Below are 44934 nucleotides of genomic sequence, written 5' to 3' on the forward strand. Positions count from 1 at the left end.
CGGGGCGCGCGGGGCGGCCCCAACGCCCCCCCGCCCGCCCCCCCCCCCGGGGGGGGGGGGGGGGCCCCGGGGGGGGGGGGGGGGGCGCCCCCCCCCCCCCCCCCGCCACATCCGTATCGGCGATCAGCCCCGCGGAGCGCTCGCGACGGCCGTGGCCGCGCGGCGGCGGCCCGCGCGGGTGATCAGCACCGCGCCGATGACCATCAGCAGCCCCACGCCCGCCGCGCCGAGGCCGATCGTCACCAGTTCCGTCTCCAGGGGCGGGTGCTGGGTCTTCGGCGTACCGTCCGGGGTGGCCAGATGCTCCTTGCCCGTGTACTTCGCCGGGTCCGTCCCGTCGGCGGGCGGGTTCGCGGAGGCCCGGACGGCGGCAGCCGCGTCGATCTGCCCGTACCCGACCAGCGCGTTGCGCCCGTCGGCCGGGTGGTTCGCCGTCTTCGTCAGCAGCGCGCGGATCTGGGCCGGGGTCAGCTTGTCGTTGTGCGACAGCATCAGGGCCACCACGCCCGAGGTGAGCGCGGCGGCGGGCGAGGTGCCGTTGACCGGCTCGTAGCCGCCCGTGTTCTTCGCGCTCACGATGGCCACGCCGGGTGCGGCCACCGAGTTGTACGTCCGTACGGTGGAGAACTCGGCGCGGGTGCCGTTCTGCTGGGTGGCGGCGACGGCGATCACGCCCGGGTAGCCCGCCGGGTACGAGGCGTCGTTGAACATGTCGCCTTCGTTGCCCGCCGAGGCGATGACCGGGATGCCCTTCTGGGCCGCCCGGGCCAGCGCGTCGACCTCGTCCTCGTCGACGCTGTCGCCGAACATCTCGCCACCGAGTGACATGGAGATCACATCGGCGCCGTGGTCGACCGCGTAGTCGATGCCCTGGCTGGTCGGACTGGTTCCGGTCTTGAATTCCCCCTGATCCTCCTTGTCGTCGATCACCCGGACCGACAGGATGCTCGCCTTCGGGGCCACCTTCAGGACGTCCGAGGCCATCGCGGTGCCGTGGGCGCCCCAGCGCGGATCGCCGGGCCGCAGACCGTCCTTGAGGAAGTCGGGGCCGGTGGTCACCTTGCCGTTCAGCGCCACGTGGTTGGTCATGACGCCGCTGTCCAGGACCGCGACCTTGACACCCTCGCCCTGCGCGGTGCTCTGCGCCGACGCGAGGCCGAGCGCCTTCGCCTCCCAGCTGGTGGGGGTGGGGCCCGCGGCGGCCGCGGGCGGCGCGGCCGCCACGCCCAGCACCGAGGCGAGGACGGTCGCCGTCATGGCCGTGGCGAGGCGCGCGGTGGTGTGTCGCCGGACGCTCATGAGACCCCCTCCGTCAGCAGGTCGAAGTAATGGACCTTCAGGGCGTCGACGAGGCCGTCGGCGGCGCCCCGCCACGGAGCCCGGTCCTGCTTGGCGTCGATGCTGTACTTGCCCCACTCGCCCGGCAGTTCGCCCGCCTTACGGCCGTCGACCGCACCGGCGGAGGCCACCAGGGCGTACGGGAGGCCGCTGACCGGCTGCCCCGCCGAGCCGTTGGCCCGAGCGTCGCTCCACTGGGCCGCGATGGTGCCGGGGACGGCGTACGCCTTCACACCCGGCCCCGGGTTGTCCTTCTCCTTCTCGGCGTCGAAGAACGTGCTCATCTCCGTGTCCATGGACGCGCTCTCCGGCAGGACGATCAGCGCCACAGTCGCGACCGTGTTGCCCGTCGGGTCCACATAGGTGGCGCGCAGCACGGCCTCGCAGCCGAGCTTCTCCGCCTGGGCCGAGGTGGCTCCGCTCAGCCCGTCTTCGCAGCCGGTGTCCTCGGATATCCCGACGCGGTGCCACTGGGCGCGCTCGCGGTCGGGCGTCCGGGCCTGGCCGGTGCCCTGCCGGGGCGCGACGAAGTCCGGGAACAGCTTGTCCGCGGGCTCGTTGCGCCACATCGACGCGCCGTACGCGGTGCGGTTGGGGATGTTCTGGCTGTGGTTCGAGTAGGCGTGTGCGGTCAGCGCGCCACCGCCCAGCATCGCGAGCGCGCCGGTGATGCCGAGGAAGGCGGAGAGGCAGGTGCGGCCCGTGCTCTTCCGCGGCGGCGCGGGCGGCGGCGATTGCGGGGCGGGCGCGTGGCCGTACGGTGCGCCCTGCTGGGGCCCTTGGCCGCCGTACGGTGTGCCCTGGGGTGGCTGTCCGCCGTACCCCGGTGTCCCCTGCCAGCCCTGCTGGCCGCCGGGTGGCGGGGGTGGTGGCATGGGTGGCATCGGCGGCGGGCCCTGCTGGGGTGTGTGTCCGTAGGGTCCTGCGCTGCCAGGGCCCTCAGGCGGTCTCGGGTACGACATGGGCACCCCTCCTCGGTGTGTCGGCGGCCGGTGAGCGGGCGCAGAACGGCAGAGGAGAGCGACCTCCAACAGCACACGCCCCCGCACGTGCGGAGATGACCTTACAGAGCGTGGCTGGATACGGACCAACCGGCCCCGGGCGGGCGGGCGGCCAGGCCCCGCACGGGCGTTATGCCCGGCGGTAGACGGTGATGGAGTGGCCGATCTCGTCGACCGGTCGGCTGTCCTCGATCAGCGCCGCGAGCCTGCCCCGCGCCTGGGCGACCGAGGAGTCCGAGACGGCGAGCAGCCCGTGCACCCGGCCCGGGGACACCCCGCGCGGATCGCGGGCGCGGATGCCGTACGCGGACGGCACACCGCTGCCCTTGTAAACCAGCCACACCCGCTCGTCCCGGTAGCGCCCCCGGAGGCGGTCGGCCAGCCGCCCCAGATCCTGGCCCCAGTCGACGTTCGAGTCGTGCAGATGGAGATGGGTCCTGGCCGGGCCGCCGAACGCCTCGTTGGCGTACGGCAGGTAGTACGGAAACGTGCGCAGCGAGCTGACCGCCACGCACACGGCCAGGGCCGCCGTCACACCACGGGCCCCTCGCCACCGGAGCGTGACCAGCCCGGCCGCGGCGACCGCCAGGAACATGGGCAGGAAGACGGCGTACCGCACGCCGAGGTCGCGGGCGCCGTTCATGGCCACGGCCAGCAGCACGGCGGAGGGCACCAGGACGTACGGCGCCGCAGGCCGCAGCCGGGGCGCCGCCACCATCGCGACGGCACCGGCGGCCCACAGCGCGAGCATGCCCAGGGGCGTCTTCACCAGCAGCGCGGCGGGCAGGTAGTACCAGAGCGAGCCGTGGTACCGGTGGCCGAACAGAAAGCCGCGCCACCGCTCGTTCTCGAATCCGAACTGGACGCGCATCCCGTCGCGGAACGGCTCCGGGACCGGCAGCAGGTCGACGGCGAGCCCGCGCAGCCCGTGCACGGCGGGCACATGGCCGGGCGTGGTCCAGCGCAGCCGCGGGTCCACGGCGAGATACGCGGCCCACACCACGGCAAGCGCCACCAGCGCCATGCCCACCGCGCCCGCCGCACCCCGCACCACACCCCGCCACCACCGGGTGCCGGGTGTGCGGCAGGCGTACGACACATACGAGAGCACCGCCAGGACCATCAGCACCGGAACCGCGGGCAGCGCGCTCATCTTGGTGGCCACGGCCGCGCCGAGCGCCGCCCCGGCGAGCGGCAGCTGTGTCCGGGGGCGGCACCGGGCCCGCCACAGCAGCCACACCGAGGTCAGCAGGAATCCGGCCATCGGTACGTCGAGCGTGGCGAGCGAGCCGTGCGCGATGGCATCGGGCGAGAACGTGTACAGCGTGAGCGCCGCCACTCCGCCCACCGGACCGGCCAGATCCCTTGCGAACGCGAAGACGACCAGCCCGAACAGCAGTGTCAGCACGATCACCGGCAGCCGCGCCCACAGCATCACCTGCCAGGAGTCGTTGCCCGACTCGTACAGCAGCCGCCGCCCCAGCGCCCCCTGGTCCCCGGCGAATCCGGGGGCCAGGCGGGCGTGGGCGAACTGCAGCCCGGTGGCGATGACGAGCTTGCCGAGCGGCGGGTGTTCGGGGTTGAACCGCAGGCTGTGTTCCCGCAGATAGGTCTGGGCCGTCCCCACGTACACCGGCTCGTCGATGGTCGGCGTCTGCTCCACGGCCGTCGTCACCATCGCGACGGCCATCTGCGCGAGCAGCACGGCCACGAGGGCCACGACGAGCACGGCCGCCCGGGTCCGGGTCACCCTGTCGAGGACACCAGCCACGCGCATGGCACCCGACCATAGTGGTACGCGTCCGCGAACGTGCTCAGGAACGCGAACTCGGCGCGCTCCGCGAGAGAACGCGGGAGGGCAGGCTCTAGCGGGCCGTGCCGAAGTCCTGCGTCCAGTAGTTGCCGGACCCGGAGAGGCCGACGCCGATCTCCTTGAAGTCGCAGTTCAGGATGTTGGCCTTGTGACCGGAGCTGTTCATCCAGCCCTCCATCACGCTCTTGGCCGAGCTGTAGCCGTAGGCGACGTTCTCACCGTAGGTGCTCCACGAGTAGCCCGCGTCCTCGATCCGGTCGCCCGGCTGGGATCCGTCGGACCCGGTGTGCGACATGTTGCTGTGCTCGGCCATGTCCTTGCTGTGGGCCTCGGCGGCCTTGGTGAGCTTCGCGTTCACCTTCACCGGCGAGCAACCCACCTTGGCGCGCTCGTCGTTGACGAGTTCCACGACCTGGGCCTCGGCGCTGGACGCCGCGGCCGTCGGGGAGGCGGCTGCCTTGGTGGTGGCGGCGGCCGTGGTGGCCGGGGCCTTGGACTTCGCCGCCACCGGGGCGGTGGCGGACAGGGTGGTGGCGGGGGCGGAGGTCGTACGGGCTCTCGGCGTGGCGGAGGCGGACCGCGACGCCCGCTCCGTCTCCTTCGCCCGCTTCACCGGCGCCGATTTCTCCGTGTCCCGGTGCTGGCTCTTCTTCTCCTGCCACCGCTCGCCCTGCCCGTGTTCCGCGGTCGCGCTGGTCTCCACCCCACGGGCCGCGTTGCCCTTGTCGTCCGGCCCGTCCAGACACGCCATCGCGACCGACGGCACACCCACGGCGGCCACCGCGACGGCGGCGACGGCTATCTTCCGGTGGTGCGTCTTCGTGGTCCGGTGCTTGCTCATGCGTGACCCTCACTCGGTAGTCGCGGTACGCCCTCCCCCGTGTACGGCTGACTCTGTGCGCAGCGATGCCAGGACTGCCGAGGCGCGGTGTGGGCCGTCATTGTTAGGTCCGCGTCGAAAGCAATGCAACAAGTGTTCGCTACTACCGGGGGTCGTAGTGCGGGACGTCGCTTGCGGTGGGACACCGAGGTGTGCTGCGCAGGTCCCGTGAAGGAGATGTGACGGTGTCCCGCCGTCAGAAACGCTGGTGGCCAGATGACTGGGCGGGACACCGGACCCGTGGCGAACCCGGATACGACATGTCGGCAAGAGCCGAAAAGTCTCCGATTTCGCCGAGCGGGTATCTACTATTGCGCCCCGTTCGTTCCGGGGCCCGGTGTGACTGTTGTCATGAGGTTCGCCGCGATCAGTTGGCGGCGATCCGGGCGGCCACGCAGGGGTCCTCGTTGCGGTAGCCGAGGCGGGTGTAGAGCCGTTCGGCGGGGGCGTTGTCGGCGAGCTGCCACAGGGTGCAGAAGCCGTGGCGGCGCACCGCGTACCGGGTCAGCCACGACGTCAGCGCCGCGCCGAGACCCTGGCCGCGCTGGGCGGCGTCGGTGGCGACGGACGCCATCAGCGGCGCCCCGCTGTCCCGCAGGCTGCTCATGGCGCCGCAGGCCACCAGATGGCCCTCGTCGTCACGGATTCCACACCACAGGCTCACATCCGCGGAGCCGGGGCCGGTCGAGTAGGCGGGGCTGTGTTCGCCGAGGAAGGCGAGCAGCTCGTCGTGGTGGCTCTCGTCGAGGACGACCACGCGCTCCTCGCCCCGCTGCACGGGAGGTTCCTCCAGTGTCCAGCGGAACACCCACTCCACGATGTCGTCCACCGGCAGGTGGCGGGCGACCAGGGTGTCGGTGCCGCGTGGCCCGGTGAACTCCCGCACCTGTTCCGGGCGGCGCTGCGCGGCGCGCAGGACGAGCCCGGCGGCCGCCTCCGGGCCGCCGACGGTCCACACATGCCCGCGGACGTCGTCGAGCCACGCCGCGGCGCCATTGCCCGACCAGCCGAACCGGCCGGCCGGTCGCTGTCGCGCCGCGCCGAACCGCAGCAGCGCGGAACCGGGTCGCAACTCCAGGCCCTGGTCGAACAGGTCCGTGGTCCGGGGAGGAAGAGTCGTTGCCAGCATCGCTCTCAGGAAGGACGTAGTGGAGGGACGGCGGCAGCCCGGACACGCGCGGGCGCGACCGGAGACTGCCTACTGGGGTATGGGGGACCCGTCGGCGGCTGCGCGCGCGGGCGCGCCCGGCCGATCGGGGCGGTCTACTCTCGCATACGGCCCCCGGCCTGGGGCAAATCGGCGGAGGCCGCCCACCAGGCGTTCGTCCGACCGCCCCGGCCGCGTCCCCCGCCGTTCAGGTTTCCGCCGCCGGGCGCCCCCTGACCTGGGCGGGGTCAACCGCCCGGCGGCTACGGGCGATCCGGTCCGGACGTCGCTCGCCGAAGCGCGGGCGACCGGCACGGGTCCCGCGGTGGCGGCGGGGCGCGGCGCGCCGCTGCGTCTCCACGCCGCCACACCGCGCTCGGCTCACCGCTCCGGCGAGACGGCCACGTCCTGCTCGTCCTGCTCGTCCTGCGGCTCAGACAGCTCAGACAGCGGCGCTGCCAGCCCGGCCAGGCCCTCCGGGAGCGTCCCGGTGTGCACGACGCCCAGCCGCTGGGTCGCCCGGGTCAGCGCCACGTACAGATCGCTCGTCCCGAACTCCCCCGGCTCGGCCACGATCACCGTGTCGAACTCCAGCCCCTTGGCCTGCCGCGGGGCCAGCAGCACCACCGGGCTGGTCAGGTCCGGGGAGCGGCCCGAGGACGCCTCCGGAAGCGCCGCAGCGAGGGCGTCGTGGTGGCCGGGCTGGGCGATCACCGCCACACGGCCCTCCGCCCCCGACTCCCGCGCCACCGCGTCGGCCACCGCGCCGGGCAGGTCGGCGGTGTGCCGCGCCCACGGACGTACGCCGGTGGCGCGGACCGAACGCGGCGGCTCGAAGTCCGGGTCCGCGGTCCGGGCCACCTCCGCCGCGACGGCCATGATCTCCGCCGGGGTGCGGTAGTTGACGCCGAGCCGCGTGTGCTCCCAGCGGTCCTCGACGTACGGGGCGAGAATCGAGGCCCAGGAGCCGCAGCCGCCCGGCTCCGCGGTCTGCGCGGGGTCGCCGACGAGCGTCATGGAACGGGTCGGGGACCGGCGCATCAGCAGCCGCCACGCCATCGGGGACAGCTCCTGAGCCTCGTCCACGATGATGTGGCCGAAGGCCCAGGTGCGGTCGGCGGCGGCGCGTTCGGCGGCGCTGCGGTGGTCGATCTCCTCGTTGCGGTCCGCCAGGCGCTCGGCGTCGATGAGGTTGTGGGCGGCCAGCACCTCCGAGTCGTCTTCCTCGCGGTCCTCGAACTCCTGGGTGCGGGAGCCGTAGGAGAGGTCGAGCACGCCCTGCGCGTACTCGATGCGCTCCAGCCGCGCCCCCTCGGCGGCGGCGCGGGCCGCCGAGTCGTCCTCGCCGACCAGTTCGGCGGCCTCGTCCAGCAGCGGCACATCCGCCGGGGTCCACTCACCGCCGGTACGGCGGATCGCGGCGGCGTCGGCGTCGGACACGTGGACGGGGTCGGTGAGGAAGTCCGCGACCAGCTGCTCCGGGGTGAGTTCGGGCCACAGCTCGTCGATGGCGGCGTGCACCTCGGGGCTGGCCGCGATCGCCTTGCCGAGCTGGGCGATGTCGTCGGGGCCGAGGAGGTTCGGGCCGCCGTACGGGTCCGCGCCGATCCGGTCGGTCAGCTGGGCGGTCAGCCCGTCGATGACGCTGAACGCGAAGTGCGGGCGGGCCAGGTTGTGCGGCAGCCGGGTCTCGCGCGCCCGCCACCGCGCGTCGCTCGCGATGTCCGCGTCCAGGACCAGGTCACCGTCGTCGTGGTCGATCACGATCTCCGGGTCGGGCATCGCCTGCCGGTCCTGAACGAAGCGGGCCAGGGCATCCGCCATGGTGGCGCGGCCCTTGGCCTCGGCGGCCTCCGGGGTGTCGGTGCCGGTGGCCGTCACGCCGGGGAACAGCTCGCCGAGCGTGGCGAGCAGCACACCGGTCTCGCCGAGCGCGGGCAGCACCTCGCCGATGTACCCGAGGAACGCCGGGTTGGGCCCCAGGACGAGCACCGCGCGGCGGGCCAGCAGCTCGCGCTGCGCGTACAGCAGATACGCGGCGCGGTGCAGCGCGACCACGGTCTTCCCGGTGCCGGGGCCGCCCTCGACGACGAGGACACCGTGGTGCGGGGCGCGGATGATCCGGTCCTGCTCGGCCTGGATGGTCTGCACGATGTCGTGCATGCGGCCGGTGCGGGCCGAGTCGAGCGCGGCGAGCAGCACGGCGTCCGCGTCGCTGTTCTCGTGCCCGGTCCGTGCGGTGTCGTCCAGGTCCAGGATCTCGTCGTGCAGGGCGGTGACCTGCCCGCGCTCGGTGGTGATGTGGCGCCTGCGGCGCAGCCCCATCGGGGTGTGCCCGGTCGCCAGGTAGAACGGGCGCGCCACATCGGCCCGCCAGTCGATGACCAGCGGGGTGCGTTCCACGTCGTCGCGCCGGATGCCGATGCGCCCGATGTGGTGGTCGCGGCCGTCGCGGAACTTCAGCCGCCCGAAGCACAGCCCCCGCTCCCCCGCGTCGAACGCGGCGAGCAGCCCGGACCGCTCGGCCACCAGCACATCGCGCTCCAGCCGCGCCTGGAAGTTCCGCCCCTCCATCGACAGGGCGTCACTCACCGCCTCCTCGGCCCCGGCCCGCAATTCGGCGAGACGCGCATGGAGCAGGTCGATGAATTCCTGCTCCTGACGCAATTCCGCGTTTGACAATTCAACTCCCGCTGGATATGATGACTTCATCGAGTATTGGTCTGCCTAGAAATAAGGTAGACATGCAAATCACCAATATACGCAGAGAAACGCTCCGGCCGTCAAGGCGAACGGAGCGTCTTTTGTTTTCCGCGTGTTCCGCCGGGCGCCCATGGGTAGTTTGAGCGATGTCCACGTTCGGGTGGGCGGTGGGCCGGCCGGTCATCGGCCGGTGGACATCGGGGGGAACAACATGACACAGGTCGAACTGCCGGACGGAACGGTGATCGAGGCGCGGATCTCGGACGCCGCACAGCTCGGCCGGGGCCCCGGCGGCTACAGCGACACCGGGTTGTCGGACGCGTTCACGGCCCGGGTCGAGGGGCTGACCGAGATGGTCAGGGGCGTGGCCACCAGCATGCGGCAGGCGACGGCGGCCGCGGCACCCGACGAGGTCGCGGTGACCTTCGGAGTCGAGCTGGCCGCCAAGCCGGGCAAGGTCGTGAGCGTCCTCGCGGACGGTGAGGCGAAGGCGTCGGTCACGGTCACCCTCACCTGGCGGGACGGGGCCGCGCGCTGACACCGCTCCGACGGCGATGTCGGACAACGAACGAGGGCTGCGGCAGCGGACGGCCGAGAACAATCTGCGCGACCTCGTCCAGGACGTCACGGTGTGGATCCACAGCCCGGTATCCGGCGGCGCACCGGCCCCGACCGACTTATGGGGCAGCGGATTCTTCGCGGCTCCCGGGCGGGTGCTCACCTGCGCTCATGTTCTGCTGCGCGGCTCGGGGCGGACCGCCGAATGGAAGGGCACCTCTGCGATCGGCGTCACCTACCGCACGGGCCGGGACCTGGTGACGACCACGGGGAAGCTGCTCCACTCCCTGCCCGGGTGGGCGGATGTGCCCGGGGGCTCGGAGAACGCATGGCCGACCCCCGACCTGGCCGTCATCAAACTGACCGACCCGGTCGGCGATCACCCGTGCGCATGGCTCTCCGACCTCTCCACCCCGCCCCACGGGCAGGGCGGCAAGGTGCTGCTCCAGGGGTTCACGGCCGACGAGACCGGCCCGGTATACCCCTGGACCGGCGATTGCACGGTCGAGGGCGCTCAGGAGAACCATGTCTTCCGCCTCGGGATCGAGGGCGGAGAGATCCGTTTCGGTGTCTCCGGCGGCCCGGTGGTCGACCTCGGCCGCGGCGCGGTCGTGGGGGTCGTCAAGGCACAGCGCAACGACCGGGACGGCGGAAAGGCCGTGCAGCTCACGGCCCTGCGGGAGCTGCCGCTCGAGGTGGCGGGATCGGATCCGTACCAGGACCTGATGACCGCCCATGACCACTGGCACCGGATGGCGCAGCACCCGCCGAAGGCGGCCCGGAACACCTGGACCGACGTCCAGGGCGGCCTCCCCCTGTCGAGCGGGCTGTGGCAGCCCGTCGACCGCACCAAGGCGCTGGGGCTGCTCGCCGAGCTTCCCCCGGCGCCGGACGTCGGCACGGTGGAACGGCTGGTGGTGGAGGCGGGCGCGGAACAGCCCAGCAGCCGCACCGCTCCACCGCGCGGCTGGCGGGACGGGGCGGGGCTGCTGTACGACCCGACCGGGCAGAACGAGATCGTCGTCTTCCTCGACTATCTTCTGCGGGTGGCGCGGAGCGTGCGCGCCGAGTGCCCGCGGGGCGCGCTCAGCCTCCAGGACTGGGCACTGGACCGGGCCCACGCACTGCCGTGGTCGCTGCGGAAGCTGCTGGCCGGGCTGGTGTTCGTGCCCGATGCGGTGGAGCTGGCGGTGTCCGTGCCTCCGGCCCCGCCCGAGCCGGAGCCCGTGCCTGTGCCCGTGCCCGAGCCCGAACCGGAATCAGAGCCCGAACCGGAGCCCGCGTCTGAGCCCCGGCCGGAGCCCGAACCCGGCCCGGAACCGTCTCCGGAGCCGGAGCCGGAGCCGGAGCCGGAGCCGGAGCCTGAACCGGAACCGCTGGAGCGTCCCGATCCCTCCGTCGTCGTGCTCGACCTGCGCGCCGACTGGTGGCAGGAGAACCGCTACCGCTGGACGGCCCGCCTCGTCACCTCGCTCGGGGAGGTCGAACTGCTCGCCATGGGCGAGGATCTGGGCCCGGCCGAACTGGCCGATCCGCCTGGGCGGTTGCTCGACGCACTCCACCACGCGTTCCTGCGCGCCGACGCCGGTGATCACATCGCCCCCGTCGAACTCCACCTCCCGCAGGAGCTGTTCGACATCCCCGTGGACGAATGGGCCCTCAGGCGGCGTCCGCTCGGCGCGACCCGGGCCGTGATCGTGGTCGACCAGGCGGCCCCGGAACATCCGCCCAACGGGTGGCGCTCCCGGTGGCGGGCCACGCCACCCACCGCGCCACGCCCGTTCGCCGTCCGGCTGGACTCCCTCGCGGCGGACGACCGCGCGCGATTCCCCGGCCCGGGCGCCGTGTTCGTCCACGACGGCCCGGTCGGCGACGGCCACAGGGCGGAGCGTGTGCGGCGGGCGCTCGACCACGGCCTCACGACCCTGCTGTGGCGGCGGTACCCGCCCGCCGGGGATATCACCGGGAGCGCCGGGGCACAGGAGCGGTTCCACCGGGTGGCCGCCGAGTTCGTCGCGGGTGTCGCCACGCTTGCCGATCTTCCTTCGGCCGTCGCGAAGTTGCGCGCCCGGCACTGGCGGGGCGACCCCGATACGGACTGGGCCCGCGGCATCGCCCTGCTCCACCACGACCCCAGTCGGCGCCCCGGCGGGGCACCCGCATCCGATCTGCTGGAGACACCATGACCGCACAGGAGCAGAAGTGACCGAATGGCTCATTTACCGGGGCACGGGAGAGCCGCACGACGGCATCGCGGAGCTGCCGTCCCCGCCGCCCTGGCGGCGCTTCGACGGCGGTCCGCCACTTCCCGGGCCCGCGGCGCTCGACTCGGCGTCCACGCGCCGCCTCGGGCACCCGGCACACGCGTACCGCCCCGGGCCGGAGGAGCTGGAGATGGTCAACGCGGCGCTGTACCTGCGGCGCCCGCTGCTCGTCACGGGCCCGCCGGGCGCGGGCAAGAGCACCATTCCGCACGCGGTCGCGCATGAACTGGGGCTGGGCCGTGTTCTGCGGTGGCCGATCGTGAGCCGCTCGGCGCTCCAGGACGGGCTGTACGGTTACGACGCCATCGCCCGGCTGCAGGACAGCCAGCTCGGCGGGTCGGCCGAGGACATCGGCCGCTATCTGAGGCTCGGGCCGCTGGGCACCGCGCTCCTGCCGTGGGAGCGTCCGCGGGTGCTGCTCATCGACGAGATCGACAAGAGCGACGCCGGCTTCCCCAACGATCTGCTGAATGTGCTGGAGGAAGGGGAGTTCGAGGTCCCGGAGCTGGTGCGGCTGGCGGATCCACCCGTCGTGGAGGTGGCGACGGACGACGGCGAACGAGCCCCGGTCACCGGGGGCCACGTCCGCTGCCTCGCCTTTCCGCTGGTGGTGCTGACCAGCAACGGCGAACGGGACTTTCCGGCGCCCCTGTTGCGCCGCTGCCTCCATCTCCACCTCGCGATGCCCAACCACGAGCGGCTCACCGCGATGGTCGTGGCCCACCTCGGCGAGGAGGCCGCGCAGGAGTCGGCGGCCCTGATCGAACGCTTCCTCGACAGCGCCCCCGGCGACCTCCGGGCCGTGGACCAGCTCCTGAACGCCATCTACCTGGCCGTCCTCACCTCCGGCGGAGCGGTCACCCGGGACCGGCTGGCCGAGCAGCTCATGCGGCCGCTCAACCGGCCCTGGTGAGGTGGGACCGTGACCGCGCATGAGCCGATCCGCCGACTCCTCGACCGACTGGCCGAGGCGGGCCACCCCGTCGACGTGGTGTCCGTCGCGGACGCGCTGTGGCTCGCCCAGTGGGCCGGGCCCGGACCCGGTGCGCGGCCACGGCAGGGCGTAGCGGCAGCACCGCGGCAGCCGGAGGTGGGCCCTCCGATGGCCGCCCAGGAACCTGGGCCGGAGACAGTTCTTTTGTACCCGCCGCCGGTGCGGCCCGGCAGCCTGCCGCCCCGGCACATCCCTCCGCCGCCCCCGCCGATACGCGAAGCGCTGCCCGGACTCCTGCCCCTGGAGCGGGCCCTGAGGCCGCTGCGGCGACTCCGCTCCACGGTGGGTCCGGTGCCCCGGGCGCTGGACGAGGAGGCGACGGCGGATCTGTCGGCCCGTGCGGGCCTGCTCCTTCCGGTGCTCGGGCCCGCCCGCGACGTACCCACCCTGTCCCTGAATCTGCTCTTCGACTCGTCCTCCTCGATGGTCGTCTGGGAGCGGACCGTCGAACAGGTGCGGCAGGTCTGCGAACGGAGCGGCGCGTTCCGCGATGTGCGGCTGCTGCGGCTGCACCCGGCCCCCGACGGCGGCCTCGCCATCGGCACACGCGACGACCCGGCCCGCCGGGCGCGCCCGGCCGACGAGCTGCGGGACCCCACAGGACGGACGTTCACACTGCTGGTCAGCGACTGCGCGGGCCCGCTGTGGCGCAGCGGCGCTGCCCAGCGGTTTCTGCACCGGCTGGCCTCGCTGGACGCGCCCGTGGCGGTGCTCCAGCCCCTGCCGCAGCGGCTGTGGGAACGTACAGTGCTGCGGCCGGGACCCGGCCGGCTGTGGCAGGGACACGGACCGGGCGCGCTCCCCGTCTTCCGGCCGCAGGACGGCCCTCCGGCGCCGGGGGCGCTCGCGGTCCCCGTACTGCCCCCGTCGGCCGCGGCGCTGGGAGCCTGGGCGCGGATGCTCTCGGGAGCGGTACCGGAAGGGATCAGGGCCGCCGCGGCCTGGGTGGAGCGCGACCATCCGGCGGTGCCGGAGCCGAATCCGCAGTGGGCACCGCTCGGCGCCGAGGAGCTGATGAGCCGTTTCCGGGCGGGCGCCTCGCCCGCGGCGCGCAGGCTGGCGACGTATCTGGCGGCCGTCCCGCTGGTGCTGCCGCTGATGCTCACCGTCCAGCGGACGATGCTGCCCGACGGGGGCCCCTCCGAGCTGGCCGAGGTGCTGTTGAGCGGGCTGCTCTCGCACGCCGACCCGGCGGGTGCCGGGCACACGGTGTACCTCGGGGACGGCGCCGGGAACATGGCGGGCGTCGAGGACGGCCCATGGTACGACTTCGCGCCCGGCGTCCGGGAGCTGCTGCTCAACCTGCTCTCCCGGGACGAGGCGGCCCTGATCCTCAAACTCGCCTCCACTCATGTGGAGCGCGCCTTCGGCGCCGGGAGCCCCAACTTCCCGGCCCTGGCCGTCGGCCATCTGATCGGCACCGGCCCGGCACCGGCCGCGCGTCCGGTTCCGGGCGAGCCATCGGGCCCGGAAGGGGTGCCCGCGCCCTTCGCCGCGGTACCGGCGCTCGTGGTGCGCCGATTCCTGCCGGTCACCGCCGTACGGCCACGGACGTACGGTACGCGGCTGGCCGAGGCCCGTGCGCTGCACGCCCGGTACGAGACGGGGGGCGACGCAGGGGCGCTGTACCAGGCGGTGGCGGTCCTGCGCGAGCTGGACGCGGACCGGCGGGGCCCGGAGACGGACCAGGTGACCACGGAGCTGGGCGGGGCGCTGCTCTCCCTGTGGCGGCTGGGGCGTGACCCCGCCGTCCTCGACGAGGCGGTGGCGCTGATGCGCTCGTGCGTGGGGCGGCTGGGCGAGGGGCCACCCGCTCCGTGGCTCGGCAGGGCCCACCAGACGCTGGGGCGGCTGCTGCGGGAGCGTGCCGGGATCCGTTCGTCCGGCCACCGCGAAGAGGAGGCCGTCGAGTCGCTGCGACAGGCGGAGCGCACGTTGGACCGGGCGTCACGGCTGCTGGTGCCGGACACGGACGCGGTGCTGGAAGCGGTGCTGGAACGGGCGGCGGTGCTCCATGAATTGTGGGGTCTGATCGGCGACGACCAGTTGCTGCACGAGGCGGTGGGCGGGCTGCGCGCGATGGCCGGTGCCCAGTCGTTCTGGGCCCCGCACACCGCTGATCTCCATCTCCAGCTCGGCCGGGTGCTGCTCACGCTGGCGGCCACGGCACCGGCGGACCGGGAGGAGCGCCGTCGCGGGTACGCGGCCGACGCGGTGGAGGAGTTGACGGCCGCCCGGAAGCTGCTGGACGTCGAGCCGGACGGGCCGTCGCGGATGAGCGCTCTGCTGCTGGATCTGGCGCGTGCCCGGGAACTCACCGGCGACGCGGGCGCGTCCGTACCGGCCACGCTGGAGGAGGCGCTACGCGCCAGCGAGTACGCCCCGGCGACGCGGCCGACCGTCCTGACGCGCCTCGGTGAGGCGTGGCGGGCGCGCTTCGCGGCGGGCGACGGGGACACCGCCCTGGCGCGGGCCCTCGATTTCCTGCGGCGGGCGGCCGGTGAGACCGCCACGGGCTCCGCGGAGCGCACGGCCGTTCTGGAGACGCTGGGGGCGACACTTCTCGACCTCGCCGGATCCGGCGCACCGGACGGCCTCGCGGCGGCGCGGGAGGCGGTGGACGTGCTGAGGGAGGCCGTGCTGACCACGCCCGGCACGGACCCCGGGCGGAGCGAGCGGCAACTGCTGCTCGACCGGGCGCTGGACGTACGGCGCCGGGCCGAGCGGGCGGCGGCCGAGGCCGACGGCGCGCCGCCGGGGTGAACGCCCCGGCGGGGCCCGGCGGGCAACTGGGGCGATGGCCGGGGGCGCTGCTCAGTCGTGGCGGGCGACTGGGGAAAACGGCGCGCGGCGACGGAAACGCACCGCTCCCCATACGCTGCTCGCGCGAGAGAGCACCCCGGTTGTGGCACCCCTCGGAGCCGAAGCGAGAGCGAGGATCGAGATGTTGTCCGCGATGTCCGCCACGAAACCACAGGAGTCCGGTGGCCAAGGAGCGCGCCGATGAGCGGCGGCCATCTGGAGGTGTGCGTCGTCGGCGCCGGGCCCCGGGGGCTGTGTGTGGTGGAGCGGCTGTGCGCCAACGAGCGCGCGGCGCGGTCGTACGAGACCATCACCGTGCACGTCGTCGATCCGGCGGCGCCCGGCGCGGGGGCGGTGTGGCGCTCCGGCCAGTCCCGGCATCTGCTCACCAACACCGTCGCGTCCCAGATCACCGTCTACACCGACGACAGCGTGCGCATCGAGGGCCCGATCGAGCCGGGTCCGAGCCTGTACGAGTGGGCGCGGAGCCTCGCCCGGTTCGGTGAGCCGGGCGAGTACGACACGCCCACGCTCGCCGAGGCCCGGGCGCTCGGCCCCGACGCGTACCCCACCCGGGCCTTCTACGGCCGCTATCTGCTGGACAGCTTCCAGCGGGTGGCCGCGCGCGCCCCGGAGCACATCACGCTGAGGGTGCACCGCTCGCGCGCGGTGGCGATGGCGGACACCAGCGGGGTGCCGGGCGGGCCGCAGGGCATCCGGCTGGCCGACGGCACCCGCATCCACCAGCTGGACGCCGTGGTCCTGGCCCTCGGACACCTGCCCGCCCACCTCACCCCGCGCGAGGAGCGCACCGCCAGCCTGGCCCGCATCCACCACCTCGGCTATGTCACCCCGGCCAACCCGGCCGATGTGGACACCGGTTCCATCGGCGCCGGGGAGCCGGTGCTGCTGCGCGGGCTCGGCCTCACCTTCTTCGACCACATGGCGCTGTTCACCACCGGCCGCGGCGGGGTGTTCGACCGGGTCGGGGACCGCCTGGTGTACCGGCCCTCGGGGCGCGAGCCGGTGATGTACGCCAGCTCGCGCCGCGGGGTGCCGTACCACGCGCGCGGCGAGAACCAGAAGGGCGCCTCCGGCCGCCACGTTCCGCGGCTGCTCACCCCCGAGACCATCGCCGGGCTGCGCCGCCGCGCCGCGGCGGGCGACCGGGTGCGCTTCCGCGCCGATGTGTGGCCGCTGATCGCGGCGGAGGTGGAGAGCGTCTACTACGGCACGCTGCTGACCTCGCGTGGCGCCGACCCCGGGCCGTTCACCGACCGCTTCCTGGCCGCCTCGCCGCAGGAGCGGGCCACGCTCCTGGACACGTACGGCATCGCCCCCGGCGACCGCTGGGACTGGGAACGACTCCAACAGCCCTGCGCCGAGCGGGAGTTCGCCGACCGGGCGGAGTTCCGGACCTGGCTGCTGGACTATCTGGCCCGGGACGTGGCCGAGGCGAAGGCGGGCAACGTCGACGGTCCGCTCAAGGCGGCGCTGGACGTGCTGCGGGATCTGCGCAACGAAGTGCGCCTGGCCGTGGACCACGGCGGTCTGGACGGCGCGTCCCATCTGGCCGAGCTGGAGGGCTGGTACACCCCGCTCAACGCGTTCTTGTCCATCGGCCCGCCGGTCTCCCGTATCGAGGAGATGATCGCGCTCATCGAGGCGGGCGTCCTGGAGGTCACCGGCCCCGGCACCCAGGTGTGCATCGACACCGAACGGCCCGCGTTCGTCGCGCAGTCCACGCTGGTGCCCGGGGAGCAGGTGCGCTCCCGGCATCTGATCGAGGCCCGGCTGCCGGTGCCCGACGTACGCCGCGCCGCCGATCCGCTGCTGCGCCATCTGCTGCTCACCGAGCAGTGCCGCCCGTACCGGATCGAGGGGGAAGGCGGCACCGGTTACGAGACGGGCGGGCTCGCCGTCACCGAGCGGCCGTGCCATGTCGTCGACGTGCGGGGGCGGGTCCATCCGCGCCGGTTCGCCTACGGTGTCCCGACCGAGTCGGTGCACTGGGTGACGGCCGCCGGGATACGCCCCGGCGTGGACTCGGTGAGTCTCGGCGACGCCGACGCGATCGCCCGTACCGTCCTGTCCCTGTCCCCCGCCCCCATCCCCCGGACACCCACGCCGCGCACCGCGGCCGGGGGCACCCACCTGACGGGAGTGATCGTGTGAGCGACCCCCTGACCGACGCGGGCCTGCTCTCACCCGTGCGCGCCGGAACCCCCGCCGAGGCGGCGGTGTGCGACCTGGCCTGGCTGCAGGCCATGCTCGACGCCGAAGCCGCGCTGGCCCGCGCCCAGGCCCGGCTGGGCAGCATGCCGCGGTCCGCGGCCGACACCATCACCCGGGCGGCCCGCGCCGAACGGCTCGATCTGCGGGCGATCGCCGTCGGGGCGCGGGAGACGGCGAACCCGGTGGTCGGCCTGGTGCGGGCGTTCACCGAGGTGGTGGCGGCCGAGGACCCGGCCGCCGCCGAGTACGTCCACCGCGGCTCCACCAGCCAGGACGTGTTCGACACCGGCGCCATGCTGGTCGCACGGAACGTCCTCCGGCTGATCCGGACGGACCTGGACACCGCCGCCCACGCGCTGGCCCGGCTCGCGGCCGAGCACCGCGACACCGCGATGGCGGGCCGCACCCTGACCCTGCACGCGGTGCCCACCACCTTCGGGCTCAAGGCGGCGGGCTGGCGCGAACTGCTCCTGGAGGCGCGCCACCGCATCGGCACCGTCGCGGACACCGGCCTGCCGGTGTCGCTCGGCGGCGCCGCGGGAACCCTGGCGGGCTATCTCGAATACGCCGGACTCGACGGCACCCCCGGCCCCGGGCCCGTCGAGCCCGGCGGCTATCTCGACGATCTGGTGGCCGCGTTCGCCGCCGAGACCGGACTCGCCCGGCCGGTGCTGCCGTGGCACACGCTGCGCACCCCGATCGCCGACCTCGCCTCGGCCCTGGCGTTCACCGCCGGAGCGCTCGGCAAGATCGCGGTCGATGTGCAGTCACTGGCCCGCACCGAGGTCGGCGAGGTCGAGGAGCCCGCCGCCCCCGGCCGTGGCAGCTCCTCGGCCATGCCGCACAAGCGCAACCCGGTCCTGGCCACCCTGCTCCGCAGCGCCGCCCTCCAAGTCCCGCCCATGGCCACCGGCCTGACCCAGTGCCTGCTCTCCGAGGACGAACGCTCGGCGGGCGGCTGGCACGCCGAATGGCAACTGCTACGCGAATGCCTCCGCCTCACCGGCGGCGCCGCGCACACCGCCGTCGAACTGACCGAGGGCCTGCGGATCCGGCCCGCCCGGATGGCCGACAACCTGGAGCTGACCGGCTCCCGCATCGTCTCCGAACGCATCGCCGCCGTCCTCGCCCCCCGCCTGGGCAAGGCAGCGGCCCGGCAACTGCTCGACACGGCGACGGCCGAAGCCGAGCGCACCGGCCAGCCCCTCGCGAAAGTCCTCACCGCCCTGCCCGAGGTGGACCTCCCCGCCCCGGAACTGGCGACGCTCTGCGACCCGGCCCACTACACGGGCGCCGCGGGCCCCCTGGTCGACCGCGCCCTGCGGCCCCGCGCCTGACGGTGTTCAGGGCGTGATCCGGTCCGAGACCAGAACGTAGTCGTAGTACATAGGGTCGCCATCGTCGTCCATGGGATATTCGTAGCTGCTGGTATTGGCAAGGATGATGTTGAGGTCCGGCAGTCCGTCAAAGCCGAGATCGTTCTCTTCCACCGGATGGCCCCGCTCCTCCAACTGCTGCTGCAACTCCTCATGCGGCGTGCGGAAGACATCCAGCCCCTCCAGCAAGACACGGACGTCCGCATCCTCATTACGGAAGCGCGACACCTCGATGGAGTTCAGACTCTCGTCCTGACGGAAGATGAGCACAAAGGTGAACCGGAATTCCTCGTGAGCGACGACGAACTTTCCGGGCGGTCGCTCATCCGGGTGATTCGCGACCGTACCCCACTCCCGGGCTGCCGCCATCGCCTCGTCAAAGTGCATGCCGATCCGAAACGACGCGACACCGGCATGCGGCAAAAGTTCGATATCCATCCTTGACCTTTCATTATCGGGTCACTGCAACAGGGCGGCTTCATCGATCGTCCAGCCGCGCTTTGCGAGCATGTCCTGCAGAGGCTTGTTGTCCTTCAGGCTGGCCACCATGTCTTCGATGTGCTGATCATACTTACCGGGGAATTTGTGCTTGATGTCATCGATGTCCATCTTCATGGCCTCGGTGATCTTCCCCTGGCTGACCAGATCCCGCTGCCACATCTGCCAAGCCTGCGCTTGCGGGTCGAAATCGGTACTGCGTAGTTGTTTGTGATCCCCCAGCTCCATGCGGATGGATGGGCCGTAATTGACCTTTTGTTTCTTATGGTGTTTGCCTGCCCGGTAGAAGCCCGGATCGGTGATATCCTTCCAAGCCGCCTTGGCCGGGATGTGATTGCGTTCCATGTCGATGGGCGACAGGCGGTTCCCGTTGCTGTCCACCAGATTGGACGGCTGGAGCCCGTAGTACCAGCCACCGTCATCCGTGCACCCCTTGGCAATCAACCCTTCGGGGTCCATCCGCGTATGCGGGTTGGTGACATACGCGACCGGATTCGGTGACGGCCCAAGGCCGAGGGGGTCGGGTGAGGTGTAGCGGGCCGTCTCGGGGTCGTAGTGGCGGAAGTAGTTGTAGTGGAGGCCGGTTTCCGGGTCGTCGTACTGGCCCGGGAACCGCAGTGGGGTGTACGCGGCGGCGCCGCGGCTCCAGGACGTGGCACCCCACACGGTGGACCGCCCGCGCCAGGCGATCTCGCCGGACTCGTCGATCAGCTCCGTAGGCGCGCCGATGAGGTCGGTGACGATGGCGAAGAAGCGGCTGTCAACTTCGGACTGCGCGGACTCGGGGTCCAGACGGCGTTCGAGCTGCGCGAGCGGTTGGTAGCCCTCGTAGTCCCAGGTGAGGGTGAGACCGGTGGCCGGGTCCGTCTGTTCGGCCAGAGTGCTGCCGTCCCAGCTGAAGCGGAGGGATTCGAGCACGGTGCGGCCGTCGTCCGCCGTCCGGTGCTTGCCGGTACGGCGCCCGAGCGGATCGTACGTATATCGCCATATCGTGCCGTCCGGAGTGGTGCAGGAGACCAGCCGGTCCTCGGCGTCCCACTCGTAACGCCAGGTGTCGGGCTTCCTCGACAGCCGTGTCTTCTGCCGTAGGACGACCCTCCCCGCCGCGTCGTACTCGTACCGCACCTTGCCCGCCGTGAGCACCCGGGTTCCCTCATAGGTGCGCTCGCCGCGGCTCTCGGTGCGGCGGGCCTTGTCGGGCCACTCGGCCCGGGTCTGGTTCCCCGCGGCGTCGTACGCATAGCTCTCGGACCAGGTCTCGGCGGTGACGCTCAGGGGGCGTCCCACCGGGTCGAGGTCGACGTGGGTGTGGCCGCCGGTCGGTTCATCGGTCGTGGAGGTGAGGAAACCGTCGGTCCGGTAGCCGTACGTGCGCGAGCGCAACGTACGCGTACCGCTGGACACCGAATGGGAGGTCAGGCGGCCGATCTCGTCCCAGCCCGAGGCGAGGGTGATGGGCGCGTCGGTCGGCCCGAAGGTGCGCAGGAGTTCATGGCCCAGCACATCGTGGGTGAAGTCCAGGGTGTGGCCGGAGGCGGAGACGCGGACCCGGTTGCCTACGGCGTCATAGGCGAAGTCCGTGACCGCCCCGGTGGGGGTGGTGCGCGAGATGAGCTGGCCCGCGGTGTCGTAGCCGTATCGCATGGTGCGGCCGTCGACGGTTTCCGACACGAGTCGGCCCATCGCGTCCCGTTCGAGGGCCACGGCCGAAGTGGGCGATACGGCTCGGGTCAGCCGGTCTCCGGCGTCGTATGTGTAGCGGGTGACGACACCGTCCGCGTCTTTCGCCAGCACGTTGCCCAGGGGATCGAACGTCATGGAGATGTGCTGGCCGAGCGGGGTGACGCGGGTGGTGAGCCGCCCCATCGCGTCATACGCGTAGGTGGAGGTGCGGCCGTCGAAGTCGGTCTCCGACATCAGCAGGCCGGACGGTCCGTAATCGTATGTCCAGGACATCCCTTGCGGATTGCGCACCTCGGTCAGGCGCAGTTCGGTGTCATAGGTGAACTCGTACCGCACCCCGTCGGCGCCGGTGCGGGCCGCCAGCCGGTCGAACCGCGTGTACTCGAAGCGGGCGATCGTGCCAAGGGCGTTGGTGCACGAGAGGCAGTTGCCCTCGTCGTCCCAGGTCCACGAGTCGGTCGCGCCGTCCGGTGTCACCCGGCGCGACAGCCGTCCTTCCGGTGTCCATTCCAGCCGGGTGACCGCTCCCGAGGGGTCGACGCTCTCGACCGGTCGGCCGAAAGCGTCGCGCTCGACCGCATAGGTGCCGCCGAGGGCGTCGGTGACGGACAGGGTGACACCGGCCTGGTCGTTGGTGCGCCGTTCCGTGTCACCCGTGGGGTAGGTGACGGTGGCCAGCGCTCCCGTCACATCGTGGGTGAAGCGGGTGGAGGTGCCGTCGGGCGCGATGACGGCGGTCCGGTTGCCGCGCTCGTCGAAGGTCTGCCGCCAGGTCGTGCCGTCAGGGCCGGTGAGCGCCTCCGGCAGATGGTGTGCGTTGTAGGAGGCCGTCGACTGCCGTCCGTCGGGGAACTGGACCGCGGTGAGGTTGCTGTTGTCGTCCCAGGTGAAGTGGGCGGTGTTGCCGAGCTGGTCGGTGCGGGAGAGCAGATTGTCCCAGCGGTCCCATTCAAAGTGGACGGTGTGGCCCAACGGATCGGTCTCGGCGATGACCTGGCCGAGACCGTTGAATCGGGTCACTGTGACCGCGCCCGTGGAGTCGGTGAACCGGGTGACGCGGTGGGTCAGGTCGTAGGAGAAGCGGGAGGAGAGCGCGCCGTCCGGGCCGATGGTCTCCACCACGCGGCCCGCCGTGTCGTACACGTACCTGTACGTGTAGTCGTTGCGGTCGGTCCAGGAGGTCACGCGTTGCGCGTCGTCGTACGTGAACCGCAGTGGCGCGCCTGAGGAGTTGGTGATCGCGTCGAGGTTGCGGCGGTCGTCGTAGCCGAAGGACGTGAACCGGACGGGCCCCTCCGGGGTGTGCAGGGCCAGTGCGGTGACCCGGCCCAGCTCCGCGTCGGTGGTCACGAGGACGCGGTAGCCGGCCTCGTGGAGGACCGTGGTGGGGAGGCCGTCCTGGTCGCGGCTGATCTGGATCGCGTTGCCGTTGCGGTCCTCGATCTCACGGAGCCAGTACAGCTCACTCGAACGGTAGACGTTGCCGGTGAAGCGCCGGACCAGACCGGATCGCGGGTCACTCACGGCATAGGTGACGTCGCCCAGCTCCGTCCGGCGGACCTAGGTGAGCGGCAAACGGTCGCCTTCGAGCGGCCATACCTGCTCCTCCTCGTCGCCGGGCAGGCTGGGGTAGAGAAGCAGTGAGCCGTCCTCGCGAGCCCACACGACTCCCTCGGGGATCACCTCCAGCCGCTCGTCGAACGTCGAGGCCCAGCTCACGCCGAAGCAGTGGCCGTAGCGGTAGCCGGATATGTGCGTGCGGCAGAGGATGAGGGGCAGCACGCCGGGGAGGGAGAGGTCCGTCTGGGACATCACCATCTCCCCGCTGGCCATGTCGACCGGGTCGGTCGCACAGCGCCGCTTGTTCAGAGAGATGCCCTTGCCGCGAGGATCGTCCTTGACGTCGCGCATCGAGTTCGGCTTGACGTGGGAGGCGCCGCCCTTGCCACCGTTGGGCGCCTTCCAGCCGTCGTTGTTGCGGTCCTTCCCCCGGAAGCTCGCGCCGATGTCGATGTCGTTGTGCTTGTTGTCGATGGAGATCTGCTTGACGGCCTTGGGCAGCTTGGTGGTGACGTGGTCGTCCATGGTCTTGAGCGCCTTCTCCAGGGCGCCCACGGCCTTGTCCGCGACCGGGTCGATGGCCTCCGCGATGCTGTCCCGCCCGCGAGTGCGGCTGTGATGCGACTTCGCCTTGCCCAGCTTTCCGGCGGTCTTGGTACGGAAGTTGACGCTCAGGCCGCTGAGCTGAGTGGAGGCGTGGTCATGCTCGCTGTGCTCGATGCGCAGGCCCTTGGACTTGCCGCCACCGCCACCGCCACCACCGGAGCCGCCCGCCGAGGCCAGGTGCATGCCCTCCTTCGCGCCCTGCACACCGTCCTTGAAGCCGTCCTTGCCCGCCTGCTGGGCCTGGCCGAGGTCCACGCCGTCCTGCAACCCCATCGCGCTGGCACCGACTTGGACGACGAGGTCGGCAGCCAGGTTCTCCAGGGCGGCCACCGCCGGTTCGGTCAGCGCGGCGACGATGTAGCCGACCGCCTCCTCCGCGCACTCCTTGATCAGCCGCCGGACCGCCTCCTGCGTCGCCCGTATCGCCCCCGCGCCCAGCAGCGCCGACAGACCACCTGTCACCGGGATCAGCGACAGCGCGATACCGGCCTCACTCGCCAGATAGCCCAGCTGGACCAGCGCCGCGCCCTTCATCCCCTCGACCGCCGTGGCCGCGGTGTCCATCGCCCCGGCGATCGTCCGTGCCGCCGACGCGATGTCCTTGATATGGGTGCCCTTGACCTTGCCCCAGTGAAGGTTGAGGGCATCCATCACCTCGCCGTACCCGGAGGACAGCAGCCGCTCCACATGGCCGTTGGCCAGCTGCCCGTCGTCCTCCAAGTCGTCGGCGAACTCCCGCAAAGAATCCGCCATATCGCGATAGGCGTCCTCATCGATGTTCGGCCACGAGACGCCGATCACATCCAGCAGCGTGTCGGCCCAATCCGGCACTGTGACGGCCACGTTCCCCATCCCCCTGTCAACGCACATGCGTTCAGCGTTTGCGTGTGCGCATCAAGTTTCGCATGCGATCAGTTTTGATCATCGCAGGCGCACCCTGGGGCTATGACTGGCCGGATGCCTCCAGGACATCGCGGAGTTGGGCTCGGGCCGTGACGCCGAGTTTGGGGAAGCTGCGGTAGAGGTGCGAGCCCACGGTGCGGGGTGAGAGGAAGAGGCGTTCGCCGATCTCGCGGTTGCTCAGGCCCTTCGCGGCGAGGCGGATGATGTGCTGCTGCTGGGGGGTGAGGGTGGTGAGGGCGTCCGGGGTGGCGGGGGCCGGGTCTACGCCCGCGGCGCGGAGTTCGGCCCCGGCGCGGTCGGTCCAGGGGTGGGCGCCGAGGCGGCGGAAGGTTTCCAGGGCGGTGTGGAGGAGAGGGCGGGCGTCGGTGATGCGCTGGGCGCGGCGCAGCCATTCGGCGTGGTCCAGGAGGATCTGGGCGCGTTCGAAGGGCCATTGGCGGCCCGCCGGGTCGGCCAGGGCCGAGTGGAAGTGTGGTTCCCGCGCGGGACGGGTCGAGCAGGGCGTGGGCGCGGTGGAGCAGGGCGCGCATCCGGGGTGAGGGGTCGTCGGCGAGCCGCTTCTCGGTGCGTTCCACGATGGCGGCGGCCTCCGCGTGGTGGCCGGTGCGTACGGCCGCGGCGGCGAGTTCGGCGATTCCGGGGTGGGAGCACGCGTAGTGGACGGGGTCGCCGTCGGCGGTGAACAGCAGGCGGAACTGTTCATACGCGGTCGCCTGGTCGCCCTCGGCGACGGCGGCCATGCCCAGCGCCCAGCGGGCGCGGACCGCGACCGCGCGGCTGCGGTGCGGGTCGATGAGGGCGAGGGCGTCCGACGCGGCGGTGCGGGCCTCGGCGGCCTGGCCGGTCAGGGCGAGCGGGGCGGCCTCGAGGGACCGTACGGCGGCTTCGAGGTGGGGCAGCCCGGCGACGGAGGAGGCGGTGTTCGCGGCGGCGATGCGGGCCTGCGCCCACAGCCCGTGGTCCAGGTACGCCCACCCGGCGGTGCAGCCGAGGCCGGTGGGCAGGGTGCCGCGCAGCCGCCAGCGGTCGAGGGCGTCGTCGAAGATCCGTACCGCGAGGGCCGTCTCGTCGAGCAGCCAGGCCATCGCGCCGAGGGAGTTGAGCAGCGCGGGGTCGCCGTCCGCGCGTTCCACCAGCGCCGGGAGCGCCGCCACGTGTGCGGAGCGGTGCTCGGTGGGGTCGGTCACGGTGAGCGTCCAGGGGTCGCCCTGTGCCCGTGCCCGTATGGTGCGCCGGTGGTCCTCGTCGCCGGAGTAGAAACCGGCCACGGAGGCGAGGACGGTGGCCGTCCGGCGCAGCCGGGGGTCCTCCGCGGCGCGCGTCAGCAGCGTCAGGGCGGTGTCGTGCTCGGCGCTCAGCGTGAGCACCTGCCCGACCCGCAGCGACGCCTCGGCCACCAGCGCCGGGTCGTCGGTGAGGGCGCGGGCCCGGGCGGCGAGTTCGCGTACCCAGTGGGGCTGGCCGGTGGCGACGGCCTCGCGGCCGGCCGCCACCAGGCGGCGGGCACGGTCGTGGGGTGTGGGGCTCAGCTCGGCGGCGCGCTCCAGCGCGGTGACGGCGGCGGTGTACCCGCCGCGTTCCCGGGCGCGGCCCGCGGACTCCTCCAGCGCGGCGGCGATCTCCTCGTCCGGGCCCTCCGCGGCGGCGGCCAGATGCCAGGCGCGGCGGTCGGGTTCCCCCGCAAGTGACGCGGCGAGGTCGCGGTGTGCCCGGCGCCGGGCGGCCAGCGGTACGGAGTGGTAGATCGCGGACCGGATCAGCGGATGCCGGAAGCGGGCGCGCCGGGCGTCGCCGCCGCCGGTGATCCGGAGCAGTCCGGCGGCCTCGGCCGGGGCCAGCGCCTCGATGCGGCCCGCCACCGCCCGCTCGTCGGCGGCGACCAGGAGCAGGGCGTGGCGGGTGGCCTCGGGGAGGGCGTCGAGGTCGGCGGCGTAGAGCCGCGTCAGGCGGTCGGTGGGCGGCAGGAGGTCTTCGGTGGTGGCGTCCGGGGCGAGTGTGGGCCCTGACGTCCCGTACGCGCGGGCCAGTTCGACCAGGGCCAGCGGGTTTCCGGCGGCCTGGTCGAGGACGCGCATCCGGCGGCCGCCGGTGGGCGGATGCGGCTGCCCGTCCAGCAGCTGGACCGCGGCGGCGGCGTCCAGCGGGCCCAGCGCGAGGGTGGGAAACCCGGAGAACGCCGCCGGGGCCGCGCCCGTGGTGTCCCGGGTGCCCGCGAGGAGGGCCAGCGGCTCGTCGTCGATGCGCCGGGCGGCGAAGGCCAGGGCCTCCAGCGAGCCGGTGTCGATCCACTGCAGATCGTCCACGACCACCAGCAGGGGCGACCGCTGGGCGAGGTCGGACAGCAGGGCGAGCAGGGCGACGCCGAGGAGGAGTCGATCGGGTGGGCCGGTGGCGTCACCGTCATCGGCCCCGATCGCGCCGAGCAGCGCCGACCGCTGGCGGGCGGGCAGCCGGGCGGCGTCGCCGAGGACCGGTCGCAGCAGTTGGTGGAGGGCGGCGAACGGCAGGTTCGCCTCGCTCTCGCTGCCCGTCATCCGCAGCACCCGCCCCCGGTGCCGGTCCGCCGCCAGCCCGAGCAGGCTGCTCTTGCCCGCGCCCGGCTCTCCCGTCACGACGAGCACGCCGCTGGTCACTCCGCGCACGGCCGCGCTCTCGCGCTCCCTCCCCACCATGGTCATCACCCGACTGTATCCGCCGGTGCAGTCATGTGACGGATACCGCGGGGCCGGGGCCCGGGAGCAGGCTGGACGCATGGACACCATGACACTGGGCGATATCGACATCACCCGCGTGGTCGAGCTGCCCCCGAGGGGCCTGGCCCGCGACATCATCTTTCCCGACGTACCCATGGAGCACTGGCGGGCGCACGAGAGCTGGCTGGCACCCGAGTTCGTGGACCTGGCCGCCGATCAGGTGCGCACGATGATCCAGACCTGGGTGCTGCGCAGCGAGGGCCGGACCATCCTCATCGACACCGGCATCGGCAACGGCCGCGAGCGGCACATGCCGCTCTTCCACCACCTGGACACCAACTACCTCGGCGAGCTGGCCGCGGCGGGGGTGCGGCCGGAGGACGTCGACACGGTGATCTGCACGCATGTGCACGGCGACCACGTCGGCTGGAACACCCACCTGGTCAACGGCGAGTGGCGGCCGACCTTCCCGAACGCGCGGTACGTGATCTCCCGCGCCGACTTCGACTACTGGAACCCGGCGAACGGCCACCGCACCCGCTCCGGCCCGGGCATGGCGAACGTCTTCGAGGACAGCGTGGCCCCGGTCCACGATGCGGGGCAGACCGTACTGTGGGAGGGCGACCACTACGACATCGACTCCCAGTTGCGCCTGGAGGCCGCCCCGGGCCACACGCCCGGCTCCGCCGTCGTACGGCTGCGGTCGGGCACGGACCGGGCGCTGTTCGCGGGCGACCTGCTACACAGCCCGCTGCAGATCGCCGAGCCCGACGACTGCCCCTGCTTCGACGAGGACGAGGCTCAGGCACGGATCGCCCGGCGCCGGGTGCTGGAGTCGGCCTCGGACGAGGGTGCCCTGCTGTTCCCCGCGCACTTCCCCGGCGCGGGCGCGGCCGAAGTGCGGCGCGACGGCGACCGGTTCGCGGTGAAGGAGTGGGCGGCATGGCGGTGAAGGTGTTCCGCAACATCCCGTACGCCGCCGCCCCGACCGGTGCCGCGCGGTTCGCGGCGCCGACGCCGCTGGAGGGTGTGCGTGGCTTCGACGGGCCGGGGCCGACCGCCCCCGCCCCGGCCCGGCGGTTCGCGGTGGACCTGAGCCCGGTGATGGGTCCGGGCTGGGTGCGCGGCGACGACTATCTGACCCTCAATGTGTGGACCCCGGAGGTACGTCCCGACGCGAACGCGCCGGTGATGGTCTTCGTGCACGGCGGCGGCTTCCTGTCCGGCACCGGCCAGGCGCCGCTCTACGACGGGACGTCCTTCACCCGCGACGGCGTCGTCCTGGTCACGCTCAACTACCGGCTCGGCGCGCCCGGTTGGCTCGACCTGCCGGACGCCCCGCGCAACCGTGGCCTGCTGGACGTGGTCGCCGCGCTGCGGTGGGTGCGCGCGCACATCGCGGAGTTCGGCGGGGACGCTGACCGGGTCACGGTGTTCGGTCAGTCGGCGGGCGCGATGCTGGTCAGCGGGTTGCTGGTGACGCCCGGGGCGGCCGGACTGTTCCGGCGCGCCATCAGCCAGAGCGGCGGACTGCACACGCTGACCGGCGAACAGGCGGCGGAGACGACCCGGGCGCTGGCGGACCGTCTTGGCGTTCCGGCGACGGTGGTGGGGTTCGCCGACATCCCCGACGAGGAGTTGGTGTCCGCGGTGGACGGACTGCCCGGTGCCGGGGCCCGGCTGACCCCGTTCGGGGTGGTGCTGGACGGCGTACCCGAGGCGCACCCGGTGGACCTGCTGGTGGGCACGAACACCCAGGAGTCGCGGCTCTATCAGCGGCCGGAGCACAGCACGGCCATCGACGCGATGTTCCGGAACGGCAGTCAGCGGCTGGTGTCCCTGCACGGCAAGGCGTTCCGTTACGACTTCGACTGGCGGGACGGTCCGCACGGCGCGTGCCACACCGCGGACCTCCCGTTCGTGTTCGACAACACCGACCTGCCCGCGCTGCGGACGCCGGACGGGCTGCTCGGGCCGGACATCCCGCCGTCGCTCGCCGCGCAGATGCACGGCGCGTGGGTGCGCTTCGCCACCACGGGGGATCCGGGCTGGTCGGGGTCGCGCCGGTTCGGGTAACGGCCACGGTGGATCAGTAGCCGCGGCGGACGTTGTCCACGGCCGCCTCGTCGCGCCGCCGGTCCCGCCGCTGCCGTTCGGCCGCCAGCTCCGCGAGGGCGTCGTCGAGGGCGGCGAGCACCCGCGCCACCGCGTCGTCGGACACCTTCGGTGCCTCGCCGTCCGGCTCGCGGAGGCCGATGGCCTCCGTCAGGGCGGCGAGGACGGGTTCGTCCGACCGCAGGCGGTGTGCCGCCCGGCGGCGGGCGTCGGTGTCGACCAGGGCCAGTTCACGGGTCCAGAACACCTTCCAGCGGCGGTTGCGCTGCCGGACGAGCTGCCCGTCCGCCTCCAGCGCGGACAGATAGTCGGCGGACAGCCCGCGGCCCCGGCGCCACAGCCAGTCGCCAACGGTCTCGTACGGCTCCTCCCGCACGAGCGACGTGGCGGCCTGGTGCAGCAGCGGATCGCCGGGCGCCCCCGCCGGGCCCGGCACGACGCGCTCGCCGTCCAGCCCGGCCTCCCGGGCGGCGAGGAGGTCGATCAGCTCGGCCCCGGCGAGCGCGAGCGACAGATCGCCCCGCTCCACGAGGCGGCTGGGCTCCGCGTCCATGGTGACGATCAACAGGTCCCGGGGTGTGGTCATGAAAGGACTCCCTGTCACGGCGACCGTTACGACCAGTGTCCTCCCGGGTCGTTGCGGATGCATCCGCCCAGGTCGGGACTTGGCTTCCCTCGCCTGGCGATCGAGACTGCGGTCATGCACATGGAACAGGGGACGCAGCAGGAGTACGTCGTCAAGACCGACCCGGGGACGGTGGCCCGCGTACGGGCCTCGTTGCTGCGTACCCTGCCGTGGTCCGCGTGGGGCACGGTCGTCATCTCCGTGTTGCTCGGCGCCGCCATTGTCGCGATGGTCCTCGCCGTGGATCTCGGGGGTACCGAGCTGTGGTTCACGCTCTTCGTGTGGCCGGTGCCGATCTACCTGTACGACGCCAAGCGCCAGTTCACCGTGCTACGGCGACTCAAGCAGACCTGGGCGGTCAAGGAGATCTCCCCGGTCCTGATGCGGGTGACCGAAGAGGGCCTGTGGTGTGTCGTCGACGCGGCGCCCGAGGACGTCTTTCTCCCCTGGGCCACGGTCACGAACGTCCAGGTGAAGGTCCGTGGCCGCATCAGCGCGCTGCGGGTGGCGCTCGCCCCCGGGGCCGCCACCGCCCCCGGAGCCAGTGGGCTGGACCAGCCCGAGGTCCGGCGCCAGACACGGCGGTCCTGGAAGGGGGTCTCGCGGCTTCGCCTCGCCGTCTACCACCCCCTCCAGCCGCTCAGCGAGAGCGAGATCGACCAGGCGCTCGGCCACTTCTCGGGCGGACGCGTGCGCACCCGCTGACACCATCGCCCCGTCAACGGCCGCTCCCCTGCGCGCAGTTAGCCGGACCCGCGAGTAACCGGCCATCCCGGGCGGCCTACGATCCTTGGCAAACAGCCGCCGCGATACGGAGGAGAACGCCACGTGACCGCGCAAGGTGTAGCACCCCAGACCGGGAGTGGGCCCGAGCCCCCCAACACCCCGCTCAACCAGGGACGACCGCACAGCGCCCGGATGTACGACTACTTCCTGGGCGGCAAGGACAACTACGTCGCCGACCGCCAGGCCGCCGCCAAGGTGCTCACGCTGTGGCCGGGTGTCATGGTCGCAGCGCGCACCAACCGCGCGTTCATGCAGCGCGCGGTCCGGTTCCTCGCCGCCGAGCGGGGCATCCGGCAGTTCCTCGACATCGGCACCGGCATTCCCACCCGGCCCAATCTGCACGAGGTCGTCCAGTCGGTGGCCCCGGAGTCACGGGTGGTGTACGCCGACAACGACCCGATCGTGCTGGCCCACGCGCAGACGCTGCTCACCAGCAGTCCCGAGGGGCGCACGGCGTACGTCGACGCGAATGTCGCCGACCCCGACACGATCCTCGCCTCCCCCGGCGTCACCGAGGTGCTGGATCTGTCCCAGCCCGTGGCCCTGAGCCTGTGCGCGCTGCTGCACTTCGTGCCGGACGACTGGGAGCCGCACAAGATCGTGGGCAAGCTGGTCGACGCGCTCGCGCCCGGTTCGCATCTCGTCCTGAGCCACATCACCCCGGACTTCGACCCCGAGGCCACCCAGCGGACCGTGCAGATCTACCACAGCGGTGGGATCCAGGGGAAGATCCGCTCCCGGGACGAGGTGGAGCGGTTCTTCACCGGTCTGGAGCTGGTCGAGCCCGGCCTCGTGGTGCCGCACCGCTGGCGCACCGACCTGGCCACCGGGGACCCGGGAGTGGAGACCGGCGATGTGACCGACGAGGAGGTCTCCTTCTGGGCGGGCGTCGCCCGTAAGCCCTAGCAAGGCCCTGGCAGATGGCCGATTGAGGGGATTTACGCCAAGTCACTGTGCGTACCCTCTCAGTTCGCTACTGTGACGGCATGAGCGCCAGGAACGTGGACCCCGCTGACGAGTGGCCGCTGCCTCCGCCCTGGATGTGGGGATGCGGCAAGTGCACCGATCTGTACCGGGCGATGAAGCAGGCCCCCAAGCTGGTGGACGCCGCGCTGGAGGAGCTGGGGCCGGGGATCGACTGCGATCCCCATGACTCCATCGTGTCGACCCAGATCCGGCTGGCCCGGCACATCGCCACCCGCCATGTCTCGGAACTGCCCGAGGCCGACGAGGAGTGCGAGCGGTGCGTATCGGACGCGTCCGGGAATCTTCCCGCCGTCCTCGCCCTGGAGCACCGGGCCCGCCATCTCTTCGCGCCGCCCAGCATCGTCGACATGCTGTAGTCGAGCTGTAGTCGGCCCACCGCGGTTCCCCGCCGTCCGGCCCGCCCTGCGGCTTCCCTGAGCTGTGACATTCTGGTGGGTGGGTGCCCTGCCACTCCTGGGCGGCGCGGTCCGGCCTCGCCGGATGTGGCACCCCTGCCCTCGCCGCCCGTGTTCCGGGGACTTCCACCTGCCCGTACCTGCGGCACGGAGGGGAGGCAGACGGGAACATGGCCCATGGTGCCGGTCCGATGTCCCCGGCGCCGGACCCCACCGGGAGGGAGCGGGTTCTGGCGTTCGCCGGGGTGTCGCTGGCGGCCGTCTATGTGCTGGGCGACGGGAGCGACGGCCTGCGGCTGGTCGAGACCACGAAGGCCGCCGGGGCCGATGCCGACGCGGCTCCGCACGCCGCCCTCCCGCAGCACTACGCGCTCTCCGGCCGCTCGCCCGCCGCCGACGCCCTGTGCACCGGCCGCCCCCTGTGGCTGGACTCCGCGGCACTCGCCAGCTACCAGCAGGACGGCGTGGCGGTGCGGTGGCCCGGTGCCTCGCTGGGCGCGCTGCCGCTCGGGACCGAGGGCAGCAGGCTGGGCTGTCTGCTCATCGTGGGCAGCGCCGCGGACGGCTTCGAGACGGAGCAGCGGGGCTTTCTGCTGCGGTATGCCGACGCCATCGCCACCCGGCTCCGGGGGGCCGGTGCGTCCGCCACCGCGCCCGGCGCCGGGGCGACCACGCTGCTGGGTCCCGCGCTGCGGAGCCTGCGCGTCGGATCGTTCGTGCTGCTGCCCGGCACCGGTCTGATCGAGGCGGACGCGACCCTGCTCGACCTGATCGGCATCGCGCCGGACGACTTCAACGGCACGGTGGACGCGCTGCTCGCGCGCACCGTGCCGGAGGACCTGCCCGCGCTGCTGTCGGTCGTCGAGCCCGCCGCGCAGGTGGCCGGGGACCGCGAGCTGGAGTTCCGGATCCGCCGTCCGACCGGCGAGGTGCGCTGGCTCCGGCTGAGCTGCCGGGTGAGTACCGACGCGGCGGGGCGGCCGGAGCGCGTGGTGGGCGTGGTCACCAGCGCCGCCGCACTGCGCTCCCGCGCCGACGACGTGTCCCGGGTGCAGTGGCTGACGACCGCGCTCGACAACGCGATGACGGTCCGGGACGTGAGCCGGGTGGTGGTCGCCGCCCTGGGCGAGCCGCTGGGCGCGGACCGGGTGGCGCTCGCCGAGCTGCAGGCGGACCGGCTGGTGGTGGTGGGGCTCGATCCGCCGCAGGCCGACGCGTGGCCGGAGCTGTGGCGTTCGGAGTGGCACTCCGAGTGGCCGGACGCGTCCCTGCACGCGCTGCCGAGCCTGCGGGCGGCGCTGCGGGAGGGCCGCCCACGGCTGTGGCCCGCGGGGGCCGCGCTGGAGCCGGGGCTCGCGGGCATCGGTCCCGGGGGGCTGGCCGTGCTGCCGCTCCCGGCCCACGGCCAGGTGGCGGGGGTGTGTCTGATCGGCTGGGACGCCCCGCATCCGTTCGGCCCCGAGGAGCGTTCACTGCTCACCGCGACGGCGGGGCTGGTCGGCCAGACCCTGATGCGGGCGCACGCCTACGACGCCGAGCAGGAGCTGGCCACGATGCTCCAGCGCTCCCTGCTGCCGCGCAGTCTGCCGCCGCTGCCCGGCGGGGTGGCCGTCGCCCGCTATCTGCCCGCGATGCGGGGACTCCAGGTGGGTGGCGACTGGTACGACGTTATCGCGCTCTCCGAGAGCCGGGTGGCGCTGGTCATCGGCGATGTGCAGGGGCACAGCGCCGCCGCCGCGACGATCATGGGCCAGATGCGGACGGCGGTCCGCGCGTACGCCGTGGAGGGGCATCCGCCGGATGTGGTGGTGTCCCACGCCAACCGGCTGCTGGTGGGCATGGAGGCGGATCTGTTCGCCACCTGCGCCTACGTGGAGCTGGACATGGAGGAGGGCAACGCCTGGTTCGTCCGGGCCGGGCATGTGGCGCCGCTGGTGCGCCGCCCGGACGGCACCACCGAGGAGGTGGCGGTCGAGGGTGGACTGCCGCTGGGGGTGGTGGCGGACGCGGAGTTCCCCATGACGGCGGAGCCGCTGGCCCCGGGCACGGTCCTCGCGCTGCTCACGGACGGTCTGGTGGAGTCCTCGACGCTCCATCTGGACGAGGGCATGCGCCGGATGCGGGCCGCGCTGACCACCGCCCCCACTGATCTCGGCCGGATGGCGGACGCGCTGCTCGCGGTGGCCGACCAGCGTCACGACGACGTGGCGCTGCTGCTCCTGCGGTACGACGGCATGCGGGTGCGGCCCATCCGGGCGGGCTGGCTGGTGTGGCGGCTGCCCGACGCCGTGATGCACGCCCGCCGCTTCACCGCGCGCACGCTGCGCTCGTGGGGCCTGGTGGATCAGGCCGATACGACGCTGCTGGTCGTCTCCGAACTGGTCACCAACGCGCTGATGCACACCCACGGCACGGTCCGTCTCGACCTCACCTACGCCGCGGACCGGATACGCGTCACGGTGACCGACTCGTCCCCCCGGGCGCCCGCCAAGCCGGTGGTCACGGACTGGGAGGCGACCGGTGGCCGGGGGCTGCTGCTGGTCGAGGCGATGTCGGCGTCCTGGGGCTCCGTACCGGCGGGTGGGGGCAAGCAGGTGTGGAGCGAGATCGTCGTACCGCCGCGGGCCCCCGGTGTCGCCGGGCCCGGCGACACAGAACCCGGCGACACAGAACCCGGGCCCCGCGTCCGGCAAGGGGGTGGGTGACATGAGGATGTCCCGTACCCGGAGCGCGGTCGCCGCCGTGGCCGCGGGGCTGCTGGCCGTCTCCCTCGCGAGCTGCGGGGAGAACGGCGGGGCGCAGGACGGGAACGCCTTCAGGATCGGTCTGCTGCTGCCGAGCCAGCAGATCACCCGGTACGAGAAGGCCGACCGGCCGCTGATCGAGAAGCGGGTGAAGGAGCTGTGCCCCGGCTGCACCCTGGACCACGCCAACGCCGGGGACGACGTGGCGAGCCAGCAGCGGCAGATGAACTCCATGATCACCCGCGGGGTGGGGGCGCTGATCCTCGACGCCGTCGACGCCAAGGCGCTGCGCTCCTCGGTGCAGGCGGCACACAAGGCGGGCATCCCGGTCATCGCCTACGACCGGCTCGCCGAGGGCCCGATCTCGGGCTATGCCTCGTTCAACGGCGGACAGGTCGGCAAGCTCCAGGCCAGTGCGCTCCTGAACGCCCTGCGGGCCAAGGGGGACGGCCGCCAGATCGTCATGATGAACGGCGATCCGAGCAGCCCCAACGCGGTCTGGTTCAAGCAGGGCGCCATGTCCGTCCTCCGGGACAAGGTACGGATCGGCAAGTCGTACGACGTCGTCGAGTACCGCCCGGACAACGCGTACGACGACATGGAGGCGGCCATCACCGCGCTGGGCCCGCGCCGGATCGGCGGTGTCCTGGCGGCCAACGACAGCATCGCCGCCGGTGCCATCTCGGCCCTCAAGTCCGCGCGGATCAGGCCGGTGCCGCCGGTCACCGGGCAGGACGCCGACCTGGACGCCGTGCAGCGCATCGTCAGCGGCGACCAGTACATGACCGTCTACAAGCCTTTCAAGGCCGAGGCGAACGCCGTCGCCGCCATGGCCGTCGCCCTGGGGCGGGGCCAGAGCCTGCGCGGCATCGCCCGGACGACGGTCGACAGCCCCACCACCCGGAACATCCCGGCCTCCCTGCTCACCCCGGTCGCCGTGACGGCCGCCAACATCAAGAAGACCCTGGTCAAGGACGGTGTCTACACGATCGGGGAGATCTGCACGCCCAAGCTGCGGGCCTCCTGTGACAAGGCCGGCCTCACCCGCTGACGGAGGTGATTTCGGTGGCCGCCCCTCCCCTGCTGACGCTGCGCGGCGTATCCAAGCGCTTCGGCGGCGTCCAGGCGCTGATGGACGTCGACCTGCAGATCCGGGCCGGTGAGGTCGTCGCGCTGGTGGGCGACAACGGCGCGGGCAAGTCCACCCTGGTCAAGGTGATCGCCGGGGTCGGCCCCGCAGACCAGGGCGTCATCGAGTGGGAGGGCCGCTGCGTCCAGATCAAACGGCCGCACGACGCGCAGGCCCTGGGCATCGCCGCCGTCTACCAGGACCTCGCGATGTGCGAGAGCCTCGACGTCGTCGGCAATCTCTTCCTCGGCCGTGAGGTCTCCCGCGCCGGGATCCTGGACGAGGTGGAGATGGAGCGGCGGGCCCGCGACCTGATGCACACGCTGTCCATCCGCATCCCCGATGTGCGGGCGCCGGTCGCCATCCTGTCCGGCGGCCAGCGGCAGGCCGTCGCGATCTCCCGTTCGCTGCTGAGCGAGCCCAGGGTCCTCCTGCTGGACGAGCCCACCGCCGCCCTGGGCGTCGAGCAGACCAGTCAGCTGCTGGACCTCATCGAGGAGCTGCGCGACCGTGGTCTGGGCGTGCTCCTCATCAGCCACAACATGGGCGACATCAAGGCCGTCGCGGACCGGGTCGCGGTGCTGCGCCTGGGCCGTAACAACGGGCTCTTCGAGGTGCCCACCACCACCCAGGAACGCATCATCTCCTCCATCACCGGCGCCGCCGACAACGCCGTGGCCCACCGCACGACGGGTGAGGAGGGGGCATGGCCGTAGGAGAGAACTTCCGGGGGTACGCGGACGCGGTCCGCCACCGGCTGCGCGGCGGCGAGGCGGCCCGGCGCGGGCTGCGGGTGGGCGAGCGGGGTCCGCTCCTGGTCATCTTCGGCCTGGCCGTGATCTGGCTGGTCTTCCAGGGGCTGAACGCCAACTTCCTCTCGCCGCGCAATCTGTCCGACCTCAGTGTGGACATCGCCGCCACCGGCCTGGTCGCGGTGGGCATCGTGTTCGTGCTGCTGATCGGCGAGATCGACCTGTCGGTGGGCTCGGTCAGCGGGCTGGCGGGCGCCGCGTTCGCCGTGCTGAACGTGTACCTCGGCATGCCGGAATGGCTCGCGATCGTGGTGGCGGTGGCCGCGGGGACGGCCGTGGGCGCGCTGCACGGGTTCTTCTTCGCCCGGGTCGGGGTGCCCGCGTTCGTGGTGACCCTCGCCGGGCTGCTCGCCTGGAACGGACTGACCCTCTACCTGCTGGGCGCGAGCGGCACGATCAACATCGATGAGAGCGGGCTGGTGGCGGCCCTGACCAGCCTCTACTTCAGCGGTGGCGTCATCGCGTACGGGCTGGCCGCGCTCGGCACGGCCGGGTACTTCCTGGCCGCGCGGCGGACCCGGCGGCGGCGCCGGGACGCCGGGATGCCGTATCGTCCGGCGGCCGAGATCGGGGTGCGCACGGCCGCCCTGGCGGTCATCGCGTTCGCCACCGCCCATACGCTCACCCGGTTCCAGGGCGTGCCGCTCGGGCTGCTGATCTTCCTGGCCGTCGTCGTCGGCTCGGATCTGCTGCTGCGCCGCACCCGCTCGGGGCGGAAGGTGTTCGCGGTGGGCGGCGGGGTCGAGGCGGCCCGCCGCGCCGGGGTGGACGTGGTGCGGGTGCGGATCGCGATGTTCATGGTGTCGGGGACGCTGGCGGCGGTCGGCGGGCTGTTCGTGGCCTCGGGGCTGACCTCGGCGAGCCCGACGACGGCCCGTGCGGCGGGCTCCGGGATGCTGCTGATCAACGCGGTGGCCGCGGCGGTGATCGGCGGTACCAGCATGTTCGGCGGGCGCGGCTCGGCGTGGTCGGCGCTGCTGGGCGCGCTGGTCATCCAGTCGATCGCCTCGGGCATGGCGCTGCTGGGCATCCAGGACGCCGTCCAGTTCATGGTCACCGGCGGGGTGCTGCTGGCGGCCGTGGTCGCGGACTCGCTCGCCCGGCGTTCCGCTCAGGCGCGCGCCCCCACCTGACGGTCGTCACGGTCCGGGCGTGACGCTATGCTGCACAAAGGGCTTCCCATTTCCGGGCAAGCCAGACATCTCGCCGGATGTGCTGGAAGGATCCGATGCGCTCACCGTGACCATCGGAGTGCGATGAAACGTCTTCTTCTCACCCGCGCGGCCACGGCGGCCGCGCTCGCCGCGGCCCTGGTGGTCTCCGGCTGCCAGGGCACCGGCGTGCGGTCTTCCCGGGAGGGGAAGGAGAGCATTCGTGTGCTCGCCGTCAAAAATCCGCAGATGGAGACCCTGAAGCAGTACACGAAGAAGTACTTCTCCTCGCGGACCGGCATCACCGTCGACTACACCCTGCTTCCCGAGAACGAGGCGCGGGAGCTGATGAACAGGGAGTTCGCGCGGCAGAGCGGCCGGTACGACGTGGCGAGCGTGAGCGCGTACGAGGTGCCGATCTACTCCAGGAACCACTGGCTCGCCCCGCTGGACTCCTACGCGAAGGCGGACAAGGCCTTCGACCAGAAGGACATCTTCCCCAGCCTGATCATGGCGCTGACCGGCGCCGACGGGAAGATCTACGCCGAGCCCTTCTACGGCGAGGGGTCCTTCCTGATGTACCGAAAGGACCTCTTCCGCAAGACCGGGCTGACCATGCCGCGCGATCCGACCTGGAAGCAGGTCGCCTCGCTGGCGGCGAAGATCGACGGCACCGACGGCGCGAGCGGCATCTGCCTGCGCGGCCTGCCCGGCTGGGGCCAGAACCTCGCCCCCATCAACACCGTGGTGAACACCTTCGGCGGCGCCTGGTACGACATGCAGTGGAACGCCAAGCTCACCTCGCCGGAGTTCACCAAGGCGATTCAGTTCTATGTCGACCTGGTGCGCAAATACGGCGAGCCCGGCGCCGCCCGCAGCGGAGTCCTCGAAATCCTCGCCGACTTCAGCCAGGGCAAATGCGCCATGATGTACGACGCCAGCTCGCTCGCGACCTCGATCGAGTCCGACGGCTCCACGGTCAAGGGCAAGGTCGGCTACGTCCCCGCCCCGCACAAGGACACCCGCAGGGCGGGCTGGCTGTGGACCTGGGCGTGGGGCATCGAGAACGCCTCCAAGAAGAAGGACGCCGCCTGGAAGTTCATCTCCTGGGCCTCCTCCAAGCAGTACCAGGAGCAGATCGGCGACACGCTCGGCTGGAACGAGGCCCCGGCGGGCAGCCGCCAGTCGCTCTACACCAACCCCAACTACCAGCGCGCGGCGGCCACCTGGTACCGGCAGGAGTACGCGGCGGTGAAGAACTCCGCCGACCCCAAGAACCCGGGCGTGGACCCGCGCCCCTACCAGGGCATCTCGTTCGTCGGCATCCCGCAGTTCGCCGACCTCGGCACCAAGGTCTCCGCACAGATCAGCGCGGCCATCGCCGGAAAGCAGTCGGTGCGCGAGGCCCTGCAGATCTCCCAGAAGCTCGCCCAGGACGCGGTGGCGGACTACCGCACCGGCGGCCGGGGCGCTAGTCGGTGACCGACCAGCACGGCATGACACCGGCGATGTGGCAGGCCATGAAGTAGAGCGGGATCGGCGGCGTGTACGGAGAGTCGTCCTCGGGATGGTGGACGAGGCGGAGGTTACGGGGCGCCCGTGCGCCGCGCGGCCCGCTGGCCGAACCCACGTACGCCCCGATCGAGTAGCTGGTGACGGCGGGCCACACCAGGCCGATATGCGATCCGGCGGGCACGATCCACCACCACTGGTCATCGCAGGCGAAGATACATCCGATGCGGGGCAGCCGGTCCATGACCCGCTTCCCGTGGTCCGCGGACATCCCGACCGCGTCATAGCCCAGCCCGGCGGACAGCCCCGCGGGGAGGGCCAGTCGGCCACGGCGCGCACCGCGCGGGAGCCCCGGCGGGCCGCTCGCGAGATGCGGGGACTTCTTCCGCGGCATGTGAGCCGAAGGCAGGGGGAGGGTGGGGGGAACCACGATCGGTCGCCTTTCGTCTGCCTGCGCACTGTGGGCAGCGCCGGTCCTGCACTGCCCGGTGCCTACCGACGTACACACGCGAACGTTCCGCCGCCGTCGGGCCGCGAATCGGTCCAACCCGTCCGACGTTTCCCCCGGTACCGCGGGCCAACTCCCACGGAGTCACACAGTCGGTGACGGCATGTCCACTGTGTCATCTGCTACGAACGGGTTGCAAGAGGTAACTTGAAATTTGCAAGTCGTTGGATGCAGATGCGGCGGCGACGGATGATCGTGACAGACTGCGACCGTGGAACGCGGCGTGAGGAGGCAGGGAGTGGCGGCGGAATCCGCATGGGGTGGCGCTCCCTCGGTCCTCCGCATGATCCTCGGCAGGCAGCTGGAGGAGCTGCGGACCCGGACCGGGCTCACCTTCGACGAGGCGGGCGCGGCGATCGGCGTCAGCCACTCGACCATCCGCAGGATGGAAGCCGCGAAGGTGGCCCGGCTGCGGCTCGCGGACGTCGAGAAGCTGCTCCAGACGTACGGCGTCACGGACCAGCACGAGATCGACACCTTTCTGAAGTCGGTCCGCGAGGCCAACAAGCGCGGCTGGTGGCACGTCTACCGCGATGTGATGCCGGACTGGTTCGCCGCGTATCTGAGCCTGGAACAGGCGGCGCTCCAGATCCGCGCGTACGAGCCGCAGTTCGTCCATGGCCTGCTGCAGACCGAGGACTACGCCCGCGCCCTGCTGAGCGCGGGCAATCCGCATGTCCCCGCCGAGGCCACCGAGCGCCGGATCGCCCTGCGCATGCGGCGCCAGGAGCTGCTGTCCCGCGAGTCCCCGCCCCGGCTGTGGGTCGTGATGGACGAGACCGTGCTGCGGTGGCCGGTCGGGGGCGCCGCCGTGATGCGCGCCCAGATCGACCATCTGATCGCCCTGAACGCGCTGCCGCATGTGACCCTGCAGATCATGCCGTTCAGCGCGGGTCCGCATCCGGCGATGACGGCCGGGGCGTTCCATGTCTTCCGGTTCCGGGCCGCCGAGTTGCCTGACATCGTCTACCTGGGCGGGCTGATCGGAGCGGTCTATCTGGACAAGACCGACGACGTGGTGGTGTACCGCGAGGCGCTGGACCGGGTGAGCGCCCAGTCGGCGCCCGCCCAGAAGACCGAGGCCCTGCTCGGCGAGATCCGCGAGGAGCTGTGACGTGGGCCCGGATAGTTGACCGCGATAGTTGACCGCGATGGTCGACCGTGACAGTTGACCGACGAGCTGATTGGGAGGGGCGTGCGTTGCGCGACAACGGATGGCCGGCGGAACGGATTGACACCGAGAGCGCACACTCGGCGCGGATCTACGACTACATCATCGGTGGCAAGGACTTTTACCCCGCCGACAAGGAGGCGGGCGACGCCATGGCTCGCGAGTGGCCCGCCCTGCCGGTCCACATGCGGGCCAACCGCGACTTCATGAACCGGGCCGTGCGCTATCTGGCGGAGGAGGCGGGCATCCGGCAGTTCCTCGACATCGGAACCGGCATTCCCACCTCCCCCAATCTGCACGAGATCGCCCAGGCGGTGGCCCCGGACTCGCGGGTCGTGTACGTGGACAACGACCCCATCGTCCTCACCCTGTCGCAGGGCCTGCTCTCCAGCACGCCCGAGGGGAAGACCACCTATGTCGAGGCGGACATGCGCGACCCCGCCGCGATCCTGGCCGCGCCGGAGCTGCGCGACACTCTCGACCTCGGCAAGCCGGTCGCCCTGACGGTGATAGCGATCGTCCACTTCGTCCTCGACGAGGACGACGCCTACGGGATCGTCAACCGCCTCCTGGAGCCGCTGCCTTCGGGCAGCTATCTGGCGATGTCGGTCGGCACCGCCGACTTCGCACCGGAGGAAGTGGGCCGCGTGGCCCGCGAGTACGCGGCGCGGGACATGCCCATGCGGCTGCGCACCGAGGCCGAGGCCGCCCAGTTCTTCGACGGGCTCGACCTGGTCGAGCCCGGTGTCATCCAGGTGCACAAGTGGCATCCGGACGGCCGGGGCACCGAGGTCGCCAAGGACGAGGACATCGCCATGTACGGGGCGGTGGCCCGCAAGCCGTAGCGCGCTGCTCCGGTGGAGGTCAGTCCTCGGCGTCGTGGACGAGCAGCGCGATCTGGACGCGGTTGTTGAGGTCGAGCCGGGTCAGGATCTTCGACACATGGGCCTTCACCGTCGGCAGCGCGAGATGGAGTTCGCGCGCGATCTCCGCGTTGGAGCGGCCGCGTCCGACCGCCCGGGCCACGTCCCGCTCCCGCTCGCCCAGGAGCGCCAGCCGGGCCCGGGCGGCGGCTGCCCGGTCCTCCTGTGCGCCGTCCCCCGTCACCTGCTCGATGAGGCGGCGGGTGACGGCGGGCGACAGCACCGGGTCCCCGGCGGCCACGGCCCGGATGGCCGTGACGATGTCCTGCGGCGGGGTGTCCTTGAGCAGGAATCCGGCCGCTCCGGCGCGCAGCGCCCGCAGCACGTGGGCGTCGGTGTGGAAGGTGGTCAGCACCAGGACCTCCGGGGCGCCGGGCCGGTCCCGCAGGGTCCGGGTGGCGCTCAGCCCGTCGACGCCGGGCATCCGGATGTCCATCAGCACCAGGTCGGGCCCGTGGCGGGCGACCAGCGCGGGCACCTCTGCCCCGTCGGCCGCCTCCGCCACGATCTCGATGTCCGGTGCACCGCCCAGCATCAGGCGCAGCCCGGCCCGTACGATCGCGTCGTCGTCGACGAGCAGGACGCGGATCACCAGCACGCCCCCTTCTCCTGTGTCACCCGTGGCCGGTGGCGGCCTTGGTGTCCGCCAGGGGCCAGGGTAGCCAGGCGCGGACCCGGAAGCCGCCATCGTCGGGTCCGGCGGTCAGTTCGCCGCCCGCCAGCCGGGCCCGTTCCGCGAGCCCGACCAGGCCCTGTCCGCCGCCCGCGCCACCGTGTGGGTCGGGGGCGGCTCCGGGCGGCGGGGAGTTGTGGACCTCGACGGTCAGCCGGTCCGCCGGGGTCCTGGCCACCCGTATGATGACGGGCGCGCCGGGCGCGTGCTTGCGCGCGTTGGTCAGGCATTCCTGCACGATGCGGTACGCGGTGCGGCCCACCACCGGGGGCGGCGCGGGGCCGTCCGGCGGCCCGGTCAGCTCGATCCGGCCGCCCGCCGCGCGGGCCTCGGCCACCAGCCGGTCCAGGTCGGCCAGTTCGGGCTGGGGCCGCTCGCCCTCGGGACCGGCGCGCAGCACCCCGATGACCTCGCGCAGATCGCTCAGGGCCAGATGGGCGCTCTCCCGGATCACCCCTGCCGCCCGGGCGATCTCGGTGCGGGGCGCGCTCGTATGGAATTCCAGCGCCCCGGCGTGCACGCTCAGCAGGGTCAGCCGGTGGCCGAGTGCGTCGTGCATCTCGCGGGCGATCTCCTCCCGCGCCTCCCGCCGGGCCTGTTCGGCGCGCAACTCGGCGTCGGCCTCGGCCAGTTCGGCGCGTTCCCGCAGTGAGGCGATCAGCTGCCGCCGGGACCGCCGGAACAGCCCCCAGCCGATGGTCCCGGCGATGAGCGCGAAGTACGTCACGGCGGAGCCCGCCCGGTCCTCGGGCAGCTCCGGCAGCTGCGCCAGAAAGACGGGGAGGGGTGCGAAGGCCAGCGCCGCCACCCAGGCCGTGGCCCGCCAGGGCCGGGTGGCGGCCACCGTGTAGACGGCCACCATCGCGGGGCCGGTCATGTAGTGCGACAGATGGCTGCCCGCCAGCAGCAGCGCCACCGCCAGCCACACGGGCCACCTCCGCCGCAGCAGCACGGACGCGCATCCCAGCCCACCGGCCACCTGTTCGGCGGCCCGCAGCGCGGGGCTCATGTCCTCCGGGACCGGCACGGACGGCGAGCTGACGACGGCGAAGCAGGCGGCGAAGAGGACCAGCCCCAGGTCGGCGGTCCAGTCCCGGCGGGTGCGGTGGATACGGCGCATATCCCGGCAATGTACGCGGGCCAGGCGGGCGGACGGCACTCCGCGCGGCGACCGCATACTTAAGTACGACGCGGGGCGACTCACGGCCGACTTCGGTCACCGCCCGGCCGACCTCGGCCCGATCCCCCGCCACCGGGCGCCCTCCTACGGTCGGGCCATGACCTCGACTCCCCCGAACACACCCCCGAATCCGCCCCTCGCGGCCGTGACCGACGTGCTCTGCTTCGTCCTCGTCGTCGGCGGTGGCAGTGGCCTGCTGTACGAATGGCTGGGCTTCAAGATCCGCGTTCTGGGGTTCGTGCGGTTCCTCGCCCCCGGTGGCTATGAGATCTACGCGTACATCGTGATGGTCGTCCTCGGGCTCATCGTGGGCGCGGCCGGTGACGCGGTGTTCCGGCGCGGCAAGGGCTGACCGCCGCCACTAGGCCAACTGTCGCCGCACCAACTCGTGCAGTGCGCCGCCCGGTTGGGCCATCAGCTCGGCCGGGGCGCCCTGTTCGACGACCCGGCCCTCCTCCATGACGAGCACCCGGTCGGCATCCATGACGGTCGACAGCCGGTGGGCGATCACCAGGCGGCTGGCGTTGAGGCGGCGAGTGCTGTCGATGACGATGCGCTGGGTCTCGTTGTCGAGGGCGCTGGTGGCCTCGTCGAAGAAGAGGACGCGCGGCCGTCTGATGAGCGCCTGGGCGATCATCAGACGCTGGCGCTGGCCGCCGGAGATGGCGCCGCTGCCGGAGATCATCGTGTGCAGTCCCATGGGCAGCTGGCGGATGTCCTCGGCCAGACCCGCGAGTTCGGCGGCCGCCATGGCCTCCTCGGGGGTGAACGGCTCGGCGCCACGGATGCAGTCGAGCACGGTGCCGCCCAGCGGCTGGGCGTTCTGGAGCACCACCCCGCACTGGCGGCGTACGGCGGCCTGGTCGAGCGCGGCGAGGTCCTGGCCGTCGTAGAGGACACTGCCGGACACCGGCCGTTCGAAGCCGATGAGGAGCCGCAGCAGGGTGGACTTGCCGCAGCCGCTGGGGCCGACGACGGCCACGAACTCGCCCGGCCGGACCTCCAGCGACACATCGTCGAGGACGAGCGGACCGTCTGCGCCGTACCGGAAGGTGAGGTTTCTGGCCTGGAGCGCGCCCGAGAGCGGACCGGGCTGGGTGCTGCCGCCGCGTACCTCGGGCGGCTCGTCCAGGATCGGCTTGACCTCCTCGAACATGGGCAGCACGGCG

At 72.4% G+C, this 44934-nt stretch carries 34 protein-coding genes and 1 pseudogene; 19 read left to right on the plus strand and 16 right to left on the minus strand.

Annotation, left to right across the window (positions count from 1 at the left end):
* Positions 1 to 123: 123 nt before the first annotated feature.
* From ACFV9T_RS18970 to ACFV9T_RS18995, 6 genes are all read right to left on the minus strand, one after another.
* Positions 124 to 1299 (minus strand): S8 family serine peptidase, encoded by a 1176-nt coding sequence (locus ACFV9T_RS18970; RefSeq protein WP_385441652.1) that lies wholly within the window; start codon positions 1297 to 1299, stop codon positions 124 to 126.
* Complete coding sequence (locus ACFV9T_RS18975) at positions 1296 to 2213, minus strand: hypothetical protein (RefSeq protein WP_385441654.1); 918 nt, start codon at positions 2211 to 2213, stop codon at positions 1296 to 1298. The genes ACFV9T_RS18970 and ACFV9T_RS18975 overlap by 4 nt, the downstream gene beginning before the upstream one ends.
* 256 nt (positions 2214 to 2469) lie before the next feature.
* On the minus strand, positions 2470 to 4116 hold the full coding sequence (locus ACFV9T_RS18980; RefSeq protein WP_385441656.1) for an ArnT family glycosyltransferase: 1647 nt from the start codon (positions 4114 to 4116) through the stop codon (positions 2470 to 2472).
* 88 nt (positions 4117 to 4204) lie between these two features.
* On the minus strand, positions 4205 to 4993 hold the full coding sequence (locus ACFV9T_RS18985) for a CAP domain-containing protein (RefSeq protein WP_385441658.1): 789 nt from the start codon (positions 4991 to 4993) through the stop codon (positions 4205 to 4207).
* Positions 4994 to 5399: 406 nt separating this feature from the next.
* Complete coding sequence (locus ACFV9T_RS18990; protein ID WP_385441660.1) at positions 5400 to 6161, minus strand: GNAT family N-acetyltransferase; 762 nt, start codon at positions 6159 to 6161, stop codon at positions 5400 to 5402.
* 399 nt (positions 6162 to 6560) lie between these two features.
* On the minus strand, positions 6561 to 8846 hold the full coding sequence (locus ACFV9T_RS18995) for a HelD family protein (protein WP_385441724.1): 2286 nt from the start codon (positions 8844 to 8846) through the stop codon (positions 6561 to 6563).
* 247 nt (positions 8847 to 9093) lie between these two features.
* Here ACFV9T_RS18995 and ACFV9T_RS19000 point away from each other — a divergent pair, with 247 nt between their 5' ends.
* The 6 genes from ACFV9T_RS19000 (at position 9094) to pcaB (ending at position 19072) form a co-directional block, all read left to right on the plus strand.
* Entirely contained in the window at positions 9094 to 9420 is a 327-nt protein-coding gene (locus ACFV9T_RS19000) for a CU044_2847 family protein (RefSeq protein ID WP_385441662.1), read from the plus strand.
* Between the two features lie 16 nt (positions 9421 to 9436).
* The gene (locus ACFV9T_RS19005) at positions 9437 to 11626 is read left to right on the plus strand and encodes a trypsin-like peptidase domain-containing protein (RefSeq protein ID WP_385441665.1); all 2190 of its coding nucleotides are present in this window, start codon (positions 9437 to 9439) and stop codon (positions 11624 to 11626) included.
* 16 nt (positions 11627 to 11642) lie between these two features.
* Entirely contained in the window at positions 11643 to 12617 is a 975-nt protein-coding gene (locus ACFV9T_RS19010) for an AAA family ATPase (protein ID WP_385441667.1), read from the plus strand.
* 9 nt (positions 12618 to 12626) lie between these two features.
* Positions 12627 to 15461, plus strand: a complete 2835-nt coding sequence (locus ACFV9T_RS19015) for an SAV_2336 N-terminal domain-related protein (protein WP_385441669.1) — start codon at positions 12627 to 12629, stop codon at positions 15459 to 15461.
* A 240-nt stretch (positions 15462 to 15701) separates the two neighbouring features.
* Entirely contained in the window at positions 15702 to 17675 is a 1974-nt protein-coding gene (locus ACFV9T_RS19020) for an FAD/NAD(P)-binding protein (RefSeq protein WP_385441671.1), read from the plus strand.
* Positions 17672 to 19072 carry a 3-carboxy-cis,cis-muconate cycloisomerase gene (gene pcaB, locus ACFV9T_RS19025; protein ID WP_385441673.1) on the plus strand — a complete coding sequence of 467 codons (1401 nt, stop codon included), beginning with the start codon at positions 17672 to 17674 and terminating at the stop codon, positions 19070 to 19072. Before ACFV9T_RS19020 ends, pcaB begins: the two co-directional genes overlap by 4 nt.
* A gap of 6 nt (positions 19073 to 19078) precedes the next feature.
* On the opposite strand, the gene ACFV9T_RS19030 is transcribed toward pcaB, so the two are convergent.
* The 5 genes and pseudogenes from ACFV9T_RS19030 to ACFV9T_RS19050 all read right to left on the minus strand — a co-directional run.
* Positions 19079 to 19549, minus strand: a complete 471-nt coding sequence (locus ACFV9T_RS19030) for a hypothetical protein (RefSeq protein ID WP_385441675.1) — start codon at positions 19547 to 19549, stop codon at positions 19079 to 19081.
* Between the two features lie 21 nt (positions 19550 to 19570).
* The gene (locus ACFV9T_RS19035; protein ID WP_385441678.1) at positions 19571 to 22816 is read right to left on the minus strand and encodes an RHS repeat-associated core domain-containing protein; all 3246 of its coding nucleotides are present in this window, start codon (positions 22814 to 22816) and stop codon (positions 19571 to 19573) included.
* 36 nt (positions 22817 to 22852) lie between these two features.
* Complete coding sequence (locus tag ACFV9T_RS19040; RefSeq protein WP_385441679.1) at positions 22853 to 24301, minus strand: DUF6531 domain-containing protein; 1449 nt, start codon at positions 24299 to 24301, stop codon at positions 22853 to 22855.
* Between the two features lie 100 nt (positions 24302 to 24401).
* Positions 24402 to 25064: a LuxR C-terminal-related transcriptional regulator gene (locus tag ACFV9T_RS19045; protein WP_385441726.1), complete on the minus strand. Its 663-nt coding sequence runs from the start codon at positions 25062 to 25064 to the stop codon at positions 24402 to 24404.
* Positions 25065 to 26637: 1573 nt separating this feature from the next.
* Positions 26638 to 27210 (minus strand): annotated as a pseudogene (locus ACFV9T_RS19050) (AAA family ATPase); the annotation flags it as partial.
* Between ACFV9T_RS19050 and ACFV9T_RS19055 the strand changes: the two are divergent.
* Together ACFV9T_RS19055 and ACFV9T_RS19060 are read left to right on the plus strand one after the other, a co-directional pair.
* Positions 27113 to 28006: an MBL fold metallo-hydrolase gene (locus ACFV9T_RS19055; protein ID WP_385441682.1), complete on the plus strand. Its 894-nt coding sequence runs from the start codon at positions 27113 to 27115 to the stop codon at positions 28004 to 28006. The pseudogene ACFV9T_RS19050 and the gene ACFV9T_RS19055 sit on opposite strands and share 98 nt — an antisense overlap.
* Complete coding sequence (locus ACFV9T_RS19060; RefSeq protein ID WP_385441685.1) at positions 27997 to 29130, plus strand: carboxylesterase/lipase family protein; 1134 nt, start codon at positions 27997 to 27999, stop codon at positions 29128 to 29130. The genes ACFV9T_RS19055 and ACFV9T_RS19060 overlap by 10 nt, the downstream gene beginning before the upstream one ends.
* A gap of 13 nt (positions 29131 to 29143) precedes the next feature.
* Here ACFV9T_RS19060 and ACFV9T_RS19065 read toward each other — a convergent pair whose 3' ends face one another.
* A complete protein-coding gene (locus ACFV9T_RS19065) occupies positions 29144 to 29755 on the minus strand; it encodes a GPP34 family phosphoprotein (protein WP_385441686.1) in 612 nt (203 codons plus the stop codon).
* 114 nt (positions 29756 to 29869) lie between these two features.
* On the opposite strand from ACFV9T_RS19065, the gene ACFV9T_RS19070 reads away from it, so the two are divergent.
* The 8 genes from ACFV9T_RS19070 (at position 29870) to ACFV9T_RS19105 (ending at position 39280) form a co-directional block, all read left to right on the plus strand.
* The gene (locus ACFV9T_RS19070) at positions 29870 to 30499 is read left to right on the plus strand and encodes a hypothetical protein (protein ID WP_385441689.1); all 630 of its coding nucleotides are present in this window, start codon (positions 29870 to 29872) and stop codon (positions 30497 to 30499) included.
* 123 nt (positions 30500 to 30622) lie between these two features.
* Positions 30623 to 31486: an SAM-dependent methyltransferase gene (locus ACFV9T_RS19075; protein ID WP_385441691.1), complete on the plus strand. Its 864-nt coding sequence runs from the start codon at positions 30623 to 30625 to the stop codon at positions 31484 to 31486.
* An 80-nt stretch (positions 31487 to 31566) separates the two neighbouring features.
* A complete protein-coding gene (locus ACFV9T_RS19080; protein ID WP_385441693.1) occupies positions 31567 to 31923 on the plus strand; it encodes a hypothetical protein in 357 nt (118 codons plus the stop codon).
* A gap of 230 nt (positions 31924 to 32153) precedes the next feature.
* A complete protein-coding gene (locus tag ACFV9T_RS19085) occupies positions 32154 to 34667 on the plus strand; it encodes a SpoIIE family protein phosphatase (protein WP_385441695.1) in 2514 nt (837 codons plus the stop codon).
* A 1-nt stretch (position 34668) separates the two neighbouring features.
* Entirely contained in the window at positions 34669 to 35757 is a 1089-nt protein-coding gene (locus ACFV9T_RS19090; protein ID WP_385441697.1) for a sugar ABC transporter substrate-binding protein, read from the plus strand.
* A gap of 14 nt (positions 35758 to 35771) precedes the next feature.
* The gene (locus ACFV9T_RS19095; RefSeq protein WP_385441698.1) at positions 35772 to 36551 is read left to right on the plus strand and encodes an ATP-binding cassette domain-containing protein; all 780 of its coding nucleotides are present in this window, start codon (positions 35772 to 35774) and stop codon (positions 36549 to 36551) included.
* Positions 36542 to 37780 (plus strand): sugar ABC transporter permease, encoded by a 1239-nt coding sequence (locus tag ACFV9T_RS19100; protein ID WP_385441701.1) that lies wholly within the window; start codon positions 36542 to 36544, stop codon positions 37778 to 37780. The genes ACFV9T_RS19095 and ACFV9T_RS19100 overlap by 10 nt, the downstream gene beginning before the upstream one ends.
* Positions 37781 to 37903: 123 nt before the next feature.
* Positions 37904 to 39280: an ABC transporter substrate-binding protein gene (locus tag ACFV9T_RS19105; RefSeq protein WP_385441703.1), complete on the plus strand. Its 1377-nt coding sequence runs from the start codon at positions 37904 to 37906 to the stop codon at positions 39278 to 39280.
* On the opposite strand, the gene ACFV9T_RS19110 is transcribed toward ACFV9T_RS19105, so the two are convergent.
* Positions 39270 to 39704: a hypothetical protein gene (locus tag ACFV9T_RS19110; protein ID WP_385441706.1), complete on the minus strand. Its 435-nt coding sequence runs from the start codon at positions 39702 to 39704 to the stop codon at positions 39270 to 39272. The genes ACFV9T_RS19105 and ACFV9T_RS19110 overlap by 11 nt on opposite strands.
* A gap of 352 nt (positions 39705 to 40056) precedes the next feature.
* On the opposite strand from ACFV9T_RS19110, the gene ACFV9T_RS19115 reads away from it, so the two are divergent.
* A complete protein-coding gene (locus ACFV9T_RS19115) occupies positions 40057 to 40932 on the plus strand; it encodes a helix-turn-helix domain-containing protein (protein ID WP_385441708.1) in 876 nt (291 codons plus the stop codon).
* 86 nt (positions 40933 to 41018) lie between these two features.
* Positions 41019 to 41834 carry an SAM-dependent methyltransferase gene (locus ACFV9T_RS19120; protein WP_385441710.1) on the plus strand — a complete coding sequence of 272 codons (816 nt, stop codon included), beginning with the start codon at positions 41019 to 41021 and terminating at the stop codon, positions 41832 to 41834.
* 19 nt (positions 41835 to 41853) lie between these two features.
* Here ACFV9T_RS19120 and ACFV9T_RS19125 read toward each other — a convergent pair whose 3' ends face one another.
* Positions 41854 to 42510 carry a response regulator gene (locus ACFV9T_RS19125; RefSeq protein WP_385441711.1) on the minus strand — a complete coding sequence of 219 codons (657 nt, stop codon included), beginning with the start codon at positions 42508 to 42510 and terminating at the stop codon, positions 41854 to 41856.
* Positions 42511 to 42526: 16 nt separating this feature from the next.
* Complete coding sequence (locus ACFV9T_RS19130; RefSeq protein WP_385441712.1) at positions 42527 to 43705, minus strand: sensor histidine kinase; 1179 nt, start codon at positions 43703 to 43705, stop codon at positions 42527 to 42529.
* 157 nt (positions 43706 to 43862) lie between these two features.
* Between ACFV9T_RS19130 and ACFV9T_RS19135 the strand changes: the two genes are divergently transcribed.
* Entirely contained in the window at positions 43863 to 44117 is a 255-nt protein-coding gene (locus ACFV9T_RS19135; RefSeq protein WP_385441715.1) for a hypothetical protein, read from the plus strand.
* A 9-nt stretch (positions 44118 to 44126) separates the two neighbouring features.
* Here the strand turns inward: ACFV9T_RS19135 and ACFV9T_RS19140 are convergent.
* Positions 44127 to 44934: ATP-binding cassette domain-containing protein (locus ACFV9T_RS19140; protein WP_385441718.1), on the minus strand; the 808-nt coding region annotated here is incomplete at its 5' end.

The sequence above is a fragment of the Streptomyces sp. NPDC059850 genome (assembly GCF_042731515.1).
Classification (GTDB): Bacteria; Actinomycetota; Actinomycetes; order Streptomycetales; family Streptomycetaceae; genus Streptomyces.

Coding starts and splice junctions, on each gene's coding strand:
- ACFV9T_RS18970 (WP_385441652.1), bottom strand. CDS start 1,299: ATGAGCGTCCGGCGACACACCACCGCGCGCCTCGCCACGGCCATGACG.
- ACFV9T_RS18975 (WP_385441654.1), bottom strand. CDS start 2,213: ATGCCACCACCCCCGCCACCCGGCGGCCAGCAGGGCTGGCAGGGGACA.
- ACFV9T_RS18980 (WP_385441656.1), bottom strand. CDS start 4,116: ATGCGCGTGGCTGGTGTCCTCGACAGGGTGACCCGGACCCGGGCGGCC.
- ACFV9T_RS18985 (WP_385441658.1), bottom strand. CDS start 4,993: ATGAGCAAGCACCGGACCACGAAGACGCACCACCGGAAGATAGCCGTC.
- ACFV9T_RS18990 (WP_385441660.1), bottom strand. CDS start 6,161: ATGCTGGCAACGACTCTTCCTCCCCGGACCACGGACCTGTTCGACCAG.
- ACFV9T_RS19000 (WP_385441662.1), top strand. CDS start 9,094: ATGACACAGGTCGAACTGCCGGACGGAACGGTGATCGAGGCGCGGATC.
- ACFV9T_RS19005 (WP_385441665.1), top strand. CDS start 9,437: ATGTCGGACAACGAACGAGGGCTGCGGCAGCGGACGGCCGAGAACAAT.
- ACFV9T_RS19020 (WP_385441671.1), top strand. CDS start 15,702: ATGAGCGGCGGCCATCTGGAGGTGTGCGTCGTCGGCGCCGGGCCCCGG.
- ACFV9T_RS19030 (WP_385441675.1), bottom strand. CDS start 19,549: ATGGATATCGAACTTTTGCCGCATGCCGGTGTCGCGTCGTTTCGGATC.
- ACFV9T_RS19045 (WP_385441726.1), bottom strand. CDS start 25,064: ATGAACAGTTCCGCCTGCTGTTCACCGCCGACGGCGACCCCGTCCACT.
- ACFV9T_RS19055 (WP_385441682.1), top strand. CDS start 27,113: ATGGACACCATGACACTGGGCGATATCGACATCACCCGCGTGGTCGAG.
- ACFV9T_RS19060 (WP_385441685.1), top strand. CDS start 27,997: ATGGCGGTGAAGGTGTTCCGCAACATCCCGTACGCCGCCGCCCCGACC.
- ACFV9T_RS19065 (WP_385441686.1), bottom strand. CDS start 29,755: ATGACCACACCCCGGGACCTGTTGATCGTCACCATGGACGCGGAGCCC.
- ACFV9T_RS19070 (WP_385441689.1), top strand. CDS start 29,870: ATGCACATGGAACAGGGGACGCAGCAGGAGTACGTCGTCAAGACCGAC.
- ACFV9T_RS19080 (WP_385441693.1), top strand. CDS start 31,567: ATGAGCGCCAGGAACGTGGACCCCGCTGACGAGTGGCCGCTGCCTCCG.
- ACFV9T_RS19085 (WP_385441695.1), top strand. CDS start 32,154: ATGTCCCCGGCGCCGGACCCCACCGGGAGGGAGCGGGTTCTGGCGTTC.
- ACFV9T_RS19090 (WP_385441697.1), top strand. CDS start 34,669: ATGAGGATGTCCCGTACCCGGAGCGCGGTCGCCGCCGTGGCCGCGGGG.
- ACFV9T_RS19100 (WP_385441701.1), top strand. CDS start 36,542: ATGGCCGTAGGAGAGAACTTCCGGGGGTACGCGGACGCGGTCCGCCAC.
- ACFV9T_RS19105 (WP_385441703.1), top strand. CDS start 37,904: ATGAAACGTCTTCTTCTCACCCGCGCGGCCACGGCGGCCGCGCTCGCC.
- ACFV9T_RS19110 (WP_385441706.1), bottom strand. CDS start 39,704: ATGCCGCGGAAGAAGTCCCCGCATCTCGCGAGCGGCCCGCCGGGGCTC.
- ACFV9T_RS19130 (WP_385441712.1), bottom strand. CDS start 43,705: ATGCGCCGTATCCACCGCACCCGCCGGGACTGGACCGCCGACCTGGGG.
- ACFV9T_RS19135 (WP_385441715.1), top strand. CDS start 43,863: ATGACCTCGACTCCCCCGAACACACCCCCGAATCCGCCCCTCGCGGCC.